Below are 43735 nucleotides of genomic sequence, written 5' to 3' on the forward strand. Positions count from 1 at the left end.
CGCGACACGCTCATCGGCACGGTGGCGGCCACGCTGGCGGGCGTCATCAGCTACGCGGCGCAGATGCTCTTCTGGTTCGGCGGCTCCATGCTCAGCCGCGATGACGACGAGGAGGGCGGGCTGGGCCACGCGCTGGGCAACCTGGGCGTGCTGCTGGTGGCGCCCATCGCCGCCACGCTGCTCCAGCTCGCGGTGAGCCGCTCGCGCGAGTACGGCGCGGATGCCACGGGCGCGGAGTTGTGCGGAGACCCGGACGCCCTGGCGGACGCGCTGCTGAAGATGGAGCGAGGGGCGGAGCTGATGCCCTACGACCGGGCACCAGCCACCTCGCACCTCTTCATCGTCAACCCGCTGTCCGGCGGCGCCATCATGCACCTCTTCTCCACGCACCCGCCCATCCCCGAGCGGGTGCGCCGCCTGCGACAGATGGGCGCCCGTACGGGGGCTCGCCGCTGGCGCGACGCCTGGGCGTAGGGGTGGGGCCTACCCGACGGCCGACACGGGCGGCTTCCTGTCGGTCGCGGGCAGCACGGGGGCCACGTCGTCGAGCTTGTCGAAGTGCTCGAAGGGGTTCTCCAGCATCTCGCGCAGGGTGTTGGCCAGGATGCCGGCGTGGAAGCCGTCGATGAAGCGGTGATCGAACGTGGCGTTCACGTTCATGATCTTCCCCACCACCACCTTGCCGTCCTCCACCACCGGCGCGTCCTTGATGGCGCCCGGGGCGATGAAGATGGGCACGCGCGTGTAGGGCACCAGCGGCACGTACGCCGTGTCCAGCCCCAGCGAGCCCACGTTGGTGACGATGGCCGAGCCGAACGCATCCCGGGGCATGCCCGCCCACGTCATGTTCCAGTTCAGCGTGTACATGAAGAAGGACATCAACCAGGTGAACATGTTGAGGAAGAGGTAGGGGATCTTCTGGATGGAGCTCTTGCCCTTCTCCATCATCTCGTCCTTGCGCTGGCGGACCTTCTGCACGGCGGCCTCCATCTCGGCGGCGATCTCGCGCAGGGACTTCTGCTCCGCGTCGTCGATCTTCGCCGAGGTGAGGTCCACCTTGCCGCCATCCGTCTGCACCACCAGGGTGGAGATGGTGACCCGCTGGCGCAGGTAGATCTTGTTGAAGCGCAGGATGGCGTTGGCGTCCGGGCAGCGGCGCAGCGCCTCGGCCATGGCCTTGGTCACCAGATGCGTCACGGTGAGGCGGACGCCCGTCTTCTGACGGAAGGCCTCGATGTAGGCCACCGCCTTGTCCATCCGCAGCGTCATCGACCCGTACACGGACGGGTCGTACGAGGTCTTCCAGCTTCCGATCGCGAGCTTGCGGAAGCTGGAGATGTTGTCCTTGGGAACGAGTTCCAGGTGCGCCATGACGCGGGGGTCCTCCAGAAACGATACGCGAGCCCTCCAGCATCGCGTTTTCCGGCGTCCGGAGAAAGCCCCCCGCCCCACTCACCACCACCCAGGCCCGGTAGGCACCCCGGTATCACCGCTCCTCACTTGAGGAACGGCTCGTACCCGGGTCAGGGGCGGAGGAACGGGGAGGGGCACGATCCGTCGGCCGGAGGGCAGGCGACGAGCCCTATTGACGTCCCGCCGCCTGACGCTAGGCTGCGCCGCTTTTTGCATCATCCCTGGAGGTCCCCCTCGTGCTGGTCGCACTCCTCATCATCGTCTCACTGAGCTTCCTCGCGGCGCTCGGCTACATCTTCTTCGGCCCGAAGCAGGCCGCGGTCGTCTCCTCGTCCAACACCGTGAGGGGCGAGCTGGACGCCGACTCCAAGGCGCGCGCCACCCGGCTGGAGGCGGACCTGGAGCGCAAGCGCAAGGAGCTGGATGAACAGCGGACGCAGCTCCAGGACGTGAAGGAGCAGCTCAAGCAGGCCAAGCGGAAGATCTACGAGCAGAAGGAGTCGGACAAGGGTGAGAAGGACCTGGCCCGGGCCCGCATCGAGGTGGAGCGCAACGCCTCCACGCAGCTCGAGGTGGTTCGGGGCGAGCTGGCCCAGGCCGAGGCGGAGATCGCCCGGCTGAAGTCGGAGATGGAGCCGGGTCGTGGTCGCCGTGCCCCCGCCCCCGTGGCCGCTCCGGCCGCGACCACCACGCCGGCGCCCCAGCAGCAGCTGTCCGCTCCGGCGAGTGAGTTGGTGGTGAACGCCACCACCACCGTGACGCCCACCGCCGCGGCCCCCGTCGAGCCGGCCGCCGAGAAGGGCGCGCGGCGCTACCGCGACCTGAACGACGCCGACCGCGAGAAGATGGAGCGGCTGGAGGCCACGGCGAACAAGGAGCGCAGCCGGGCCGCGGAGCTCGAGCGCGAGCTCAAGCGCGTGCGTGGCCGCGCCGACTCGCAGCAGCGCATCTTCGCCGCCAGCAAGAGCGAGCTGGATCTGGTGAAGGACAAGTACAAGGCGCTGGAGAAGCGCCTGAACCGCACGCTGCTGGAGCGGGATCTGCTGCGCCGGGCCATCAAGGACCTGGAGAAGAAGACGGGCATGCTGGCCGAGCGCACGGAGCTGACGCCGGACGAGATGGCGGCCAGCGACCGGAAGGTGGAGGACGCCGCGCAGGCCCGGGCGACGGCCGAGGCCGCGCAGCAGCAGGCCGCGGCCGCCGCGACGGAGCAGCCGGGCGCCACCAGTGGCGAGCAGCCCGCTTCGGGCGAGTCCACCGCGGAAGAGAAGCCCACCGTCCCGACCGCGTAACACCCCAGCGGAACCACCCCAGTGGAATCACCCCTCTCCCCCTAGGAGAGGGGTGAGGGTAGCGGGGGCCTCGGATTGAATCCGAGCCCCCGACCCACGGCCCCCAGCTCAGTCCAGCGGTGCCGGCGTATAGATGACCAGGTCTCCCAGGGTCGTCCGCTGGCGCCCATCATCATCCAGACCGCCCGCGATGAGCACCGAGCCGTCCTCCAGCACCGTGCACGTGTGCTGGTGACGCTGCCGCTCCAGCATGGGCAACCCGAACATCACCGGTGTACCCCCCTCCTTGCCCGGGACGAGCAGCTCTCCCTGGGGGGCGCTCACGAGCCCGTTCGCGGTGGAGCGCAACCCACCGAGGGTCAACACCCGCCCGTCCGGCAGCGCCACCGCGCACGGCTCGCTCCGGGCGAACACCTGAGGGCCAGCCGTCACCCGCGTGGCCTCGCCCGAGGAGATGACCTCCGAGGACGCCAGGAGCCGTGGGGCGCTCTCCACGCCCTCGGCGGAGTCATGACCGCCGACGAACAGCAACTGCTCCGAGCCGCCGAAGGGCACGAGCGCCGCGTCGCGCCGGGGCTCCCGGAGCCGAGGCCCCTCGCCCGCGGGTGCGAAGGTGCCGCCCTCGTACGAGAAGAACAGCACCTCCGGCCGCAGCTCCCGCCCATCCGAGCCGCCCACCACGGCGATGCGCCGACCGTCCCGCACCGGCATCACACCCATGCCCACGCGCGGCACGGGGGTGCCCACGGAGAACACCCTGTCCGTCTCGGGGTCGAAGCCCTCGGCCTCCGACACCACCGTCCCCCCCGGCCCCACGCCGCCGACGAGCAGCACCCGCCCGCCCGAGTCCGCGGCCGCCGCGTGGTGGCTGCGTGCCGCCTTCAGCTCCACGAGCGTGGACGTCCGCCGCGCCACGTCCAGCACCAGGGCGCTCCGCACGGGCACCGTGCCCTCCACCGATCGCACTTCACCACCCGCCAGCAGCACCTTGCCGCCCGGCAGCCGCGTCGCGGTGTGGAAGGCGCGCGGCGAGGCCCGGAAGTCCCCGCCCTCCCCCGTCCCCAACGTGAGGGCCTGCTCCAACGTGCCCGTCACTGGATTGAAGAGCTCCGCGGAGGACAGCGTGGAGCCGTCCTCGTTCAGGTCGAGCTGGAAACCTCCGGCCAGCAGCACCCGGCCGTCCTCCAACACCGTCGCGGTATGGCCCGCGCGAGGCTCGGCGAGCGAGGTGCACGCGTCCTTGGCGCTCCCCGGCCGCACGTACGTCCCCACCCGGCGCACGGCGACGCGGACCGTGGGGCGAGGAGCCTCCGCCGACTCCGGCACCTCGAAGGGGTGCGAGCGCCCCAGGGCCACCACGCGGCCTCCCTGCTTGGGCAGGTCCGTGTACCCGCGCACCTCCAGCACCCACCCCTTCCCCACGGGGACGGCTGGCAGCTCCTCCAGCCCCCGCTCCACCAGGGAGAAGCGCACCACGGGCTCCATTCCCGGGCCGGTGACGCGGAAGCGCAGGTACCGGACCCCATTCAGCGCGGGGGTGCCAGCGCACACCTCGGTGAGGAGCTTCGCCTCGTAGGGGGCCTGCCGGGGCCCACAGGCCGGGAGGACACCCAGGGCGGCCACGGCGAGCACGCGGCACAACCGCCGCTCCCACGCCTTGCGAACCGGTGAGCGAGCGCTGCCCTGTCCCAGGCCCCGACCGGCGGGCAAGGTCCGCCCGTTGATACTCAGCACCATGGCGCTCCCCTTTTACGGTTTCCGGCCACGGCGCAGGCAAAGATGGCTTGCGCTCGGACCGTGGCGAGCGTAGCGATGGGCTCCGGTCGTGGTCAACGCGGCCCCTGTCTCCTGATGAAGCTCTCGCTCGCCACGCGCATCTTCCTGGGCTACGCGGTGGTGCTTGCCACCTTCGGCGGGGTGTCCCTGTTCAGCGTGGCCGAGCTCCACCGCAACCGGCTGGAGATCCGCCTGGTGAGCCAGGGCTACCTCCAGCTCTCGCAGGACGCGGCGGCCCTGGAGTCCTTCCACACCAACCAGGAGAAGGACACCGAGCGTCTGCTCGACGAGGGCAGCGTGGAGACGCGGCGGGCCCTCATCCGGCTGGCGCGGCTGTACTTCCCCGCCCTCATGGCCCAGCGGCTGGAGGCGGCCCAGGCCCGGGCCCGCGAGGTGCGAACCCTGGCGCCCACGGGCGAGGTCCACTTCGTCCAGGACCTGGAGGCGCGCTTCGGCGAGCTCGCCAACCGCTACCAGGCGTATGGGCTGGCGGCGAACGCCGTCTTCACGGTGCTGGCCGACGAGAGTCCCGCCCCGGGCGAGCTGGCCCGGACCACCTCCGTGCTGCGCCAGCAGGAGGCCTCCATCGGCCGCGACATCCGCTTCCTGCGTGCCGCCCTCAGCAACCGTATCAAGGAACGCGTGGACGGCGCGGAGGACCGGGAGCGGCGCACGGGTCTGGCCATCATCACCCTGTCCGTGCTGGCCATCGGCGTGGGCCTGGGCGCCACGGCCTGGAGCGCGCGCGCGCTGCGCCCGGTGCGCACCCTCATCGAGGGCGTGTCGCGCATCGGCCGGGGCGACTACAGCGCGCAGCTGGGCGTACGCGGCGAGGACGAGGTGGCGGTGCTGGCACGCGAGTTCGACGCCATGGCCCGTTCGCTCCAGGCGCGCGAGGCCCAGCTCAAGGCCCAGGCCGAGGCCCTCATGCGCGCCGAGCAACTGGCCGCCGTGGGCCGCATCTCCGCGCAGGTGGCCCACGAGGTGCGCAACCCCCTGTCTTCCATCGGCCTCAACGTGGAGCTGCTCCAGGACGCCTTCGCGCACGCCACCTTCGAGTCGCCCGAGGAGGCCCGCGAGTCGCGTGAGCTGCTCGTCGCCGTCACCCGCGAGGTGGACCGGCTCACCGAGGTGACGGAGCAATACCTGCGCATGGCCCGCCCGCCGAGGCCCAGCCTGGAGCCCACCGACGTCACCGACGTGCTGGTCAGCGTGCTGGACTTCTCACGCGAGGAGTTGGAGCGCGCTGGCGTCGAGGTGGCGCGCGACTTCACCCCGGACACCCCACGGGCCCTGGCCGACGAGGGCCAGTTGCGCCAGGTGTTCCTCAACCTGCTGCGCAACGCGCGCGAGGCCATGAGCGACGGGGGCCGGCTCACCATCTCCACCCGGGCGCACGAGCGCGAGGTGGAGGTGGCCCTCCAGGACACCGGGCGCGGCATGACCGAGTCCGTGCGCCACCGCATCTTCGAGCCCTTCTTTTCCACCAAGGAGGACGGCACGGGGCTGGGCCTCGCCGTCTGCCAGCAGATTCTCAAGACCCACGGAGGCGCGCTCTCCTGTCAGAGCGAACCCGGCCGGGGCACCACCTTCTTCGTCAAGCTTCCACGCGCATGAGCTTCAGCTACTACCGCGACGAGCTGGCCAATGGCCTGCGTGTCGTCACCGTCGAGACCCCGCACCTGCACACCGCCCTGCTCGCGGTGTACGTGCGCACCGGCAGCCGTCACGAGACGGTCGCCACCAACGGCGTCAGCCACTTCCTGGAGCACCTCTTCTTCCGAGGCACCGAGGGCTGGCCGGACACCATCAAGATGAACACCGCCGTGGAGGAGGTGGGTGGCAACCTCAACGGCGTCACCACCCGGGACCACGGCTACTACTACACGCCCCTGCACCCGGCGCACCTGGACGTGGGGCTGGCCATCCTCGGGGACATGCTCACCCGCCCCCGGCTCACCGACATGGAGGTGGAGCGGCGCATCATCCTCGAGGAGATGCTCGACGAGGTGGACGAGAAGGGCCGGGACATCGACATCGACAACCTGTCCAAGCGGCTGCTCTTCCCCCACCACCCGCTGGCCTTCAAGATCGCCGGCACGCGCGAGTCCGTCTCACAGCTCACGCACCAGCAGGTGCTGGAGCACTTCGCGCGCCACTACGTCACCGGCAACCTGGTGGTGACGGCGGCGGGCCGGGTGAAGCGCGACGAGGTACTCTCCCTGGTGGAGCGCCACTTCGCGCGGCTGCCCCGGGGCGCCGCGAGCCTCGACACGCCGCCGCCCCTCTCGCCCCCGGGCCCCAACTTCCACGTCGTCACCCACGACGAGGCCCAGACGGAGTTCCGCATCAGCTTCCGCACCGTCCCCGAGCACCACGACGACTGGCCCGCCCTGCAACTGCTGCGGCGCTTCCTGGACGACGGCCTGTCCTCGCGGCTGCCGTTCGAGATCGTGGAGAAGCGGGGGCTGGCGTACTCGGTGCACGCCTCGCTGGAGGCGTTCCACGACGCGGGCATCTTCGAGATCGAAGCCGCGAGCGCGCCGGACAGGGCCTCGCAGGTGGTGGCGGAGACGTTCCGGGTGCTGGGCGAGCTGTGCGAGACGGCGGTCAGCGAGGAGGAGATGGAGCGGGCCAAGCGGCGGCACCGGATGCTGCTGGAGTTCTCGCAGGACTCGCCGGGCGAGCTGGCCGGGTGGTTCGGCGGCACGGAGCTGTTCCGCCAGCCCGAGTCCTTCGGTCGTCGCGCGGACATGGTGGACGCCACCACCGCGGCCCAGGTGCGCGAGGTGGCCCGGCGCTACTTCGCCCGGGAGAACCTCACCGTGGTGGCCGTGGGCCAGCGCAAGGGCATCAAGGCCCTGGAGAAGGTCGTGGACGCCGCCGAGGGCCTGCCCTCGTCCAAGTGAAGCGCCAGGAGCTACCCGGCGAGCGCGTAGTTCTCCAGGAGTTCCAGATTGCTGCGCACGGCGGGCTCGACGTTCCTCACATGGATGGGCGTGCGCAACGCCCACGCGAGCCGCAGGGGCTCGAAGAGCAGAGAGTGCAGGTAGCTTTGCGTGAGGATCCGCAGGCCACTGAAGTCGAGCACGATCGGCTCACGCCGGAGGATGCGCGGCGTGATTTCGTTCTGAGCGAGCTGGATGGCGGCGGGAGTGTTCTCCGCCTGCTTCTGGATCTCGAAAACGGTGGCTTCGGGCGGTGCGGGATCGAACCGGACCCAACGGTGGACGGCACGCTGGGGGGTGCGCGCCTTCGCCCGCTCCTTGATTGTCTCGATGAGCGCGGGATAGTCGACCACGCCTCCAACGGGCAGCTCGAACACGACAAGCGTCCCGGGGAAGCCAACGCCACGCGGCTCGATGAAGCGCAAAGCATGATTGCCCTCCTCGTCGACCCACCCGGACAGCAGGAGCGTGGCCCCCCGGGTCGCGATGAGCAATGTGCCGCCCGTCAGCTTGGCCATCTCCGCGATGAAGAAGAGGCCCATCCCGGCGTTCTGCTGAGTGCCTGTGAGCCCCTCCTCGAACGTTCCCGAGATGTGAGGCCAAAGCGATTTCTCGAGCGCCGCTTCAGCGTCCGACAAATTGGGGTGCAAGGTGCGCAAGCTGGCCGGAATGCCAATCCCCGCATCGGCAACGGCGAGTTGCAGCATCGGCCGACCACTCTCCTCATTCCAGAGTTCCGCATGAACAACGCCCCCCTTCGGAGCATGGCTATGCTGGACCACATTCCGGAGGAGTTCCACGATTACGTACCGAAGTGTGAGGCGTGTGTCTTCCCACTGCTCTTCGGGAACAAGGGCTTTCGAGATCTCATTCGCGAAGGGCTCGATCTTCTCGAAGCTGTCGACCCGCTCAGAGCGGAGGCTCTCTCGAATGTCGACCTGAGAAAATCGGGCAACCGCCTCCAGGTTTCTCCCCCGCTGCACCTGCTCAAGCAGCTTGCGAGCACGTTGAGCAATCGCGTGGGTTTTCTCAGCGGGGACTGTGTCAGTAATGGCCGCACGAACCCACGCGCGCGCAAGAATCAGTAGCTCGAGTTGCTCCGGCTCCGGTCCCGTTCCACTCAGCCACTGAAGGAGTGGAGCAGGGTCTTCCAGGGACAGGGCAAGTGGACGTTCCGGCAACATGACGAATCACCATGTCGACTCACAGGAGCCAAGTCAACGAGAGCGGGACCTACTCGTCCATGGGCTCGAAGTCGGCCTTGGTCGCCCCGCAGTCCGGGCAGTACCACGTATCGGGAATGTCCTCGAAGGCGGTGCCCGGAGCGATGCCAGCGGCCGGGTCGCCCTCGGCCGGATCGTAGATGTGCTCGCAGGCGAGGCAGCGGTAGCGTTTCTTCATCCCCCTTCTCTACCGCGTCTCCCCCGCGGCGGACCAGCACGTCGCCCCGAGCCCCGGCCCCTCGCCATGAACCGACAGCGAGCCGCCCACTCCGGGCCCCTTCTCAGGACTCGCTCGCGTTGAAATAGCGGGTGATGCGGAGCTTCACCGCCAGCGGAGTCACGGGCGCGAACCAGGCGCCGAGGCGGTTGGTGAACCCGGGCACCACCACCGCCCGGCCCTGCTTCAGCGCGCGGTAGCCCGCCTCGGCCACCTGCCGCGCATCGAGCTTCCCGAGCGGTCCGCTGAAGAGGCGGGGTTTCTGGTGCTCCGCCGCCCTCGCGGCGAACTCCGTCTCGGTGAAGCCCGGACACAGGGCCGTCACCTTCACCCCGCTGCCACGCAGCTCCTCGTGGAGCGCGGCGGAGAAGGACAGCACGTACGCCTTGGAGGCGTAATACACGGCCATGAGGGGGCCGGGCTGGAAGGCCGCCGACGAGGCCACGTTGAGCACGTACCCTCGCCGCCGCGCCACCATCGCCGGGACGAGCTCACGGGTGAGCGCGGTGAGCGCCCGGATGTTGAGATCGATCATCCCGAGCTGCGGCTCGTTCGGCAGCTCCGTGAAGGGGCCCGCCAGACCGAAGCCCGCGTTGTTCACCAGCACGTCGATCTCCAGCTGGCGCTCCGTCACCTCGCGCACCACGCTCCGCACGCCCTCGGGCGAGCCAAGGTCCGCGCCCACCACCACGGAGGTCGTCCCATGGGCCTGCTCGAGCTGCGCCGCCAGCGCCTGCATCGGCTCGGTGCGACGGGCTACCAGCACCAGCGCGTACCCCTCGCGCGCCAGAAGGGCCGCCAGCTCCCGGCCGATGCCACTGGAAGCGCCCGTCACCAGCGCGTACTTGCGAGCCTGCACGATGTTTTCCATGACGCCACGCTTCCAAGGGAGCGAGCCCGGCGTCAATGGCCTTCTGGCGCGCGGGGGGTGTACCCTGTGGGCATCCCATGACGGCCTCCTCTCTCGACTGGCGCGCACGATTGGAAGCGTGTGGATTCGAAGGCGCACGGCTCGTGCCCGCCACCTACGCGGCGCAGGTGCTGTGGTCCTGGAGGGAGCCGCTGGCCGCCGAGGCGGCCCTGCGCGAGCACCTGGAGCAGCAGCCCGAGGACAAGGACGCGCTGCAGACGCTGATCTCCATCCTCCGGGAGAGCGGGAGGGCCGACGACATCGCACCGCTCCGCCGACAGCTCCATGAGCGGCGCTGCCGCGACCTGCGCGTCCCCGAGGAGGCTCGCGCCGAGGTGATCGCCTTCCTCGAAGCGGCCGAGACCGGAGCCCCCCCCCCGGAACGCATGGCCGACGCCTACGTCGCCGCGCTCTTCGACGTCTATGCCCCGAGCTTCGATGACAGCCTGCGCGGATTCCTCGCCTATCAGGCGCCCGAGCGGCTCATGGACGCGGTGCGGGAGGCCCTCGGCGAGCGGCGCGCGCTCGACGTGCTCGACCTGGGCTGCGGCACCGGGCTGGCCGGTCCACTCCTGAGGCCATTCGCCCGCCGCCTGGAGGGCATCGATCTCTCGAAGGGGATGCTGGCCAGGGCGAGCGAGCGCCGCGTGTACGATGCGCTCCGGGCCGGGGAGCTCGGCGCGGAGCTCGCCGCGTCCGAGGCGCACCATGACCTCATCGTCGCCGTGGACGTGCTGGTCTACTTCGGCGCGCTGGAAGAGGTCTTCGAGCGCGTGGCGCGGCGGCTCGCGCCCGGAGGGCTGTTCGCCTTCACCGTGGAGAAGGGCACCGAGCCGGGGTACCGGCTCCTACCGACCGCGCGCTACGTCCACCACCTCGACTACCTGCGAGCCTGTGCCCGGGCGGCGGGCCTCCACCCGGTGCTGGAACGGGAGGCCACGCTGCGCAGGCAGGGCGGGCAGCCCGTCATCGGCCACGTGGTGGTGCTCACTACCGCCCGCCGCGCATGATGACCGGACCGGAGGACCTCTTCTTGCGGGGCAGGTTCTTCTTCAGCGCCTTCTGGATGTCCAGGTACTGGAAGTTGTCCGGCTCCTGCTTCAGCGCCTCGCCGATGAGCTTCAGGCCCTGCTCGGCCTTCAAGTGGGTCTTCGCATACAGCTCGGCGAGCGCCACCTTCTCTTCCAGCGTGGCCTGTCGCACCTCCACGAGCCGCTCCAGGGAGGACAGGGCCTTCTCGTCCTCGCCCACCTGTTTCTGGAGGCGCCACATGCGCTTGAGCGCTGGCGCGAAGCGGGCGTTGGCCCCGAGGGCCTGGGCGTAGTCCTCCTTCGCTCGCCGCAGGTCGCCCTGAAGCTCCAGCGCATGGGCCCGGACGTAGAGGGCCCGCACACAATCCGGCTGCTCCTGGAGCGCCCGCTCCACCAGGGTCCGCACCTCGTCCTGCTTCCCCAGCTGGAGCTTCGTCTCGGCGAGCCGGGCGATGAGATCCGCGTTCTGCGGATAGCGGGCCACCGCGTCCGTGAGGAACGTCTCCGCCTCCGCGTGGCGTCCCAGGGCCTCGAGCACCCTCGCCTTCAGGGTGAGCACCTCCGGCTTCACCGCGTCGTCGCCCTGCAACTGCGCCAGGTCCTGCTCGGCGTACTCCGAGAAGCCGCTCTGGAGGAAGTAGCGGGCCCGCAGCACCCGCGCCGACGTGAGCGCCGGCTGTTCGGTGAGGAGCCGGTCCATCAGCCTCGCGGCGAGCACCTCCTCGCCCTTGGCCAGGAGGATCTCCGCCTCCACCACCTTGGCATCCACGTCATCCGGGCGCTTGCTCTGGATGCGCTCCAGGGTGCTGAAGGCGGCCTCATGCTGGCCCTCCAGCGTCTGGAGGTGCGCCAGCTTGAGGATGTCCATGTCCCCGAGGTGCTCCGCGTCGCGCAGCTCCAGGAGCACGTCGATGGACTGGCGCAGGTGACCGTCCTGCTCGTAGCGCTCGGCGAGCTTGCGCTTGATGTCGGGCGCCTCCGAGGGGCTGACGACCATGGCCTGCTTCAGGGCCAGGATGGCCGCGCCGGAGTTGCCCGCGCGCCGATGGGCGTCGGCGAGCAACAGCAACGGCTCGGTCCGGTCGGGCATCAGCCCCGAGGCCTGACTGAGGACCCTGGCGGCCAGCTCGGGTTGTCCGCTGGCGAGCAGGTTCCTTCCCTGATCCAGCTTCTCTTGCGCCGTCTTGTCACGGCTCTGTACGGCAACGGTCTCGGGGTCCTTGCAGGCAAGCGGCAGCAGCAGAGGTAGGACCCAAAGCAGGCGGGGGGCTTTCAAATGCATCGCTGAGATACAGGGTACCGGATGTTATCCTGCGGCGTCGATGGACCCCTTCGTTCGGCGCCTCGTGGAGAGGCTCCATGACCCAACGCGCCCCCTGTCGCGCAACCGACATTTTCACACGTTCGACACCCCCGAGGGTCGGATGGCGATGAAGGTGTACCGACGGCTCAACAGCATCCACAAGGACATCCTCGCCTGTGTGCGGGAGGGCCGGCGCGCCCGGCTCTTCCGTCAGGTGAACGACGAGGGCGAGCACCGCATCGAGCTGCACTTCGAGCGGATCGCCGGTCGGCGCGTGTCCCACCTGAAGGCGGCCGAGCTGGAGTTGCTCGCCAACCTGCCGGGCGTGCGTGACGCGCTCGACGGCGACCTGTGACGCGCGGACTGTGACACCGGGTGGGGGTGGACCCTCACCTGGGGATGGCACGGACGGGCAGCGCCACCGGCCCGCGAAGCCCGATGGAGTAGTTCCATTTCAGCTCCCCTGGGGCGAGGGCGAAGGCCTGGATGAAGTCCACCGTCTGCCGGCGGCGGATGTCCTCGGCCAGCTCGCCGGCCACCTGGCGGATGCTCGCCTCCAACCGGGCGATCGTCTTGTGCGTGAAGGCGTGGCTCACCAGGGCGCGCATCCGGGTGTGATGGGGCGGATCCATCCCCACGAGCGAATCGGCCAGCGGATTGCCCACCCCCGCCAGCCACTCGGGGTTCGCGGCCTGCTGGATGAAGGTGGAGGTGAACAGCTTCGGGTTCTTCAGCACGTACTGCACGTCCTCGTGGCGGCTGACGGCCCAGAGTCCGCCCGGCTCCACCTGCTGGATGGGCTCGTTCCGCAGCCGGGCATAGAAGGGGGACGGGTCCGCCCGGAACTCGGGCGACATCACGTTGACGGGCTCGCGCATGGGCCAGGAGCTTCGAAGAAGCTCGCACGCCGGGTCAAATGCATGAGGGGGCTTGCCCGCGGTCTCACCAGCGCATGGAATGGCCCCGCGAAGCCCTACCGAGGTTGCTCATCATGTCGACATTCACGCGAGCGCTGGTTGCATCCGTGCTCCTCCTGCTCACCGCCTGCCGGCCCCCTGCCCCGGGGACGGGTGAGAATCCGCCCGAGGAGGGAGGCCACCCGCCCGTGGTGGGAGGCCCCCCCCCCCTCCGTGTCCCCGGTGCACCTGGGAGTCCCATGGCCACCGCCGGTCACAACCGGGCCACCGTCACCTGGAGCGCGCCCCTGGATGATGGCGGCGCCCCCATCATCGGCTACCGGGTGTATGCGAGCCCCGATGGGGTGACCGTGTCCGCCAGCGCCGAGGCACGGCAGGTGGTTGTGTCGAGTCTCCGCCACGGCACCGCCTATACCTTCATGGTGGCCGCCTTCAACGCCGCCGGCCAGGGCGCGGCCTCCTCGCCCTCGTCCGCGGTGATCCCCGTGAGCCTGCCCGGCGCGCCCACGGCCGTCTCCGCCACGGTGGGCAACGCCCAGTCCACCGTCTCGTGGAGCGCGCCCCTGGACACGGGCGGCACTTCGCTCACCGGCTACACCGTCACCACCCTGCCGCCCGGCGGCCCGCAGGTACACGTGGGCGCGAACACCACCCAGGCCGTCGTCACCGGTCTCACCAACGGCAGCCTCTACTCCTTCACCGTGGCGGCGAGCAATGTCGTGGGGATGGGGCCTGACGCCATCCCCTCCGCCTCGGTGACGCCTGTCGCCCCGCCCGGAGCCCCGGCGAACGTCACCGTCCAGGGAGGCAATGCCAGCGCGGACGTGTCCTGGCAGGTGCCCGTGTTACGGGGCGAATTGCCGATCACCGGCTACACCGTCACCCTGCAACCCGGCGACAGGAGTGTCACGCTAGACGCCAACACGTTCACCACGCGCTTCGATGCGCTCCAGCCCGGCGCTCCGGTGACGTTCAGCGTGAGGGCCATGAGCTCGGTGGGGACAGGAGAGGCCGCGAACGTGAGCTTCCACCCCTTCGGCTTCCGGGCCACCGCGAGCCTGACGATCGGCGGGACCGTCTACAGCGTCGCCTCCGGTGACCTGGACGGGAACGGCACCTTGGACCTGGTGAGCGTCGACTTCCTCTATGGCCTCGTCACCCTGTGGTACGGCGAGGGCGACGGCACCTTCGCGAGCGGAAAGAACTACTACGTCGGCAGCAACCCCACGGCGGCGGTGGTGGGGGACTTCAACAAGGACGGCAGGGTGGACGTGGCCGTGGCCAACAACCGCGACAACTCGGTGAGCATCCTGCTGAGACAGGCGGATGGAACGTACCGCACCGGGAGCATTCCCTACACGAGCGGCAGTGGCCCGCAGGGACTCGCCACCGCGGACTTCAACGCCGATGGCAACCTGGACCTCGCCGTGCCCCACCGGTACTACGGGACGGGTTTGAAGCTCCTGCCGGGACGGGGGGATGGCTCGTTCAACACGGCGGTCGACATCCTCACCGGTGGCCCGGACAACTACGCCGTCGCCACGGCGGACTTCGATCTCGACGGCAAGCAGGACGTGGTGGTCACCACGACCCGTCCCAGCCTCAGTGTCCTGCGCGGCAACGGGGACGGCACCTTCGGCACTGAGGCTTCCTACTCGACCTCCTCCACGGCGCACGCCGTGGTGGTGGCGGACTTCAACAAGGATGGAGCCCCGGACCTCGCCGCCCCCCAGCAGACGAGCAACTCGGTGACCGTACGGCTCAACACCGGAACCGGCGGCTTCGGCTCGGCGCGCACCTACGCCATGGAGCTGACGCGTCCCCAGTCCATCACCGCGGGTGACTTCAACCACGACGGCCACACGGACCTGGCGGTGGCGTACCTCGTCAGCTCCTACGTCACCCTCCTCTTCAACCGCGGTGACGGCACCTTCTACACGGCCGTCCACTACAGCGCCAAGGACGCCGGCTTCGTGAACACACAAGACGTCAACGGCGACGGCAAGGGGGACTTCATCATCTCCAGCTACAACAGCGGCATCATCTCCGTGTGGCTCAGCCTCTAGACCAGGGTGGCCCGTCCCTCCCGGAAGGTTGGGGACGCCGGCCGCCAGTCGAGCTCGCGCCGGGCCCTGGCAACGGTGGGGAAGGACGAGAGCCATCACCCGGCGGGAGTCCTTCCAGGCCGCGCTGCTCGACCAGACCAACGGACAGGTGCTGGTCGAGGTGCTCGACCCCGAGGAGTGACCCGGCGCCGCCTACTCGAAGGCGTCCACTACCCGAACGAAGGCTGCGTTACCGTAGGGCAAGATGGCCGTGCCGGGACGCGGGCCCGGAAACTTGGGAATGCCCAGGCGCTTCAGGTTGCCACTCTCGTAGGTGGTCACGCCGCAGAAGGGCACCAGCGTGCCATCCGGCAGGATGGCCTCGTAGTACCGGGCAATCGCACGAGGGCCTCCCGTCCACACCTTCCCGCGCAGCCGCGTGCCCTCGGGAAGACCATGGAAGCCCATGGGCATGAAGCTATCGACGTCGCCGTCCGCGATGACGTAGTTGTCCCAGACCTTGCTGGTGCCTCCGATGAAGATGCTCCAGGCGTGCTGGCTCGTGATTGCCAATTCACGCATGGCGGCCTTGGCTCCCTCCGGGCAGTCCTGAGGACCGGGACTGCCGTCCGGGCGGAGGGGCACGCCCGTGCAGGCCGTCAGCCCCATCAGGGATACCGTCGTGAGGGCCTTCAGGGTGTCGTTGTCTTTGTGGGACCGCATGGAGTCAGTCTCCTCTGGTTGTGCCGCCTCCACGGGCGGCGGTGGGGTAGGTCCGTCCTTCTTCCACAGCACGAGGAAGTTCAGGAGATGCGCCAGCACGGTGAGCGCCACGACGGCCAACAGCTTCCGGTCACTCACGGCCCATCGCCTGTTGGCGGGGGTGGGCTTCTCCTCGGGTCGAGGTGATTCCACCTGCTGAAGGACCGCGGGCACGGGTCGGGGTGGCGCCTCCGGTCGCGGAGTCTCAGGCTCGGGTGGGGCGGCGGTCGCCGCTGGGACTTGTATCCGACGCAGGTGAGCCTCTTCCTCCGAGGTGGGCAGTGGCGGGCCCACGGGTGGACGCAAGGCGGTCTCCGTCTCCCGATGGGCCGGGTCCCTCTGCTCCTCTGTGGTGAGGAAGAGGGGCTCGTCCCACGAGGCATCGGCCGCCTCCAGCTCCCGCTCCAGTTCCTCCACCAGGTGCGCGGCCGAGGCGAATCGGTCCTCCCGACTCTTCGCCAGCAGCCGCATCGTCAGGAGGTCGAGCGCCAGGGGCACCCGGGGGTTGAGGGCCCGGGGGGCCTGGGGCGCGAGCTGCTCGATGGCCCGCATCAAGGCTTGGCGCGAGAGGTGCTCCGGGAAGAGAGGGCCCCCGGTCACCACCTCATAGAGGGCGACTCCCAGGGCGTAGAGATCATCGGACTGCTGGAAGACATAACTCTCACCGGCTCCCGCACGACCCTGCCGCTCGAAGGCGGCTGCTTCCGGGCTGCGGCTGCGCGGGGTGCCCGGGGGCAGCCCGGCCTCGGTGAGGGTGTAGGCGCTGGAGTGCTCGGCGGCTCCGAAGTCCACGATGACCGGCTCTTCGTCAGCCGAGCGTACGAGGATGTTCTCCAGCTTCAGGTCCCGGTGCAGCACGCCGCGCTGGTGTGCCTCGTCCACGGCCCGGGCGAGCTTCAGGAAAAGACGGGCCACCCGCCACGCGGTGATACGGGTCCGCTTCGGCCAATCGGCGAGCGACACGCCCTCCACCAGATCCATGACGAAATAGTGATAGCCCGTCTCGGGATGGGGCCAACGACCCTCGTCATGGATGCGAACGATGTTGGGATGCTTGACGAGGCGCAGGCAGGTGGCTTCCCGCTCGGCCCGAGCATCCGCCCGAAGTGCCTGCGCGTCATCGGGTTGGGGGTGACTCAGCGCAATCTTCAAGGCATAGGGGCAGGCATCTCGCTCCACCTCGTAGACGGCGCCGAAGGCACCGCTCCCCAGGAGGCGCACCACGGTCCACAGGCCCACCTTGGTACCAGTGGGCAGGTAGCGTGGATGGAGGGTGAAGGGTTGCGGCATGGCCAGGGCCTCTAATCGTTGAGACGGATGAGACGCGCGCCGCCCTTCTCGAACAGGTCGAGGCGCAGCGGTCCGGCGTCATCCTTGATCGACGCCTGATAGATGAGGACGAAACGCCCTGTTTGACCCGGAGCGAGGGGGCCTGACTCCACGTGCAGGAGGAGGAGCTTCACCTCCACCCCGCCCGCTCCAGGGCCACCAGCGGCGCGCACCAGCATGGGCTTCTCCAGTTCCCAGGGCTTCTCCCCGTTGACGGTGGAGTGGGACACGCTCACGACCAGTCCCATGTAGCCGGCGGCACGAAACACCCGGGCCTCGGCTTCCAGTGGGCCCACCCGGCCTCGGAGAGGGTGCGGATTATCAAAGAGAGCCGCTTCCACCTTGGGAGTGAGCAGGAGCCTCAACAGCGCGGCCTCGGGCGTTCCCTGCTGGCGGCGACACCGCCGGTTCTCCGCACTCAGTTGCGCGTTCTCCCCGCGCAGCGCCGCGTTCGCCTCGTGGCAGGCGGTGTCTTCCGCCAGGGTGGCGTCCACGGCGGAGACGAGCGTCCTCGGGCCCACCGATTCGTCAGCGTGGGCGGAGGAACCTCTCGGCACGAGGGTCAGCAGGAGGCCGGGCAGCAGGAGGACGGGGCGTTTCATCCGGAGGCATCATGAGACCCTGACTCCAGAAGTGGTAATTTTCGGCCCGAACTCTCAGGTAGCCCCCGATTGTCCCCCTCTTCAGTCTCGAGGAGGGGCATGAACGTCCTGCGGTTCCTGTTAGAAGGGTTGCGCATGGAGCCCAAGGACAAGAAACCGCGACCGGAGCAGGACCGCACGGACCAGAGTCTTCGCCAGGAGAGGGAGAAGACCGACGAAGAGTTCAGCAAGAAGCGGGACTCCATCGAGGAAAACGCGGATGCGGTCGTCCAGCACGCGCGGGCCACCGCGGACACGTCGTTGAAGGTGACCCGGGCTGAAACGGATGAGCGGTTGGCGCGGAGCGAGGCCCCGCAGCAGGAACGCCAGAGCGTGGCCAGGGAGCGGGTCCAGGAGGACGCGACCCTTCAGCGGGAGCGGACCACCTCGGACGAAAAGCTCCGGGATGAGCGAGAGGCGCGTCGACGCGCCCTGGCGAGCCTCCTCCGGTTGGAACGAGCGACGACGGACCAGGAGCTGTTGACGGAACGGGCGCGCGCGGATGAAGCCCTGGCGGCGCGAGACGACTTTCTGGGGATGGTGAGCCACGATTTGAGGACGCTGCTCGGAGGCATCGCCATGCGCGCGGCCATGCTCGTCAGGAACGCCTCCGAGGATGAGGCCGGGCAGAGAACCCGCAGGGACGCGGGGAGCATTCAGCACTTCACGGCTCGAATGAACCGGCTCATCGGAGACTTGATAGACGTGGCCAGCATCGAGGCGGGCAGGCTCTCGGTGGAAACCCGGCCAGAGGATGCGATTCGCCTTGTCCGGGAAACGGTGGAGACCTTCCAGCCCGCCGCGTCCGCCAAGGGCCTCTCGCTCGATGCGGAAGTGGCCAGGGACTCCCTGCTGGCCCGCTTCGACCATGAGCGGATCCTTCAGGTGCTCGCGAATTTTCTGAGCAACGCCATCAAGTTCACCCCCGAGGGAGGCAGGATTTCGATTCGCGTCGAGCCCGTGGAGCAGGAGGTCCGCTTCTCCGTCGCCGACACGGGATCGGGGGTCTCCGAGAGCATGCTGGAGCGAATCTTCGAGCGCTTCTGGCAGGTCCTGGAGAGCGACAAACGAGGGCTGGGCCTGGGGCTCTACATCTCCAAGTGCATCGTGGAGGCTCACGGCGGAAGGATCTGGGCCGAGAGTAGGACGGATGGGGGCAGTTCCTTCTTCTTCACCCTCCCCGGGGCGCGGACCTCCGGGTAACCGGAGAACGGGCTACACGGCGACGGAAGCCGGCCGCTGCACCTGCACCCCGGGCAGCAGCGGCGCCGGGTTGAGCGTCAGGATGAGCAGCGTGCGCAGGGCCTCCGAGAGGTCCTCCCCCACGCTGGCCGCACCCGCCGGCGCTCCCTGGAGCTCCGTCGGCACCGGGTGGCCCACCACCACCACCGGGATGCGGATGTCCCACGCCAGGAAGTGCGCCAGCTTCACCGCCGCCTCCGACACGTCGAACAGCACCGCCCCCACCGCCCCCGCGCTGAACGGCCTCCACAGCGGCCTCGCCGCCTCCGCCGGAGGCAGCACGCAGAAGTCCAGGTGCAGCAGCTCATGCAGGTCCAACCGCCCCAGCGTCCCGAAGCCGCTCTTCACCGCCGTGGGCTCGGCCGCCACCGCCTCGATGCCCGGCACCTGCGACAGCACCCGGCGCGCCACCGCCGGGCCGCTGCCGCACACGAAGAGCTTCGCCGTGGCCTCCTTCGACGGTCCCCTGCCCCGGAGGATCCGCCCGCGCAGCGCGTGCAGCTCGGCGGGCCCCAGCAGAGGACCGGTGCCCCCCTCCTTCTCGCCGCCCTCGGTCATGCGCGCCACGCCCTTCTGGAGCAGCGTGTGCAGCACGCCCACCACCTCCAGGTCCGGGGCCGGCGCCAGGTCCAACACCTCGCCCACCGCCCGGGGCTGACGCAGCAGCTCCACCACCTGCGCCGTCACCGGGTGCTGGTCCTGCGTCAGGTCCGCGTCCGGCGCGAGCACCAGCCGCGTGTTGCGCGACGGCAGCCCCGGCATCAGCCGGTTCAGCTCGTCCGCCTGGCGCATCGCCTCCAGCAGCGCGTCGTCCGTGCCTCGCTGGATGCGCGGCTTGCCGCCGCTGCCACCCGGGGAGAAGGTAAACGAGCCCTCGGCCCACACCAGCAGCCGGAAGAGGGCCTTCTCTCCCTCGGCCCGGCCCGTGCGCGCGTTCACCGGGCGACCGTCCGCCACGATGATCTCCCCGCGCTCGTTGCCCCGCTCCAGCGTCAGCTTCCCGCTGCGCTTGTTCATCCCGAGGATCTGCATCAGGTCCGGGATGCTCAGCTGGCTGAGCGAGCCTTCGATCTCCTGCACCTCGCTCTTGAGGTCCTTCGCCGCCTCGTTGCGGCGGAAGATGTGCTCGATGCGCGAGAGCACCTCGTCGATGTTGAAGGGCTTGCGCAGGAAGCCGTCGCGCAGGCCGCGCAGCTTGTCCGCCTCGAGGCTGCTGGTGGACACCACCACCGGGATGTCGTCCGTGCGCGGGTTGCTGCGCAGGATGTTGATGAAGGTGCGCGCGTCCAGCATCCGGCACGTCTCATCGAACAGGATGAGGTCCGGATGGCGCAGCACCGCCACCTCCAGCGCCCGCGAGCCATCCGGCGCGTAGTGCACCTGATAGCCCTTGGTGCGCAGGGCACGGGAGAGCGGGCGGACCGACTCGAGGTCGGGGTCGGCGATGAGGATCTTTCGGACCTGTGCCACGGGCGCTCCCCTACTCAGTACGGCTGCAAGTCATATTCCGCCTGGAGGCGGGTGATGAGCCCGTCCACGACGGCGGTGTCCGACGAGTGGAACCCCCACGTCGCCCCGAGCCCGCGGCGCTGGATGAGCGCGTACGAGGCGCTCTCCGACAGCCACAGGAGGAACTCGTGCCGGGCCATCCGCTCGTCGCCCTCCAGGAAGACGGGCGTGAGCGCCGGGTGCGACTCCAGGTCCATCCGGCGGCCCAGCAGGTAGATGCGCGAGGCCATGTCCGTCGGGGCCGACTCCAGCCCCAGCGCGATGGGCAGGTCCGAGCGGATCTCCGGCCCTCCCACGTACAGCAGCCCGCGCGAGCCCGGGTCGCGGATCAGCTCGCGGGCGATCTCCATCTGGAGCTCGTCGAAGAGGACGTCGGACACCTTGCCGCGGCGCGAGGGCTCGGCGTTCTCCTCCACCGGCAGCTTGGGGCTGGAGGCGTTGCCGAGCAGCAGGTCCACCTCGTCCCAGAAGGGCAGCGTGTCCAGCATCAGCTTGCGCTGGAGCGAGGAGCGCCGCTCGTCCATGCGCCGGCGGCAGCGGTGCACCAGGTCGTCGAAGTCCTCGCCGTCCTTGGGGAAGGTGCTCGCCCCGCCCACCAGCGCGAGCGGCAGGCGCGCCTCCACCTCCTGCGCGTCCGGCTCCTCGCGCACCGCGGCCAGGGCCCGGCGCACGAACATCATCGCGCCGAAGAAGTCCGTCTCCGGCAGCAGCAGGTAGAACTCCTGGTCACTCGCCTTGGCGATGACGTCCGAGTCCCGGACGATCTTCGAGAGCGCCTTGATGATGCCGCGCATCGCGCGCCTGGCGTCCCCCGCCCCCAGGCGCACCTTCACCATGTTCAGGTTGTCGACGGAGAACGTCAGCAGCGAGAACGTCCGCCCGTAGCGCCGCGCCTTGTAGATCTCCTTCGAGGCGTAGTCGGTGAAGTAGCTGAGGTTGTAGGCGGCGGTGTCCCGATCCCTCAGACCGAGCCGCTGAAGCGCCAGCATCTTGCGGCCGTTCTTGATGCCCACCGCGGCCGAGTCACCGAGAATCTTGGCGTAGCGCACGTGCTCGGTGCGGAAGTCGCCAGCGAGCGGGTCCGACAGCTGCGCCAGACCCATGATGTCCCCGTTGGTGACGAAGGGGACGTAGAGAACCGGCGAGCGCTCGTCCCGGGCGATCCACGGCATGGCCTCGCGCAGGCGGTTGCCGAGCGGACCCTCGGGGCTCATGCGCTCGGCGAGGAACTGCTTGTCCAGCAGGCCCCGGTAGGCGCGCAGCACGAGCTGCCCCCGGTCATCGGCGATCCACAGCGCGGCGCTCTGGGCGTCGCACACCGAGGCGAGTTCCGCGGCCACGCGCTCCTGCAACCACTCCAGGTCCGGCTGCGAGAGCAGCTCCAGGCAGCGCTGGTGGAGGTTCTGGTAGCGGGCGAACTCGAGGTTCTCGCTCTGGAGCTGGGTGCGCTCACGGCGAAGCTGGGCGCGCTCCATGGCGCGCTCGGTGGCGAGCAGCAGGTCCGTCTCATCCACGGGCTTGGTGAGGACGACGGCTACCCCGGCGCTCAAGGCCATGGCCGAGCCCCTCACGTCGGTGCGTTGGCTGACGAGGATGATCTCCTGGTCGGGGTCGCGCTCGCGCAGCGTGGTGGTGAGTGCGAAGCCATCCATGCCGGGCATCACCACGTCGGTGATGACCAGGTCGAAGGAGGCGCGACCCACCTCCTCCAGCGCGGCGGCGGCGCTGTCCACGGTGACGACGGCGTAGCCCTTCCGGCTGAGCATGTCGGAGGCGAGCTGCCGGAAGAAGTTGTCGTCGTCGACGACGAGGATCGGACCAGCCACGGGGTGAGGACTCGGGAGGGTGAGGGGGCCCCGAGAGGTTACCGGCCCTGGAGATCCGGGACAACGCCCGTGAAGACGAAGGCCGCCGGCCCCCGGAGGCGGATGTCGGACAGGTCCGAGGGCACCCGGATGTGCAGGTCGCCGCCCGGCAGGGTGACACGCAGCCAGGCATCCGCTGGGAGCCGCTTGGCGAGTACCGCCGCCACGGCCGCCGCGCTGGCCCCGGTGCCGCAGGCCTGGGTGAGGCCGCAGCCCCTCTCCCACACCACGACGGTCAGGCCGTCGGCGTCCACCCGGGTGAACTCGACATTGGTGCGGTCCGGGAAGCCGGGGTGCCGCTCGAGCTCGGGGCCCAGGCGGCCCGCGTCCTCCAGGGACTGGTCGAGCAGGACGAGGTGCGGGTTGCCCAGGTTGATGGCGTAGCCGCGCAGCCCGGAATAGCCGGGCACGGGCGCGTCGAGGAACGGCTGGCTGGTGGCCCCCGAGGGCAGGTTGGGCGCCACGAGCCGCGCCGGCCCCAGGGAGAGGTCCACCTCCGTCACGCCGTCCTTGCCGTACCCGGGCGAGCACACGAGCACCCCGGTGCCCGTCTCCACCTCGATGCGCTCGGGCCGCTCGCCAGCGTTGTCCACGAGGTACTTCACCGCGCACCGCAGGCCGTTGCCACACATCTCGGCGATGCTGCCATCGGCGTTGTGGACCACCATCTTCGCGAAGCCCGAGTCCGAGGGCAGCAGGGAGAGGACGCCGTCCGCGCCGATGCCCAGGCGCCGGTCACACAGCAGCCGCGAGGTCTCCGCGTCGATGTCCCTGCCGCTCTTGCGGCGATCCAGCACGATGAAGTCGTTGCCGAGACCTTGGTACTTGAAGAAGAACTCCGTGCCAGGACTGCTCATCTCTCGAATCCTAGCCGGGCCGCGTCAGCCCTGCTCATCGGTTTTGGGGGCGGTGGGAACGGCCTCGGGTGCCTGCGGGCCGGTGGAGGGAGTGCTCCCCTTCGGGCGGCGCAGCAGGTCATTCTTCACGGCGTTCAGCTCGGCGTTGGCGCGGGCGTAGATGTCCTGGACGGTGTTCGCCCCCGCCCGCGCCGACATGCGTTTGAACGTGGCCAGCTCGGCCTGCTGGGCCTCCACGCGCTGCTTCTGCTCCTCGAGCGCCGCGTCGCGCTCGGCCAGGGAGCCCTGGAGCGTCTCGAGCTGGCCCTGGAGCCGTTCCACCTCCGCGGACAGCTCCAGCACGGACTCGGAGTCCGACACCGGCTTGCTCGACTCCAGTTGCTGGAGCTTCTCCAGCAGCCGGGTCCGCTCGCCCTCGAGGGACCGGAGCCGGGCCTCCGCCGCCTGCGCCTGCTTCGCCTTCTCCGCGCGCTCGGCATCGAGGAACTTCACCGCCTCCGCGGAGGCCGCCTCCAGCGCGTTCACCCGGCCCTCCAGCCGGATACGGGCCGCGCGGGCCACCGTGAGATCCGAGTTGAGCCGTTCGCGCTCGGACGTCAGCGAGCCCTTCTCCGACTCGAGCTTCACGAGCAGCTCCTGCACGCCCTGCGTGGATGCCTCGCGCTCCCGAGCCCGCCGCTCGGCCTCGATCGCCTTGGACTCCAGCTCGGCCAGCCTCGCCTGCATGGACGCCTCCAGCTGTCGGGCCCGCTGCTCGGCCTCGTCCGCCCGGGCCGCCGCCTCGGCCAGTTGCGTCCGCACGGCGACCTCCTGCTCGGCCAGGGTCTCCTTGGTGGCCACCAGGCCCTCGTTGACCTCCGTGAGACGGGCCTCGAGTTCGCTCGCGGACCGCTCCGCCTCGGCTGCCCGCTCCCGCTCCGAAACGGAGGACGCGTGGGTCCGGAGCAGTTCCTCGCGCACGTCGTCGAGCTGGGCCCGGGTCGTCCCGACTACCGTGCGCTCCTTCTCCAGCTCGGCCCGGGCGGCTTCGAGGGCCGAACGCTCCTCCTGGAGGGCGGATTCGAGCGTGGGCGCCTTGCCCGCGATGCGCCGCGCCGATTCGAGCTGAAGGGTGAGCAGTTCCATCTGCTCGTGCTCCGCGGAGAGCCGGGCCTTCTCCCCGGCCAGCTCCTGCTGGAGGTGCGCGATGTGGAAATCCCGATCGCGCAGGCCCTGGTGGGCATGCTGGAGGGCCATCGAGGCCTGTTGCGCCTGGAACCGGATGGCCTCGAATGGAGCCAACTGGGCACGCAGCGCCGCCAGCTCCGCGTCCTTCTTGGCGACATCGTCCCGGAGGTCCTCCAGCGCCATCCGGACCTCCACCGCGTCGCGCTTGCGGGCCTCGCGCTCCGTAGAGATGGCCTCCTCGCGCGCCAGGGCCTCCGAGAGCCGAGCCTCGGTCGCCTTCAGCGACTCCTCGAGCTCACGGGTGCGTGTGTCCAGACCGGAGGAGCGGGTGGTCTCGGCCTCGTGCTCGGAACGCAGACGCGAGAGCGTCTCCTGGAATTCCTTGGACGTGCCGCGCTCCGACTCCAGGCTCGACCGCAGCTCCTCGACGAGCCGCTTCTGCGCCTCCACGGAGGAGCCGAGTTCCGTCCCCTCACGCCGGGCCGTCTCCAGCTCCGCGCGCAGGGCCGAGGACTCCTGTCGGGCCGTCTCCAGCGCTTCGAGCCGCGCCCGCTCGCGCTCGTCCGCGCCCGCTCGAGCGGACTCCAGGTCCGTGCGCGCCTCGGCCAGGGACTGCTCCGCGGCCTCGCGTCCGGTGCGCTCGGACTCCAGCGCGCGCCGGGTCTCCGCGAGGGCCTGCGCCGCCTCGGCACGGGCCTGTGCCAGCGAGGCCTCCAGGGCCTCGCGCTTCCGCCCCGCCTCCTCCAGCTCCGAGCGCAGCTCCGAGAGCCCGCTCTCACCCTGGGCCCGTGCCCGCCGCTCCTCCTCGAGCCCAGCGCGCACGCTGGCGAGGGTGGCCTCCACGGTCTCCCGCTCCCGCCGCTCCGTCTGAAGCTCGGCGCGCACGAGAGACAGGGCCTCGTCCGCCTTCTTCCGCTCTGTCTGAAGCTCGGCGCGCACGAGGGCCAGGCTCTCGCTCGCCTCGCGCTGCTCCGTCTCCAGTTCGGCGCGCACGAGGGCCAGTGCCTCATCCGCTTTCCGCCGCTCCTCCTCGAGGGAGGTCTCGACCTGAACACGCTGCTGCCGTTCGGTGTCGAGTTCGGTCCGGGTGAGCCGCAGGGCCTCGTCGGCCTGGGCCTTGCTCTCGCGCTCCCAGTCCAGCTCGGCGCGGCTCGCCGCGAACGACTCCTCGGCCCGGGCAAGCTGCCGCCGCTCCGTGTCGAGTTCGGCGCGCACTCGCGTCAGGGCCTCTTCCAGCTGGGCCCGCTGCTGGCGCTCATCGTCCAGCGCGGAGAGGGCGCGCGCGGTCTCCTCACCCGTCTGGGTGCGAAGCTGCCGCTCCGACTTGAGCTCGGCCCGGGCGAGCGCGAGCGCCTCCTTGGCCTCCTCCAGCCGCTGCCGCTCCGCCTTGAAGTCCGCCTGGGCCTCCGCCCACGCCGCCTCCACCTGGGTGCGCTGGGCCTGCTCGGCCTCCAGCTCGGACTGAATCCGCGCCAGGGCCTCTTCGAGCCCTGCCCTGCCCTGCTTCTCCAATTCGAGGTCGGCCAGCGCATTCGCCCGCGCCTGCTTCAGTGCCGCGTCGAGCCGGGAGATCGACTCCACGTCCGAGGTCCGCACCCGCTCCAGCTCCGCGAGTGTCTCCTCGACCTCCACCACGCGCCGCCGCAGGGTGCCCCGCTCATCGACCAACGCCTGCCGCTGGGCCTCCAGCTCGGCGAGGGCGCGTGCCGCCTCTTCGCGCGCGCCAGCCTCCACCGCCACCTGGCTCTCGAGGCCCTCGGCCCGACGCTGCTGGGCCTCGCGCGCGGCCTTCTCCCGAGCGGCCTCGGCCGTGGCCTCCTCCGTCCGGGCGCGCTCCTGGGCCACCGCCCGCGCCAGCCGCTCCTCGGCGAGCCGGCGCTCCTCCTCGATCGTCTCCTCCAGCTCCGCCGCGGCGCGAACCCGCTCCTGCTCCAGTGACGACAAGCGCCCCTGGGCCTCGTGCAGGGCCTGCTCCAGCTTCGCCGCCGCGCCCCGGACGTTCTCCTCCGCGCGCGAGCGGGCCTCCACCTCCGCCTGGAGTTGCTCCACCTCGGCACGCGCCGCGGTGAGCTCCGTCTCCAGGCCGCGCCACTCGGCCTCGCGCGCCGTCAGGCGCACCTCCGCGTCCCGCCGGCCCGCCTCCGCGGAGGACACGCGCCGGGTGCCATCCTCCACCTCGCGAGCCAACCGCGCCAGGTCCGCGTCCCGCAGGCGCAGCGAGTCCTCCGCCGCCTTGCGCGACTCCTCCGCCCGGGCCACGTCCGCCTTGAGGTGCTCCACCGCGGCGAGCGCCGTGGAGTACTGCTCGGCGATGCGCAGCTCGCGCTCGCGGGCCGCCTCCGCCTGTCGCCGCACGTCCTCCAGCTGCTCCCGCGCGCGCTCCGCCGAGAGCCGATCCTTCTCGCGCTCGACGCGCAGGCCAGCCAGGTCGTCCTGGAGCTCGCGCACACGGGTGTACGCCTGGGCGAGGCGCTCGCGCGACTCCTCCAGGGTGGTGTTCAGCTCCTCGCGGCGGGCGCGCTCCAGGCGCTGCGCCTCCTGGGCCCCCAGGGCCTGGACCTCGGACTCCTTCCGGGTGCGCTCCGCGGCCTCCAGCTCCAGCCGCTGCTGGGAGAGGCGCCGGTCCGCGTCGGACACGCGCTCCAGGGCCACCTGGAGCTCCAGCTCGGTGCGGCGCAGGCGGGAGGACAGCTCGTCGCGCTCGCGGACGGACTCGGGGGTGCCGCGTGCCTGCTCCAGCTGCGCGGTGAGCCGGGCCACGTCCTCCCGGGCAATCTCCAGGGAGGGCTTGAGCTGGGCCACCTCGGCCTCGCGGTCGGTCAGCTCCGCGCGCACCCGGGTGAGGGACTCCTTGAGACGCCCGGTGCGCTCCTCCCATCCCTTGGCGCGCTGGGCCACCTCGTCCAGCTTCCCTCGGGTGAAGGCGAGAGGCTCGGGCGGCAACTGCACCCAGGTGGGGTCCACGACGCGGGCGGGCTCGGCGCCGGCCACCACCACGAAGTAGGCGGCCTCGCTGCCACGGATGAGGGTGCCGTCCACCTGGAGGCCATCGCCCTTCTCGAAGGCGAGCTGGTAGCCCAGCACCGGGGACTGGGTGGCCACCTCCACATGGGGGAAGTGTGGCGAGAGCGCGTCGAGCAACTGCCCGTACGTGGGCGGTACGCCCTCCTCCAATTCCATGAGCTGCCACAGGGCGAGCCCCGCGGCGTTGCTCAGTCCGCCCAGGAGGTAGCCCTGGCGGCTCACCAGCCGCGCCAGCTCGGCGAGCAGCGTGGGGGCGCGCACGTAGGGGGCGAGGTCGGCCACCAGCACCAGGTCGAAGCTGCCGGGCTCGAGGTCGTCGTAGACGTTGGCGCGGTAGCGCAGCGTGGCGCTGCCGTGGGCCTTCTGGGCCGCCTCCACCGCCTTGAGGTCCGCGTCGCAGGCCACGACGGTGCGGGCGCCGCGCTCCAGGAGGAAGCGCGCGCTCTCGCCCGCGGTGGTCGCGACGGAGTCCACTTCCAACACGCGACGGCGTGCGAAGAGACCCTCCGCGAAGATGTACCGGGGCAACAGCTCGCTGGTCCCCAGTCGGCGGAATGTGGGATGCATGAGTTAGGGCGGCCGAGTATAGCCCTGGGGACGGTTGTCCCAAGGAAAGCACTGGAGGCGGGAAATCGCCTCTCCGCTCGGACGTCTGGGGAGCAAGCGACATGAATCCCATGATGAACCCGCAGAACCGGCAGAGCTTCGGCCGCCGGGCCACGAGCGCCTTCACCCGGCTCCTCGTCACCCTCCTCATTCTCGGCCTGGGCGGGGCGGTGGCCTTCCTGCTCGCCCAGCTCAACGCGCGCACCTTCACCCTGGCCCAGGACAACGGGCAGTTGGTGGTGATGAAGGGCCGGATGCTGCCCATGGGGGCGGTGCCCTTCCGCCCCGGGGACCCGCGACTGGCGGACACCTATGCCCCCGTCCCCCTGGAGGGGCAGGATGTCTCGTCCCTGCTGGAGCAGAAGTTCACCGAGCGGGACGAGCTGGACCGGGCCCTCTTCCCGCTGCTGGAGTCGCTCGCCCGGCCGCGGGTGCTATCGGACGAGCCGGCCAAGCTGGAGAAGGGCCTCTATTACCTGCGGCGGGCGGAACTGCTGTCCGGGCTGACGGAGGAGCAGCGCCGCACGCTGGAGACGATGAAGGCGGACGTGGCCTTCTTCCAGGCGAGGCAGAAGCTGGAGGAGGCGCGCCGGGACGTGACGGAGGCGATGGCACAGCTGAAGCTGGCGGCGGAGAGCCGCAACCGGAACACGCAGCGGGCCAACCAACTGCTCACCTCGGTGGGCCCGGCGGCGCAGGCGCTGGAGAAGGCGCTGCGGGCCGTGGACGCCAGCCTGGGCGAAACGCCCATCCCCCCACCCGCCTCCGAGGGGCAGCAGGCAGCCCCCCCGCAACCGGCGCCCGGAGCCCCGACGACGCCCGAAGCACCCCAGCCGGCACAGGGCGTGCGGACCTCCGACAGCGAGACGCAGGAGCGCCCCACCGGGACGGGGCAGAGCGGCGCGAGTCCGACGCGCTGAATCCGCGCACGCGTGCGGTATACCTGGGGCCCCACGAGGAGACGCACGCGATGACGATGACCCCGGTCCCCCCCGAGATGAAGCGACTCGAGCCCTTCGAGCTGGCATTGCGTGAGGCGGGCATGGCCTACCCCGAGGTCACCGAGGACTTCCCCTGGGGGCACCGGACGCTGAAGGTGAAGGGCAAGGCCTTCATCTTCATGGGCATCAACGGCGAGGAGGGCCTCTTCCTGTCGGTCAAGCTGCCCCAGTCGAATGGCGCGGCGCTGATGCTGCCCTTCGCCCAGCCGACCGGGTACGGCCTGGGCAAGAGCGGCTGGGTGAGCGCCAGTTTCGGAGCCAAGGACACGCCCCCGCTCGAGATGCTGCGCCAGTGGCTGGACGAGAGCTACCGGGCGGTGGCCCCCAAGAAGCTCGTGGCGCAGCTCGACGGTGGCGCGCCGGGAGCGACGAAGGCCCCGAGCGCCCCGAGCCGGAAGTCCGCGCCGGCCGCCGCGAAGAAGCCCCTCGCCAGGCAGTCCGCCGCCAAGAAGACCCCGGCGAAGAAAGCCGCTGCGAAGAAGACCCCGGCCACTGCTCGGACCCGGCGCGCTTGAGCCCACCGAGAGGGTCTCGGTCGTAGTCGACTACGTAGTGAGCACGACCCTGGGAGCGCCTACTTGCCCTTCATCACGCCGATGAAGGGCAGGTTGCGGTAGCGCTCGGCGTAGTCGAGGCCGTAGCCCACCACGAAGACGTCGTCGATGACGAAGCCCTTGTAGTCGATGGGCACCTGGGTGCGAGCTCGCGCCGGCTTCTCCAGCAGCGTGCACACCTTCACGGACGCCGGGTGCCGGGCCCGCAGGTTCTCCAGCAGGAAGCTCATGGTGAGCCCGGTGTCGATGATGTCCTCGATGACGAGCAGGTGCTTGCCCGCCATGGGCTTGCTCACGTCCGTGGTGATGCGGACCTCGCCCGTCGTCTCGGTGCCACCCTGGTACGAGGACACCCCGAGGAACTCGAGCGTCAGCGGCAGATCAATGGCCCGCGCCAGGTCCATGGCGAAGAAGGTCGAGCCCTTGAGCACGCACACCAGCGTCAGGTCCTTGCCCTGGTAGTCGCGGGTGATCTGCGCGCCCATTTCGCGCACGCGCGCCTGGAGCTTCTGCTCGTCGATGTGGATGCCGACGTCCTGCTCGTAGAAAGCCACGGCCAACCTCTACACGTACGCGTTGTTCATGATCTCCCCGAAGCCGCCGCCACCGGGGACGATGTACTGCCGATCATCCAGCCCCCGCTCCAGCTCCCACATCTCGCCGGGGACGGTGCCGAACACCTCGGGGGGCGACAGCCCGCGATCCAACCGCAGCGCGTACACCACCACATCCGGGTGCTCGCGCGAAACCCGCCGCAGGAACTCGGGGGTGACGATCAGGTTGAGGCTGAGGATGCGCCGGGGCTTGCCGGGCACCTTCTCCTTGTACATGGCGACCGCGGTGCTGAGGCTGCCGCCGGTGGCGCCCATGGGGTCGGGGAAGAGGACGAACGCGTCGTCGATGTCCCCGCCAATCTTCGCCCCGCCGATGTTCGAGCCCACCACGTGCTCCTTGGCGTCGATCATCCGGCTCATGATGATGTGGTCCTGGCGCACCAGCACCGGGTCCACCGTGGTGTTGAGCAGGTCGTACGTCACCTGCGAGGGCAGCGTGCCGGCGCGGGCGATGTTCACCGTCACCGCGCGCACGTCCGGGTCGATGACCTCGCCCTGGTAGATGCCCTGGGGGGTGTGATCGATCATCCGCGTGGGCAGGGAGGCCATCTTGCGCGGGAACTCCGCGTTGATGACGGCCTTCACCAGGTCCGAGTAGAGCAGCGCCACCAGCCGGTTGATCTCCGGCTGCCCGGTGCCCTTGGCGCACAGCCGCGCCAGCTGGGAGAGCAGGAAGGGATTGCCCACCAGGTGGACGTTGGGGCCGTAGCGATGGGGCATCTCGCTCAACCGGAAGGGCACGTTGGCGTAGAGGGTATCGCGCATGGCATGCGGCTCCGGGAGCGTCAGTCCTTGAACTTGAACAGGTCGAGCGTCTGGGGCGGGGTGGCCTCGGTGGGCTCGGCCCGGTGGCACTTGCGGCAGCGGGCCTCGTAGGCCCCGGCGGCGCCCACCATCACGCGCTCCCCGTTGTCCACGAGCCGCTGCGAGCGGTTGGCGGGATTCCCACACACGACACAGATGGCCAGTTCCTTCGTCACGTACTCGGCAACGGCCAGCAGCTGGGGCATCGGCTCGAAGGGACGCCCCTGGTAGTCCTGGTCCAGCCCCGCGACGATGACGCGCATCCCCCGAGTGGCCAGTGCCTCACACACCGCCACCACCTCGGACCCGAAGAACTGCACCTCGTCGATGCCCACCACCTGCGTCTTGGGGGACAGGTGGAGGAAAATTTCTTCAGCCCGTTCGATCGGAATGGACGTGAGTTTCAGCCTGGAATGGCTGACGACCTGGTTCTCGTCATAGCGATTGTCCATCTTCGGCTTGAAGACCTGGACGGCCTGCTTGCCGTAGACGGCACGCTTGACGCGGCGAATCAATTCCTCCGTCTTTCCGGAGAACATCGAGCCGCAGATGACCTCTATCCACCCGATGTCTTTGGGAAATTGATGCACGAGGAGGACTCGACGGGGCCTGTGCGGGAGCGCGGGTTTCCTCTGTCACGGCCCCCCTGGCACGTCAACTTCCATGAAGTCCGGGCAGGCGGGCAAGCGGCGCGCCCCACTCCCCTCTGGCGCGCCCGCCGTTGCCCGCCTCCGCTGGCAAGCATCTTGAAAAGACCTACCCCGGGTTCCAACGGGAGGTCACGGGTGGCGGGGACGACTCAGGCGACGCGTTGGGTGGGTATCGAGGGAGCTTCGTTCCACATCACGCCGGCGGCGGTGCTGCTGCTGGTGCTCAACCTGCTGGATGGGCTCTTCACCCTGACGTTTTTACAGTTGGATGTGGCCGAGGAGCTGAACCCGCTGATGCGGGTGGCTTATGAGCACTCGCCCATGGCCTTCATGGCGGTGAAGGTCACCATTGTCAGCCTGGGCCTGACGCTGCTGTGCCTGCACCGCTCCATGCGGCTGAGCCAGCGGGCCATCCAAGCGGGGGCGGCGCTCTACGTCGTCATTGACGTGTACCACCTCGCCTTCCTGGCCCATCTGTGCCTGCACGGCGTCGGTTGAGCCACATAAGAAGCCCGACAGGCTTGCTTTTCCGGGCCTGACTGACGGAGGCTCCCTCGCTAGCTCGGACCGTACGGGTCTTGGGGGGACCATGAACATCACCGACGTCAAGGTGTACCCGGTCGAAGAGGATAAGCTGAAGGCCTACGTGACCATCACCCTGGATCACTGTTTCGTGATCCGGGATTTGAAGGTCATCCACGGCGCTTCCGGCCTCTTCATCGCCATGCCAGCGAAGCGGCGGAAGGATGGGACGTACAAGGACATCGCCCATCCGCTCAACGCCGACACGCGCAACCAGATGGAGCGCGCCATCCTCTCGGAGTACGAGCGCCACCTGCAGACAACGGGCGGGGGAGAGCCGCTCTTCGCGCCCGTCGAGCACGACTGAGGGCAACCGGGCAAGCTCCTTCGCTGAAGGGGCTTCCCTTCCGGGACGGGCCGCGCTAGAGCGCGCCCATGCAGCCGCGCGACTTCAAGGTGTTCACCGGGAGTTCCAACCCGGGTCTGGCCCACCGCATCTGCGACTACCTCAAGCGTCCCTTGGGGAAGGCGTCCGTGGGCCGCTTCTCGGACGGGGAAATCCACGTGGAGATCGGCGAGAACGTCCGCGGCTCGGACGTCTTCATCGTCCAATCCACCTGCCCGCCGGTGAATGACCACCTGATGGAGCTGCTCATCATCTGCGACGCGCTCAAGCGCGCGAGCGCCGGCTCCATCAACGCCGTCATCCCCTACTACGGCTATGCCCGGCAGGATCGGAAGGTGGCGGCGCGCACGCCCATCACCGCCCGGCTGGCGGCGGATCTGCTGGAGGTGGCGGGGGCCACGCGCGTGGTGTCCATGGACATGCACGCCGGGCAGATCCAGGGCTTCTTCAACATCCCCTCGGATCACCTCTACGCCTCGCCGGTGTTCCTGGACGATCTGCGCAAGAACTTCCCGGACACGCAGGACCTGGTCATCGTCTCGCCGGACGCGGGCGGTGTGGAGCGGGCGCGGGCCTACTCCAAGCGGCTCAACTGCGGGCTGGCCATCATCGACAAGCGCCGGCCGCGGCCCAACTCCTCCGAGGTGATGAACCTCATCGGCGATGTGAACGGCAAGGACGCGGTGCTGGTGGACGACATGGTGGACACCGCGGGCACGCTCACCCAGGCAGCCGCCGCCCTGAAGGACCGGGGCGCTCGCCGGGTGGTGGCCTACGCCGTCCACCCCGTCCTCTCGGGGCCCGCCATCCAGCGGCTCACCGACTCGGTGCTGGAGGAGGCCATCTTCACCGACACCGTCCCCCTCTCGCCCGCCGCCCAGGCCTGCGGGAAGATCCGCGTCCTCACGACCGAGGGCCTCTTCGGTGAGGCCATCGCGCGCATCCACCGCGCCGACTCGCTCAGCTCCCTCTTCGTCTAGCCGGAAGAGGGTTCCCCTGCCCGCCGGGCGGCTTGACTCCAGCCGCCCACGCTGGCATGTCGCACCCCACACCACGCCGGCCCTTCACTTCCATGAGGCGCCGTCTCGGGGCCCGCCACTGGGGCGGGATGCCAGAGGCGCCGGGGTTCCGGCGGGTCACATCGCAGTCCGCATACCGAGGAAATCCATGTCCGTCGACAAGAGCACGCTCGAGGTCAAGACCCGTGAGGGCGCCGGCAAGGGCGCCGCCCGCAAGCTGCGCGCCACGGGCCTCGTGCCCGCCATCGTGTACGGCAAGCACCTGGAGAAGCCGATGTCCATCGCCGTCAACGCGAAGGCCGTGCGCCAGGCGCTCAACACCCCGCACAAGCTCAACACCCTCATCACCCTGAAGGGCCTGGGCGCCGACCAGCAGGTCCTCTTCAAGGACTACCAGCAGGATCCGGTCAGCCGCGAGATGCTGCACGTGGACTTCATCGCCGTTCGCGAGGACGAGCAGGTGAAGGTGAACGTGCCCGTGGTGCTCATCGGCAAGTCCGAGGGTGTGGCCGAGGGCGGTCTGCTCAGCCAGATCCGCCGTGAGATCGAGGTCTACGCCAAGCCGCGCGCCATCCCCGAGAAGATCGAGGTGGACGTGACGGCCCTGAAGATCGCCCAGGCGCTCCACATCAACGACGTGAAGCTGCCCGAGGGCATCGTCGTGAAGTCGAACGTCAACTTCACGCTGGCCGTCGTCAGCGCGCCCGAGGGCGCGGTCGAGGCGGCTCCCGCGGCGGCGGCGGCTGCGGCTCCGGCGGCGGCTGCGGCCAAGCCCGCGGCGGGCGCGGCGGCCAAGCCCGCGGCTGGCGCGGCGGCCAAGCCCGCGGCTGGCGCGAAGAAGTAAGCTCGTCGTCCTGCAGTACACGCGGGGTCAGCTCGAAGGGGCTGGCCCCGTCTGTTTTTCGGAGTCACTGCCATGAAGCTCATCTGTGGACTGGGCAATCCCGGGCGCGAGTACGAGCGCCACCGGCACAACATCGGCTTCATGGTGGTGGAGGCGCTGCTGTCTCGCGCGCGCGCCGAGCTCAACCACGAGAAGTTCCAGGCCCGGGTGGGCCAGGGCTCCCTGGGGGGCGAGAAGGTCCTCTTCCTGGAGCCCCAGACGTACATGAACCTGTCTGGCCGCTCGCTGGCCGAGGCGGCGCGCTTCTACAAGGTGGCGGTGGAGGACATCCTCGTCATCCACGACGAGTTGGATCTGCCCTTCGGGCGGCTTCAGCTCAAGGTGGGCGGGGGCAGCGGGGGCCACAACGGGCTGAAGAGCAGCGTCTCCAGCCTGGGGGCGGATGGCTTCATCCGGCTGCGCTTCGGCATCGGCAAGCCCCAGGGCCCCAACGCCAAGGAGCGGGTGGCCGGCTACGTGCTGTCCAACTTCGATGACGCCGAGCGCCGGCAACTGGATGACCTGATTCCCCAGGCGGCGGACGCGGCGGAGTCGTGGGTGCGCGAGGGGCTGGCCACGGCCATGAACCGGTACAACAAGCGGGCGCCTTGACTCTGGGGCGACCCCCCCGTAGAAGGCCCGTTCCCCGCCGGCCCGGAAGTCCCGGACGGGCGGGGGTGTTGTTCTTTTCCATCATCCCGGGTGCGTGCATCCGGGACGAAGCGCGAGGGAGACGGGCGCGTGGTTTTCCCGTTCCCGGCGGAAGGTCCCCCTTGGACCGACCGACCGTTTCCCCGCTCCTCGGATTTCCCGGGGGGCACTCAACCCCAAGGGGAGAGAAACATGGCTGAGACGCAGGCCGCCAAGCGGCTTCGTGAGTACGAGACCATCTTCCTGGTCCGGCCGGACCTCACCGACGACACCGTGGACAAGATCAAGGAGCGCGTCCGCGGAATCGTCAGCCGTGAGGGTGGCAAGGTCCTCCGCTTCACGGTGTGGGGCAAGAAGAAGACGCTCTACCCCATCGCCAAGCAGCCCCGCGCCATCTACGTGCACGCCAGCTTCCTGGGCGACACCAAGCTGGTGGCCGAGATCGAGCGCAACCTCCGCAACTACGACGAGGTCACGCGCTACCTGTCCGTGAAGCTGGCGGATGAGGTGGATCCCGAGACCCGTCCGGTGCTCGAGGACGTGAAGCTGGCCGGTGACGTCGAGGAGACCCGTCCGGGCATGGCGCCCGCGCCTGTCGAGCGCGTCGTCGAGGTTCCCGATGAGGTTGCTGACGAGGAGGTCGCCGAGGAGGCCTAGTGCCCCCGCGGTCGTCTTCCACGGACCCACTCCAGAGAAGAGAGAACATTCATGATCGGCAATGACAGGAACGCGTCCCGCGGCGGTGACCGGGATCGGGACAGGGGCGACAGGGACGGCGGTGGTCGCGGCGGCGGTGCTGGCGGCGACGACGACAAGCGTGGCGGACGCGGCTTCGGCCGCAAGAAGGTCTGCCGCTTCTGCGCGGAGAAGAACTCGAAGGTGGACTTCAAGGATCAGTCGACCCTGAAGTACTTCGTGACCGAGCGCGGCAAGATCATCCCCCGCCGCATCTCCGGCAACTGCGCCAAGCACCAGCGTGAGATCGCCACGGCGATCAAGCGCGCTCGTGGTCTGGCGATGCTTCCCTACAACGCGATGGTCGGCTAGTCCGCCGACTCCACGAAAGAACGGAGACATCACATGAAGGTCATTCTTCGTGAGGACGTCGCGAACCTGGGCAAGTCCGGGGAGCTCGTGACGGTGAAGGACGGCTTCGGCCGCAACTACCTGCTGCCGCGCAAGCTGGCGGTCCTGGCCACCGAGCAGAACGTGCGCCAGCTCGAGCACGAGCGCGGTGTCATCAGCGCTCGCAACGCCAAGCTGAAGGGCGCCGCCGAGGAGCAGGCCAAGAAGATCGGCGCCGTGAAGGCCGTCATCCGCCGCAAGGTGGGTGAGCAGGACAAGCTGTACGGCTCGGTCACCGCGCTGGACATCGCCGAGGCGCTCGCGGCGCAGGGCCAGACGGTGGATCGCCGTCACATCCACCTGCCCGAGCCCATCAAGGCCACGGGTCAGTACGAGGTGGAGCTGCGGCTGCACCGCGACGTGGTGGCGAAGATCAAGGTCGAGGTCGCGGCGGAGGCCTGAACAGGGCCCCCGTCACCGCTTCACACTTGAGCAGTTCAGGGCCGTCCGGATTACCCCCCGGGCGGCCCTTGCTTTTGCGGGAGGGCGTCCGCCAGGGCGCACCCCGTGTCCCAGGAGCCCTCGCTCCGGAGCGCTACAGCCCCGTTGCGGACGCCTGTAGAGTGAGCGAGCAGCCATGGACAACATCCTCGACATTCCCCGGGTAGGAGCAGGAGGGCGGCGGTCCCACGAGGATCTGGCCGCCGAGCGCGCCGTGTTGGGCGCGGTACTGGGCGACAACACGCTCATCGCCAGCCTTGGCGAGGTGGTGCATCCGGAGGACTTCGCCAGTCCAGCGCACGCGCAGATCTTCGCGGCGATGATCAAGCTCGACGGCTCGTCGCGACAGGTGGATCACCTGACGCTGGCCGAGGAGCTGAAGGTGCTCGGGCAGCTGGCGGCGGTGGGTGGCCCGGCCTACCTGATGAGCCTGGACCAGGTGGTGCCCGTGCCGGGCAACGCCGTCCAGTACGCGCACATCGTCAAGGACCAGGCCATCCGGCGGCGCCTGGCCCACGTGGGCCGGGAGATCCAGGATCTCGCCAGCCAGGACACGGGCGAGTTGGAGGTGCTGCTGGACGAGGCCGAGCGCAAGGTCTTCCTCCTCGCGGAGAAGAAGCGCGAGGGAGACCTGCGGCCCGTCAGTGACCTGATGGAGCACACGCTCGACCTTCTCGACAAGATGAAGGCGGCGTCCTCGGGCATCACCGGCCTGTCCTCGGGCTACGTCGACCTGGACAACCAGCTCACGGGCCTCCACCCGGGCGAGCTCATCATCCTCGCGGCGCGTCCCGGCGTGGGAAAGACGTCCTTCGCGATGAACATCGCCACGCACGTGGCGCTCGCGGACGAGCCCAAGGCGGCGGCCATCTTCAGCCTGGAAATGCCCGCCGATCAGCTCCTCATGCGTCTGCTGGCCTCGAGCGCGCGCGTGGACATGAAGAAGCTGCGCGGCGGCCGGCTCACCCCGCACGACGAGGAGAAATTCCAGGAGATGGCGGGCAAGCTCTACAACGCCCCCATCTACATCGACGACTCGGGCGGTCTGTCCCCGTTCGACCTGCGCGCCAAGGCGCGGCGGCTCAAGCAGAGGGATCCCCGGCTGTCGCTGATCGTCATCGACTACCTCCAGCTCATGCATCAGAAGGGCAAGGTGGAGAGCCGCCAGCTCGAAGTGGCGGAGATCTCCCGCGCCCTCAAGCAGCTGGCCAAGGAGCTGGAGGTGCCCATCATCGCGCTCTCGCAGCTCAGCCGTAAGGTGGAGGAGCGCAAGGGCGGCAAGCCGATGCTCTCGGACCTGCGTGAGTCGGGCTCCATCGAGCAGGACGCCGACGTGGTGATGTTCATCCACCGCGAGGACCAGAGCGACGCCGAGGGCGGTGGAGAGCCCCGCGCGAGTTCGGCCATCCCCGTGCAGCTCATCATCGCCAAGCAGCGTAACGGCCCCATCGGAGAGATCGACCTCATCTTCCTCGCCGAATACACGCGCTTCGAGAGCCGGGCCCGAGGTGAGTGAGAAGGCTTGACGCCGCGACATGGGGGCGCTCGGATGCGCGCCCATGACCGAGCTGCTCACTCGCGCCGAAGCGTCGAACTACAAGGAAACCTCGCGTCACTCCGACGTGCTCGCCTTCATCGACGAGCTCTGCCGCCGCACGAAGCTCGCCCGGCGGGTGGACTTCGGGAAGAGCGGTGAGGGCCAGCCCATGGTGGCGATCATCGTGAGCGACCGGGGCTGCTTCACCCCCGAGCTCGCCCTCAAGCAGAAGAAGGTCGTGGTGATGGTGGAGGCCAACATCCACGCCGGCGAGGTCGAGGGCAAGGAGTCCGTGCTCGCGCTCGCGCGGGACCTGACGCTCACCAAGCTCGGCAAGACGCTGCTCGACAAGCTCTGCCTCGTGCTGGTGCCGAACTTCAACCCCGACGGCAACGACCGCATCAGCCCGAACAACCGCAAGCTCGACCTGAAGAACCTCGAGGGCCAGGTGAACCCCGAGGGCGGCGTGGGCACGCGCTACACGGGCGAGGGGTGGAACCTCAACCGCGACAACATGAAGCAGGAGGCGCCCGAGACGCGCGCGCTCGCCCGGCTCCATCAGACGTGGTGGCCCCACGTCTTCATCGACTGCCACACCACCGACGGCAGCATCCACGCTTTCGATCTCACCTTCGACACGTCGCACTCGAACGAGCCGCTCTTCTCGGAGCTGCGCTCCTTCAACCGCGTGATGCTCGAGCGCGTGGCGAAGGCGGTGCGGAAGCGCCATGGCTTCGACAGCTTCTGGTACGGCAACTACAAGGACGAGGGCGATCCCCGCTCCGGCTGGCACACCTACCCCGCCCTCCCCCGCTTCGGCAGCCACTACCGCGGGTTGCTCGGCCGGATCGACGTGCTGCTCGAGACCTACAGCTACATCGGCTACGAGCGCCGCTGCCAGGTGATGCGGGCGTGGTTGCTCGAGCTGTTCCGCGATGCAGCCAAGAACGCCACCTCCTACCGCGCCGCCACCGGGAACGAGGAGGAGCGCATCGTCTCGCGCGGTGAATCGCCGGATGTGCAGGCGCTCGTGGGCATCAACTACGGGGTGGCCACGCGCGACGACAAGGGCAAGCTCGTCTTCGAGTACCCCGCCCACGCGAAGCCCGGCGACCACGCCGACATCCTGGCCTTCGACGAGGCGAGCATCACGGAGCGGCGTTACCCGGGAAAGCGTCGGCGCAGCTACCGCGGCCCGCACTACCGCACCTTCGTGCCCACGCAGGCGGTGAGCACGCCGACGGCGTACCTCGTGCCAGCGGAGCTCGCCCCGCGCCTCGAAGGGCATGGCATCCGCTTCGAGCGCCTGGATGCGCCGCGGCGCTTCACGGTCGACAGCTACCGGGTGGCCCGGCGCGAGGAGACCTTCAGCCCCGATGTGGCCGCGAACGTTCCGCCGCCCGGGCAGGCCGAGGTCCCGCTCAGCCAGAAGCCCAAGCCCGTGCGCTTCGAGACCGTGCTCACGGTGGCCCCCGAGCGCGGCACCCGCGAGGTCCCCGCGGGGACCCTGTACGTGCCCACGGCACAGCGCGCCGGCACCCTGGCCGTGTACCTGCTCGAGCCGCACTCCGACGACGGCTTCTGCCGCTGGCAGTTCCTCGACGGCCTCATCACGGTGGGCGAGCTCTACCCCGTCCACCGCGTGGTGGGCGCGACCAGCGCCCCGAAGAAAGCCGAGTGACGGCTACCCCGCGCGTCTCCATCCCCTGAAAGCCGAGAGCACGCTGTCTGGAATGAGCTCGGTGCCGAGATGGAGCGGCGCGGCCTGGATGCCCGCCGCCAGCACGACCCGCCAGTAGCGATGGGCCGTGCTGGCATCCACCGGTCCCGTCACGGACGGAAGCTCTGGATGTGCCCCACGGAGGAGTGGCTCGAGCTGACAGCTCGCCACGCCCGCCCGCGTGATGCCGCGCAGCAGCGCCGGGCGAAGTCCAGACGGGACCGAGGCGTCGTCCACCGTGCGTGTCACGGCGCCACAATCGAGCAGGCCCCCACCCACAATGAGAACGTCTCCCCGCGTGAGCATCCGCGCTCGCGCGGCCGGCACGTCGACGAGCGCCGGGAAGGAGTCATCGACGAGCACGGTGCCCGACGCGAGCCGATCGACCGCCAGTGCACCTGGGGTGCTCGCCGCGCCCACGATGAGCCGCGCACGATAGACCGCGTCCGCCACGGCTCCCGACGCCAGCGCGGGTTCGATGCGGCCTCGGAATCCGCCCTCCTCGCGAAGGCGCATGGCCACCTCCTCCATCCGGCGTGCCGCCTGGGGGAGATCACAAAGGATGAGGCCTCGGGGATGGGGAGCGACCCGCAGGAGCAGCTCCGCGGCGGCGGCACCGATGGACCCCACGCCCACGAACGCCACCTCCTCCTGGGACAGGTCCATGCCCACGGCGTCGGCGGCGGCGAGGACGCTGCGCACCACGGCGACGACGGTGGTGGCATGCCCGGTGGTGAATCCCGGGTCCCCGGTGGCTCCGGCCTCCGTGCCGAGCCGGCGCAGGACCTCCAGGCCGAACCCGGTGTGCGCGGGGAGCATCCCCGCGAAGGAGAACGCGCGCACTCCCGCGCGACGCGCCAGCCGCACCGCGTCCGCCACCTGCTCGGCGAGCGCATCCGGGGGCCGGGTGCCCAGCTCGTCCGCGAACAGTGGGAGGCACAGCAATCCCGAGGCGCCAAGCGGGGTGTCGATGCGCTCGAGCCAGCAAGGGGCACCACCCGGGAAGAGCAGGTGGCGGAGCGACTCCCGGAACCCGGAACCCAGCTCCAGGCCCAGGGCCTTCGTCACGTCCTCCGGCACGGGTAGGTACCCCACCAGCGCGGCCTGTAACGAGCCCACCTCGATGGGCCCCCACCGCACGTCCGTCGTCTCCCTGGCGAGCGCGTCCAGCACGCCGAGGACCTCCGCACGAAGGCGCGCGAGCCCCTGGGGCCCCAGTGCCGTCGGGGCCGCGTGGAAGGACAGCCGCAGCGCTCCACCCATGCGGCGTGCGGCGAGCTGGAGATCGACTCCCCTGGGCACGTCCCCTTCGGTCACGGAGTCCTCCCAGTGAACCCGCAGGCGCTCGCTCTCCCAGGAGCCGAACGCCTCGAAGTCCATGAAGGTGAAGAAGAACTGCGTGCCCGCGGCCACCTCGAGCGGAAGGCCCCCGGGAATCGCGCGGGCGATCTCCCCCGGGGTGAGTGCGTGCGCGCGGGCCTCGGCCACCTCGCCACGGACGACCTCCAGGAGCTCGAGGGGGGTCGACTCCGCGCAACGGATCCGCAGCGGGGCCGCGGTAGCGAAGGGCCCGAAGACGCGATGCACATCGGGCAACGGCGCGTCCCTGCCCGACAACGCCGTACCGAGGACGAGGTCCTCCTGCCCCGTGAGGCGGCGCAACGCGAATGCCCAGGCTGTGAGCACCATCTCGAACAATGTGCCGCCCCGGCGCGCGGCCGAGGCCCGGAGTGCCTCCACACGCTCGGAGGAGAGTGTCACCTCATCGCGAGTGGGGGCGGGGCCCTCGGGCCTGTGCCAGGCGCGTGGGGGGGCGTACGGAGCGGCGAACGTCTGACGCCAGAACGCCGCGTCCACCTGGGCCGCGGCCCGGTCCGCCAGCAGGGAGACGTAGTCGCGGAAGGTCGAGCGGAGCGGCGGAAGCCCCGGCTCCTCCCCACGCGCGATCGCGTCATACGTCTGGAGGAGCTCGCGAACGAACAGCCAACCGCTCAGCGCGTCTCCGATGAGGTGGTCCGCGGCGACGAGGAGGACGTGCCGGTCGGGAGCGAGGCGGCACAGCGACAGCTCGAGCGGCGGCGCCTTCTCGGAATCGAAGTGCCGGTGCCGAGACTCCGAGAAGAGGCGCTGGAGTTCGTCGGGCGAACACGGGTCCACGACGGTCAGCGGAGGTTCTCCTGGCTCCAGCACGTGCTGGGTGGGCGGACGCCGGCTCGTCTCCACGACCGCCCGCAGCATCGGGTGGCGCTCGAAGACGTAACGGAGCGCCTCGCGGAAGACGGCGGCATCGAGCCTCCCCTCCAGCAGGAGTCGCGCGGCCCAGCGGGATTGCCCCTCCGGCGCTCCGGCACGCGCCACGAGGAACCCTCGCTGGGCAGGTGACAACGGAAACCCCGCCTCCTCCCCTGCTTCCGTACGCGCGACACCGGCTCCCGGCACGCTCCGGGCGGCGTGGGTGTCGAGAGCCGTCGCGAGCGCTCGAACCGTCCGAGCGGTGTACAGCGTGGCGGGGCGTGGCAGCCGGAGCCCCAGGGCCTCCAGCCGCGTGAACACCTCCAGGACGGCCATCGAGTCGCCTCCGAGCTCGAAGAAGTCGTCGTCGCGTCCGACCCCGGCCCGCGACAGGACACGCGCGAAGGCCTCCGCGACATGACGCTCGGTGTCCGTCTGGGGCGGCCCACCACGGACCGTGCGCGCGGGGGCCGCACCGGAGAGCGCCTCGAGCGTCGCGCGATCCACCTTTCCGGTGACCGTGGTCGGCAGCACGTCGAGCATGTGGAATTGCCTGGGCCACATCGCTTCCGGAAGGTGCTCGCGAAGCACGTCGCGGAGCGCATCCTCCGTGGGAGGCACCTCCCGGAACTGGAGCCAGGCTTCGAGGTGGCGGTCGGAGCCCTCCCCGACGGCCCGCACCACCGCGAGCGTGACCGCTGGGTGGCGCGCGAGCACGGTTTCGATCTCCCCGGGCTCGATGCGGTGACCGTGGACCTTGAGCTGGTCGTCCACCCGCCCGAGGAAGTCGAGCGCCCCGTCCTCGCGCAGGACCACACGATCTCCGGTCCGGTACAACCGCGCTCCCCCGGGGCCCTGGATGAACGCGCGGCGCGTCAGCTCCGGCTCCCCGAGGTACCCCGAGGACAGCCCGCGTCCCCCCACATGGAGCTCCCCAGGCACTCCCGGAGCGCACGGGGTGCCATCCTCCGCCAGGACGTGCACCGTCGCCCCCCCGATGGGACGACCGATGGGAACCCGCTCGGCCTCGTCCGCCGGGCGGCCGCGCACCACGTGCCACGTGGCGTTGATGGTGGTCTCGGTCGGCCCGTACAGGTTCACCACGGCCGGTGCACCGCGGAGCCGGTCGTGCAACATGCGGATGAGTCCGGGAGGAAGGGCCTCCCCGCCGACCTTCAACCAACGGAGCCGTTCGAGCGGCTGGAGGTCATGCCGGAGCAGGCGCGCCAACAGCGAAGGCACGGTGCTCAAGACGGTGACGCGCTCGCGGTCCACGGTCTCCAGCAGTCGCTCCGGATCCCTCGCCAGCGAACGAGGGCAGCAGATGAGCGTGGCCCCCGCCATGAGGGGGCCGAGGACCTGCCGCACCGAGGCATCGAAGCACAAGGACGACGTCCCGAGCAGGATGTCGGCCTCGTCGTACCCGAAGGCCTCCAGCGCCCACTCCAGGTAGCCGCGCATGGACCCGTGCGTGATGGGCACGCCTTTCGGCCTCCCCG

39 protein-coding genes are annotated in these 43735 nt (G+C 69.8%); 22 read left to right on the top strand and 17 right to left on the bottom strand.

All coding sequences use genetic code 11. The features are described 5' to 3' along the window. Positions 1 to 474 (top strand): M48 family metalloprotease (locus VF794_RS19490; RefSeq protein ID WP_331112565.1); only part of this gene is annotated, 474 nt, incomplete at its 5' end. A gap of 9 nt (positions 475 to 483) precedes the next feature. Here the strand turns inward: VF794_RS19490 and VF794_RS19495 are convergent. Further along, a complete protein-coding gene (locus tag VF794_RS19495) occupies positions 484 to 1371 on the bottom strand; it encodes a 2-oxo acid dehydrogenase subunit E2 (RefSeq protein ID WP_331112567.1) in 888 nt (295 codons plus the stop codon). A gap of 281 nt (positions 1372 to 1652) precedes the next feature. Between VF794_RS19495 and VF794_RS19500 the strand changes: the two genes are divergently transcribed. Then, entirely contained in the window at positions 1653 to 2705 is a 1053-nt protein-coding gene (locus VF794_RS19500) for a cell envelope biogenesis protein TolA (protein ID WP_331112637.1), read from the top strand. A 108-nt stretch (positions 2706 to 2813) separates the two neighbouring features. Here VF794_RS19500 and VF794_RS19505 read toward each other — a convergent pair whose 3' ends face one another. Continuing rightward, a complete protein-coding gene (locus VF794_RS19505; RefSeq protein ID WP_331112569.1) occupies positions 2814 to 4442 on the bottom strand; it encodes a kelch repeat-containing protein in 1629 nt (542 codons plus the stop codon). 114 nt (positions 4443 to 4556) lie between these two features. Here VF794_RS19505 and VF794_RS19510 point away from each other — a divergent pair, with 114 nt between their 5' ends. Together VF794_RS19510 and VF794_RS19515 are read left to right on the top strand one after the other, a co-directional pair. Then, on the top strand, positions 4557 to 6098 hold the full coding sequence (locus tag VF794_RS19510) for a sensor histidine kinase (protein ID WP_331112571.1): 1542 nt from the start codon (positions 4557 to 4559) through the stop codon (positions 6096 to 6098). Beyond that, complete coding sequence (locus tag VF794_RS19515) at positions 6095 to 7390, top strand: pitrilysin family protein (RefSeq protein ID WP_331112573.1); 1296 nt, start codon at positions 6095 to 6097, stop codon at positions 7388 to 7390. Before VF794_RS19510 ends, VF794_RS19515 begins: the two co-directional genes overlap by 4 nt. 11 nt (positions 7391 to 7401) lie before the next feature. Here the strand turns inward: VF794_RS19515 and VF794_RS19520 are convergent, their stop codons facing one another. Then, the gene (locus VF794_RS19520) at positions 7402 to 8229 is read right to left on the bottom strand and encodes an ATP-binding protein (protein ID WP_414640927.1); all 828 of its coding nucleotides are present in this window, start codon (positions 8227 to 8229) and stop codon (positions 7402 to 7404) included. On the opposite strand from VF794_RS19520, the gene VF794_RS41750 reads away from it, so the two are divergent. Beyond that, positions 8170 to 8517 (top strand): hypothetical protein, encoded by a 348-nt coding sequence (locus VF794_RS41750; protein WP_414640928.1) that lies wholly within the window; start codon positions 8170 to 8172, stop codon positions 8515 to 8517. The two genes, VF794_RS19520 and VF794_RS41750, sit on opposite strands and share 60 nt — an antisense overlap. A 145-nt stretch (positions 8518 to 8662) precedes the next feature. Here the strand turns inward: VF794_RS41750 and rd are convergent, their stop codons facing one another. Together rd and VF794_RS19530 are read right to left on the bottom strand one after the other, a co-directional pair. Beyond that, a complete protein-coding gene (gene rd, locus VF794_RS19525) occupies positions 8663 to 8830 on the bottom strand; it encodes a rubredoxin (protein ID WP_331112577.1) in 168 nt (55 codons plus the stop codon). A gap of 103 nt (positions 8831 to 8933) precedes the next feature. Then, entirely contained in the window at positions 8934 to 9740 is an 807-nt protein-coding gene (locus VF794_RS19530) for an SDR family oxidoreductase (RefSeq protein ID WP_331112579.1), read from the bottom strand. Between the two features lie 143 nt (positions 9741 to 9883). On the opposite strand from VF794_RS19530, the gene VF794_RS19535 reads away from it, so the two are divergent. After that, a complete protein-coding gene (locus VF794_RS19535) occupies positions 9884 to 10789 on the top strand; it encodes a class I SAM-dependent DNA methyltransferase (RefSeq protein ID WP_331112581.1) in 906 nt (301 codons plus the stop codon). On the opposite strand, the gene VF794_RS19540 is transcribed toward VF794_RS19535, so the two are convergent. Further along, positions 10770 to 12092, bottom strand: a complete 1323-nt coding sequence (locus VF794_RS19540) for a tetratricopeptide repeat protein (protein WP_331112583.1) — start codon at positions 12090 to 12092, stop codon at positions 10770 to 10772. The genes VF794_RS19535 and VF794_RS19540 overlap by 20 nt on opposite strands. A gap of 142 nt (positions 12093 to 12234) precedes the next feature. Here VF794_RS19540 and VF794_RS19545 point away from each other — a divergent pair, with 142 nt between their 5' ends. Next, positions 12235 to 12468, top strand: coding sequence for a hypothetical protein (locus VF794_RS19545; protein WP_331112585.1), 234 nt, complete (start codon positions 12235 to 12237; stop codon positions 12466 to 12468). A 34-nt stretch (positions 12469 to 12502) separates the two neighbouring features. Here the strand turns inward: VF794_RS19545 and VF794_RS19550 are convergent, their stop codons facing one another. Next, positions 12503 to 12991, bottom strand: a complete 489-nt coding sequence (locus VF794_RS19550; protein WP_331112587.1) for a hypothetical protein — start codon at positions 12989 to 12991, stop codon at positions 12503 to 12505. A gap of 278 nt (positions 12992 to 13269) precedes the next feature. On the opposite strand from VF794_RS19550, the gene VF794_RS19555 reads away from it, so the two are divergent. Together VF794_RS19555 and VF794_RS19560 are read left to right on the top strand one after the other, a co-directional pair. Then, positions 13270 to 15096, top strand: coding sequence for an FG-GAP-like repeat-containing protein (locus tag VF794_RS19555; protein WP_331112589.1), 1827 nt, complete (start codon positions 13270 to 13272; stop codon positions 15094 to 15096). A gap of 28 nt (positions 15097 to 15124) precedes the next feature. After that, positions 15125 to 15277, top strand: a complete 153-nt coding sequence (locus tag VF794_RS19560; protein WP_331112591.1) for a hypothetical protein — start codon at positions 15125 to 15127, stop codon at positions 15275 to 15277. Positions 15278 to 15288: 11 nt separating this feature from the next. Here VF794_RS19560 and VF794_RS19565 read toward each other — a convergent pair whose 3' ends face one another. Continuing rightward, the gene (locus tag VF794_RS19565) at positions 15289 to 17127 is read right to left on the bottom strand and encodes a serine/threonine-protein kinase (protein ID WP_331112593.1); all 1839 of its coding nucleotides are present in this window, start codon (positions 17125 to 17127) and stop codon (positions 15289 to 15291) included. A gap of 11 nt (positions 17128 to 17138) precedes the next feature. Further along, positions 17139 to 17768 (bottom strand): DUF2381 family protein, encoded by a 630-nt coding sequence (locus VF794_RS19570; protein WP_331112595.1) that lies wholly within the window; start codon positions 17766 to 17768, stop codon positions 17139 to 17141. A 99-nt stretch (positions 17769 to 17867) separates the two neighbouring features. Between VF794_RS19570 and VF794_RS19575 the strand changes: the two genes are divergently transcribed. After that, entirely contained in the window at positions 17868 to 19010 is a 1143-nt protein-coding gene (locus VF794_RS19575; protein ID WP_331112597.1) for a sensor histidine kinase, read from the top strand. A gap of 12 nt (positions 19011 to 19022) precedes the next feature. On the opposite strand, the gene VF794_RS19580 is transcribed toward VF794_RS19575, so the two are convergent. Genes VF794_RS19580 through VF794_RS19595 form a run of 4 tightly spaced genes read right to left on the bottom strand, consistent with a single transcriptional unit; the run spans position 19023 to position 28038 of the window. Next, positions 19023 to 20519: a DUF4388 domain-containing protein gene (locus VF794_RS19580; protein ID WP_331112599.1), complete on the bottom strand. Its 1497-nt coding sequence runs from the start codon at positions 20517 to 20519 to the stop codon at positions 19023 to 19025. A gap of 14 nt (positions 20520 to 20533) precedes the next feature. Beyond that, positions 20534 to 22384, bottom strand: a complete 1851-nt coding sequence (locus tag VF794_RS19585) for a GGDEF domain-containing response regulator (RefSeq protein WP_331112601.1) — start codon at positions 22382 to 22384, stop codon at positions 20534 to 20536. A 38-nt stretch (positions 22385 to 22422) separates the two neighbouring features. Next, positions 22423 to 23280: a diaminopimelate epimerase gene (gene dapF, locus VF794_RS19590; RefSeq protein WP_331112603.1), complete on the bottom strand. Its 858-nt coding sequence runs from the start codon at positions 23278 to 23280 to the stop codon at positions 22423 to 22425. Between the two features lie 24 nt (positions 23281 to 23304). Then, positions 23305 to 28038, bottom strand: a complete 4734-nt coding sequence (locus VF794_RS19595) for a hypothetical protein (RefSeq protein ID WP_331112605.1) — start codon at positions 28036 to 28038, stop codon at positions 23305 to 23307. A 101-nt stretch (positions 28039 to 28139) separates the two neighbouring features. Here VF794_RS19595 and VF794_RS19600 point away from each other — a divergent pair, with 101 nt between their 5' ends. Both VF794_RS19600 and VF794_RS19605 read left to right on the top strand, forming a co-directional pair. Further along, positions 28140 to 28997, top strand: a complete 858-nt coding sequence (locus tag VF794_RS19600) for an IF-2 protein (RefSeq protein WP_414640926.1) — start codon at positions 28140 to 28142, stop codon at positions 28995 to 28997. 50 nt (positions 28998 to 29047) lie between these two features. Next, a complete protein-coding gene (locus VF794_RS19605; RefSeq protein WP_331112607.1) occupies positions 29048 to 29593 on the top strand; it encodes an MmcQ/YjbR family DNA-binding protein in 546 nt (181 codons plus the stop codon). 59 nt (positions 29594 to 29652) lie between these two features. On the opposite strand, the gene hpt is transcribed toward VF794_RS19605, so the two are convergent. Genes hpt through VF794_RS19620 form a run of 3 tightly spaced genes read right to left on the bottom strand, consistent with a single transcriptional unit; the run spans position 29653 to position 31640 of the window. Further along, positions 29653 to 30186 carry a hypoxanthine phosphoribosyltransferase gene (hpt, locus tag VF794_RS19610; RefSeq protein ID WP_331112609.1) on the bottom strand — a complete coding sequence of 178 codons (534 nt, stop codon included), beginning with the start codon at positions 30184 to 30186 and terminating at the stop codon, positions 29653 to 29655. Between the two features lie 9 nt (positions 30187 to 30195). Continuing rightward, a complete protein-coding gene (locus tag VF794_RS19615; RefSeq protein ID WP_331112612.1) occupies positions 30196 to 31011 on the bottom strand; it encodes a uracil phosphoribosyltransferase in 816 nt (271 codons plus the stop codon). Positions 31012 to 31031: 20 nt separating this feature from the next. Continuing rightward, a complete protein-coding gene (locus VF794_RS19620) occupies positions 31032 to 31640 on the bottom strand; it encodes a thymidine kinase (RefSeq protein ID WP_331112614.1) in 609 nt (202 codons plus the stop codon). A 195-nt stretch (positions 31641 to 31835) separates the two neighbouring features. Here VF794_RS19620 and VF794_RS19625 point away from each other — a divergent pair, with 195 nt between their 5' ends. The 10 genes from VF794_RS19625 (at position 31836) to VF794_RS19670 (ending at position 39965) form a co-directional block, all read left to right on the top strand. Beyond that, positions 31836 to 32198, top strand: a complete 363-nt coding sequence (locus VF794_RS19625; protein WP_331112616.1) for a DUF5658 family protein — start codon at positions 31836 to 31838, stop codon at positions 32196 to 32198. A gap of 91 nt (positions 32199 to 32289) precedes the next feature. Then, positions 32290 to 32589 carry a septation regulator SpoVG gene (spoVG, locus tag VF794_RS19630; protein ID WP_331112618.1) on the top strand — a complete coding sequence of 100 codons (300 nt, stop codon included), beginning with the start codon at positions 32290 to 32292 and terminating at the stop codon, positions 32587 to 32589. Between the two features lie 68 nt (positions 32590 to 32657). Continuing rightward, positions 32658 to 33608 carry a ribose-phosphate pyrophosphokinase gene (locus tag VF794_RS19635; protein WP_331112620.1) on the top strand — a complete coding sequence of 317 codons (951 nt, stop codon included), beginning with the start codon at positions 32658 to 32660 and terminating at the stop codon, positions 33606 to 33608. Between the two features lie 187 nt (positions 33609 to 33795). Then, a complete protein-coding gene (locus tag VF794_RS19640; protein ID WP_331112622.1) occupies positions 33796 to 34491 on the top strand; it encodes a 50S ribosomal protein L25/general stress protein Ctc in 696 nt (231 codons plus the stop codon). A gap of 72 nt (positions 34492 to 34563) precedes the next feature. Then, entirely contained in the window at positions 34564 to 35142 is a 579-nt protein-coding gene (gene pth / locus VF794_RS19645; protein ID WP_331112623.1) for an aminoacyl-tRNA hydrolase, read from the top strand. A gap of 231 nt (positions 35143 to 35373) precedes the next feature. Then, positions 35374 to 35838, top strand: a complete 465-nt coding sequence (gene rpsF / locus VF794_RS19650; RefSeq protein WP_331112625.1) for a 30S ribosomal protein S6 — start codon at positions 35374 to 35376, stop codon at positions 35836 to 35838. A 51-nt stretch (positions 35839 to 35889) separates the two neighbouring features. Continuing rightward, positions 35890 to 36228, top strand: a complete 339-nt coding sequence (gene rpsR, locus VF794_RS19655; RefSeq protein WP_331112627.1) for a 30S ribosomal protein S18 — start codon at positions 35890 to 35892, stop codon at positions 36226 to 36228. A 33-nt stretch (positions 36229 to 36261) separates the two neighbouring features. Beyond that, positions 36262 to 36708, top strand: a complete 447-nt coding sequence (gene rplI, locus VF794_RS19660) for a 50S ribosomal protein L9 (protein WP_331112629.1) — start codon at positions 36262 to 36264, stop codon at positions 36706 to 36708. A gap of 175 nt (positions 36709 to 36883) precedes the next feature. Beyond that, the gene (dnaB, locus tag VF794_RS19665) at positions 36884 to 38263 is read left to right on the top strand and encodes a replicative DNA helicase (RefSeq protein WP_331112631.1); all 1380 of its coding nucleotides are present in this window, start codon (positions 36884 to 36886) and stop codon (positions 38261 to 38263) included. Positions 38264 to 38306: 43 nt separating this feature from the next. Further along, positions 38307 to 39965, top strand: a complete 1659-nt coding sequence (locus VF794_RS19670) for a M14 family metallopeptidase (protein WP_331112633.1) — start codon at positions 38307 to 38309, stop codon at positions 39963 to 39965. 3 nt (positions 39966 to 39968) lie between these two features. Here the strand turns inward: VF794_RS19670 and VF794_RS19675 are convergent. After that, on the bottom strand, positions 39969 to 43735 hold a 3767-nt coding region (locus VF794_RS19675), incomplete at its 5' end, for an amino acid adenylation domain-containing protein (RefSeq protein ID WP_331112635.1).

It is taken from the genome of Archangium sp. (genome assembly GCF_036389735.1).
GTDB lineage: Bacteria > Myxococcota > Myxococcia > Myxococcales > Myxococcaceae > Archangium.

What these genes read in the sequence shown, in the direction of transcription:
- VF794_RS19495 (WP_331112567.1), bottom strand. Translation starts at nt 1,371, where the DNA reads ATGGCGCACCTGGAACTCGTTCCCAAGGACAACATCTCCAGCTTCCGC.
- VF794_RS19505 (WP_331112569.1), bottom strand. Translation starts at nt 4,442, where the DNA reads ATGGTGCTGAGTATCAACGGGCGGACCTTGCCCGCCGGTCGGGGCCTG.
- VF794_RS19510 (WP_331112571.1), top strand. Translation starts at nt 4,557, where the DNA reads ATGAAGCTCTCGCTCGCCACGCGCATCTTCCTGGGCTACGCGGTGGTG.
- VF794_RS19515 (WP_331112573.1), top strand. Translation starts at nt 6,095, where the DNA reads ATGAGCTTCAGCTACTACCGCGACGAGCTGGCCAATGGCCTGCGTGTC.
- VF794_RS41750 (WP_414640928.1), top strand. Translation starts at nt 8,170, where the DNA reads ATGAACAACGCCCCCCTTCGGAGCATGGCTATGCTGGACCACATTCCG.
- rd (WP_331112577.1), bottom strand. Translation starts at nt 8,830, where the DNA reads ATGAAGAAACGCTACCGCTGCCTCGCCTGCGAGCACATCTACGATCCG.
- VF794_RS19530 (WP_331112579.1), bottom strand. Translation starts at nt 9,740, where the DNA reads ATGGAAAACATCGTGCAGGCTCGCAAGTACGCGCTGGTGACGGGCGCT.
- VF794_RS19540 (WP_331112583.1), bottom strand. Translation starts at nt 12,092, where the DNA reads ATGCATTTGAAAGCCCCCCGCCTGCTTTGGGTCCTACCTCTGCTGCTG.
- VF794_RS19545 (WP_331112585.1), top strand. Translation starts at nt 12,235, where the DNA reads ATGGCGATGAAGGTGTACCGACGGCTCAACAGCATCCACAAGGACATC.
- VF794_RS19550 (WP_331112587.1), bottom strand. Translation starts at nt 12,991, where the DNA reads ATGCGCGAGCCCGTCAACGTGATGTCGCCCGAGTTCCGGGCGGACCCG.
- VF794_RS19555 (WP_331112589.1), top strand. Translation starts at nt 13,270, where the DNA reads ATGGCCACCGCCGGTCACAACCGGGCCACCGTCACCTGGAGCGCGCCC.
- VF794_RS19565 (WP_331112593.1), bottom strand. Translation starts at nt 17,127, where the DNA reads ATGCCGCAACCCTTCACCCTCCATCCACGCTACCTGCCCACTGGTACC.
- VF794_RS19570 (WP_331112595.1), bottom strand. Translation starts at nt 17,768, where the DNA reads ATGAAACGCCCCGTCCTCCTGCTGCCCGGCCTCCTGCTGACCCTCGTG.
- VF794_RS19575 (WP_331112597.1), top strand. Translation starts at nt 17,868, where the DNA reads ATGAACGTCCTGCGGTTCCTGTTAGAAGGGTTGCGCATGGAGCCCAAG.
- dapF (WP_331112603.1), bottom strand. Translation starts at nt 23,280, where the DNA reads ATGAGCAGTCCTGGCACGGAGTTCTTCTTCAAGTACCAAGGTCTCGGC.
- VF794_RS19595 (WP_331112605.1), bottom strand. Translation starts at nt 28,038, where the DNA reads ATGCATCCCACATTCCGCCGACTGGGGACCAGCGAGCTGTTGCCCCGG.
- VF794_RS19600 (WP_414640926.1), top strand. Translation starts at nt 28,140, where the DNA reads ATGAATCCCATGATGAACCCGCAGAACCGGCAGAGCTTCGGCCGCCGG.
- VF794_RS19605 (WP_331112607.1), top strand. Translation starts at nt 29,048, where the DNA reads ATGACGATGACCCCGGTCCCCCCCGAGATGAAGCGACTCGAGCCCTTC.
- VF794_RS19615 (WP_331112612.1), bottom strand. Translation starts at nt 31,011, where the DNA reads ATGCGCGATACCCTCTACGCCAACGTGCCCTTCCGGTTGAGCGAGATG.
- spoVG (WP_331112618.1), top strand. Translation starts at nt 32,290, where the DNA reads ATGAACATCACCGACGTCAAGGTGTACCCGGTCGAAGAGGATAAGCTG.
- VF794_RS19635 (WP_331112620.1), top strand. Translation starts at nt 32,658, where the DNA reads ATGCAGCCGCGCGACTTCAAGGTGTTCACCGGGAGTTCCAACCCGGGT.
- VF794_RS19640 (WP_331112622.1), top strand. Translation starts at nt 33,796, where the DNA reads ATGTCCGTCGACAAGAGCACGCTCGAGGTCAAGACCCGTGAGGGCGCC.
- pth (WP_331112623.1), top strand. Translation starts at nt 34,564, where the DNA reads ATGAAGCTCATCTGTGGACTGGGCAATCCCGGGCGCGAGTACGAGCGC.
- rpsF (WP_331112625.1), top strand. Translation starts at nt 35,374, where the DNA reads ATGGCTGAGACGCAGGCCGCCAAGCGGCTTCGTGAGTACGAGACCATC.
- rpsR (WP_331112627.1), top strand. Translation starts at nt 35,890, where the DNA reads ATGATCGGCAATGACAGGAACGCGTCCCGCGGCGGTGACCGGGATCGG.
- rplI (WP_331112629.1), top strand. Translation starts at nt 36,262, where the DNA reads ATGAAGGTCATTCTTCGTGAGGACGTCGCGAACCTGGGCAAGTCCGGG.
- dnaB (WP_331112631.1), top strand. Translation starts at nt 36,884, where the DNA reads ATGGACAACATCCTCGACATTCCCCGGGTAGGAGCAGGAGGGCGGCGG.
- VF794_RS19670 (WP_331112633.1), top strand. Translation starts at nt 38,307, where the DNA reads ATGACCGAGCTGCTCACTCGCGCCGAAGCGTCGAACTACAAGGAAACC.